A 56,541-nucleotide genomic window follows, 5' to 3' on the forward strand; every position below is an offset into this window, starting at 1 on the left:
CGGCCAAAGATCCATTTGATGCAGGCACTTTCGCGATGTTCCCAGAGGATTGGTTGGCAAGCGCCCCGGGCCTTCGGATCACGTCCGCATTACTGCGGGTCGAGCAGCAGTCGGGCGACGATGGCATCACAGAGAAGGTCGCGGATTGGTTCGTGCCCGAAAGTGTCGCCGTAAGCCGGGTGCTGGACAACGACGCGGTGGTGGCGGCGGATTTTCGTATCGATCCGGCGGGGCACATGCGCTTTGCGGTGTTTTCACGTCCCGAAGCCGGCGAACGCCGCGTCGGTCGCATTGTGCAGCGGCTGTGCGAAATCGAGACATACAAGGCGATGGCAATGTTGGGGTTTTCGCGGTGCCGGCAGTTGGGCGGAACAATGGGCGCGTTGGATATCCGCCTGTCGGGATTGACCAAAGCGCTGTCTGGTGCACCAGAGCAGACCGAGGCAACGCTGGGATCATTGCTACAGGTGTCTGGCGAATTAGAAGCGTTGACCGCGCAATCGAATTTCAGGTTCGGGGCGACGATGGCCTATGAAAAGATCGTTAATCAACGGATCACTGTGTTGCGCGAAGACCGTTTTGAGGGGCGCCAGACGTTTGGCGAATTCATGATGCGCCGTTTTGATCCCGCCATGCGCACGGTTGCCAGTACCAAAGAACGGCTGGATGCGATGGCAGACCGTGCTATCCGCGCGTCGGATTTGTTGCGAACCCGCGTGGACGTTGAACGATCTGCAGAGAACAAGGCGTTGCTGGAAAGCATGGACCGTCGCGCAGATTTACAGCTGCGGTTGCAAAAGACGGTTGAGGGTTTGTCGATCGTTGCAATTTCATATTACGCGGTGAATTTGGCGGCCAATGTCGCGCTGCCGTTTGCTGCGGACGTTGGGCTTGGTGACAAATCGATGAAGGCGATCCTGACACCTTTGGTGATCGGGCTTGTTTGGTTGATGGTACGCCAAATCCGAAAAGCATTGGACTAACCATGTTTCGAATGGGTTGCGCCCATCCGACAGGTGCGGGGGCAAGCCCCCCGCACCCCCCAAACTGATTTCAAAAAGATGCCGGTGTTACAGGCCGCGAATACGGGGGTCTAGCGCATCGCGCAGACCATCGCCCATGTAGTTCACGGACAGCACCGTGAGGCTGATGGCGAGGCCGGGCCACATCACGCGTTCCGGGTGCTGTTGCATGAAGTCTGTCGCATCAAACAAAAGGCGGCCCCATGTCGGGAAGTCCGGCGGAAAGCCCAAGCCAAGGAAGCTCAGCGCGCTTTCGGTGATGATCGCCGTTGCAATGCCCAAGGTGGCGGACACCATGATCGGGGACATGACGTTGGGCAGCACGTGGCGCAGGATCATGCGGCCGGGCCTTGTGCCGATGCTGCGCGCTGCAAGGACAAATTCACGTTCTTTCAGTGCCAGCACATCGCCGCGCACGATGCGCGCTGTGGGCATCCAGCTGGTGATACCGATGGCTGTGACGATCAGAATGAAAATGCCGGTTTCAGGACCAAAGGAGGATGACAGCGGTTGGCGGAACAACATCACCATGACCAACAGCAACGGCAGGAGCGGCAGGGCAAGGAACAAATCCGTCAGGCGCATCAGCAACCCATCGATCCGTTTGAAATATCCGGCCAACACGCCGACAAGCGTGCCGAGGAACAGGGCCAACGCCATGGCAGTCAGGCCGACCGAGATCGAAGTTTGCCCACCGGCCATCATCCGCGCAAGCATGTCGCGGCCCAATTGATCTGTGCCAAACGGATGCGCCCATGTGGGGCCTTGGTTGCGCGCACGCACATCGATGTAGGTCGGGTCGATCGACCAGATGTAAGGGCCGACATAAACGGCGAGCACAATAAAGATAAAGAAACCCGCCCCCATAACGGCGCCTTTGTGGGTTTTGAACTGGTCCCAGACGTCCCACCATTGGTTGCGCGCAACGTCGGAATCTCGGGTGTCGATGGATTGATCAGTCATAGCGGATCCTCGGGTCTAGGATGCCGTAGAGGATATCGGCGATCAGGTTGAAGAACACGATAAGCACCGCGAAGATGAAGGTCAGCGTTTGCACCATGGGCACGTCGGACCCTTGGATGGACACGATCAGCAGCTGGCCGATACCGTTTACCTTAAAGATTTGTTCGGTAATGATCGCGCCGCCGAAGATCGCCGGAATGCCAAGGGCGATCACGGTCACGACGGGGATCATGGAATTGCGCAACACGTGTTTCAGAACCACGACGCTTTCGGTCATGCCTTTGGCGCGGGCGGTGCGGACGTAGTCTTGGTTGAGGTTGTCGAGCATTGAGGCGCGCATAAAGCGGCTGATTTGCGCCGTTGTTTGCAAGGCAAGAACCATCACAGGCAAGACCATCTGGCGCACTTGTTTGCCGAAGGCCTCCCAGCTGTCGATGACGAGCGTTGTGTCGTAAATCGACGGGAACCACCAAAAGCTGTCCTTGGGCATCATCACTGTGAACAGGATGATCATTAGAACTCCGCTGAAGAATGGCGGAATCGAAAAGCCGATCATGGACACGAAAGTACCAGCTTGGTCGAACACCGAATATTGTTTGTAGGCCGAAATAATGCCGATGGGCAGGGCGATCAGCACGCCAACCACGTAGGCAAGGCCGACGACCATCAAAGTCTGGGGCAGGCGTTCGAAAACCGTGTCCAGAACCGGCGCGCGGGTTTGCCATGAGATCAGGCGCGCTTCGTCCGGTGCATCAATCCAGCCAATGGATTCAGACAGATAGAACAAGGGTTCTGACCAGATCATCTGCTTGAGCCACAACAGGTAGCGAATATGCACAGGTTCGCCCATGCCAAGAGACTGGCGGATCTGTTCGCGCACTTCCGGCGGGATCGTCAGCGGCAGGGACGCCGTCGGATCACCGGGCGCGAGGTCGAGCAGCAAGAAGATGATGAGCGAGATCAGGATCAGCGTCGGAATGGCCGTCAGCAAACGCCTGAAGGTGTAGGTCAGCATGTGGTACCTCTGAAATGGGACGTAACTGATTGATTATGGATCACTGTATGCGTGCCCCGATTGTCGTGCAGATCGTGCTGGGTCCGGTGTCGCGGGCAGGTGTCATGCAGCCTATTAAGCCACGGGGCACGGTAAAAAGACGTGCGCGCATCATGCTGCTTTCCTGACATCGCAAGTGGCGACCCATGTGGTGACGCTGGGGGTTTTGAATGTGTAATAGGCGGTGATGTCTAAACCGCTGGCCTCAATGCGCAGCAGGCTCTCGGTTTCGGTCAGGTCGCCGTATTCCAGCACAGACGCGAGGCGATCTTCGCTTTCGCCGGTGAATGTCCATGCAAGAGTGTCCTGAACGTCAACGGCCTCAACCGTGGCGGTTTCATCGGACCAGTCGAACATAACCGCGAACGGTTCAACCCGCGGGCCGCACCCGCCGTTTTCACAAGATTCGATTGTGATACAGTCCAGATCGCCAAACGCCGCCGCAGTTTGCGGAGCGAGAAGTGCAATCAAAAGAAATGATTTGGGCTGCATGAAAATCGGGTCCTGAAAAGGGTAGGGTGGGCATCGCTGCCCACCCCGTTGTCACGAAAAGCGATTACTCGCCCATGCGGTACCAAGTTGCGATGTTCCACAGCTCGGAGTCCCAATCGGAAATCTCGATGCCGCCAAGTGTGTTCGCGTGGGCAGATACGCCGCCACGGTGCACAAGTGGAATGATCGAGTAGGACTGCATCAGCATGTCGTTCTGCTGCTTGACGATCTCTGCGCGGGCTTCGATGCCAGCGGTTGTGGCCAGCTGATCGACAAGGGCGTCGTAGGCTGGATCACAGAAACGCTGGATGTTGGCACCCTGCCACTGGCTTTCGGGGCTTGGGATGTCGTCGCACTTCCAGTTGGCCATGTAGGCTTCGGGGTCCACACCAGCGAAGTTGTTGGTGTACATCTCGATGTCAGCATAGAACTTCTGGAACGTGTCAGGGGACGAAGGATCGCCGCCAAAGAACACGGACGCGTCGATGTTGCGCAATTCAGCGCCGACACCGATTTCAGACCACCACTGTTTGATCAACGCTTGGCTGTCCTGACGCACGGCGTTCGTGGATGTCTGGTAAAGGACATTCATCGGCGTGCCGTTGTATTCACGGATGCCGTCACCGTCGGTGTCCATGTGGCCCGCATCATCCAAAAGCTGGTTGGCCAATGCGATGTCTTGCGTCAGGCAAGCATCGTTTGCAGTTGAGGCATAGACAGCAGGGGCTGGCAGGACGTTACACGTCGCTTTACCACCAGCGCCGTAGCCGATTTCAACAAGCAATTCGCGGTCAATCGCGCGCGACAATGCTTCGCCGACGATCGGATCAGTCAGGAACGGATGCGCACCGGCAGCGGCTGTTGAACGATCATCGCCCAATGCTGCATCCGGGTTGAACTGGTTGAGGTGCAGACGCTCAACAGATGTACCGAAACCGGTGACAACTGTACCAAGGCCCGCAGATTCCATGTCCGCCAAAACGGTCGGATCAATCTGGAGGTTCCAAGCGTAGTCAAATTCGCCTGTTTCCAGAACCGAACGCGCGGCAGCAGCAGCATCGCCGCCCCCTTTGAACAACACGGTAGAGAACGCAGGCTGACCAGCCGTGCGGAAGTTTTCATTGGCCGAGAACTGGATCACGTCGTTGGCTTTGAAGTCATCAACCACGAACGGGCCCGTGCCGATGGGGCCAAAGTTGGCGTCCACACATGTTGGCGCTGCTGCACCCATGCATTCTGCGAACTGTGCCGCCTGAATGATCGGGGATTCAGACCCGACCAAAGCGGTGTACGGGAACGGCTTTGGTGCGTCGAATGTGATCTTGATGGTCAGATCATCCACGGCTTCGACGGATTCAACACCATCAAAATAGGAAACCTGTGCACAACCGCCGCCTTCAGCGGTGCAGTATTCCCATGTGAACACTGCGTCAGCGGCAGTCAACGCGGAACCATCAGACCACATGATTCCTTCTTTGAGGGTCCATGTGATAGATGTCAGATCTTCGGAAACACCGCCGTTTTCGACGGTCGGAATCTCGGCCGCCAACCAGGGCTGCAACGCGCCAGTGTTGTCAAAGCGACCAAGGGATTCCAGCACAAGGGATGCGGATTCAACTTCTTTCGTGCCGCCCGACAGATACGGGTTCAACGTGGATGGCGCTTGCCAATAGATGATGTTGAGCTGGCCGTCGCGGCCGCGCTCACCTTCATGGCCGTCAGCGATCGCTGCCGTGCCACAAGCCACCAGTGCGGTGGCGCCCATTAGGGCTGATAGTTTTTTCATGAACTCTCTCCTAGTTGGTTTTCGTATTGGTATTGCTCAGGCTCTGCGTATCAGATGCCTCGGATGCGGCCGCTGATGCGGCTTCTGTTGTAACGTTGGCGTAGTGGTGACAAGCGACAAAACGGCCTGGCAGTACTTCGCGGTATTCGGGATCTTGTTGATGACAGATGTCCATCACCGCGGGGCAGCGGGTGCAAAAGTTGCAGCCCTTGGGCGGGTTGGACGGGGACGGGACATCGCCCGTCAGGATCGTACGATCCATGGTGTCGTGCAGGTCTGGGTCCGGTTCGGGCACCGCGGACAGCAGCGCCTTGGTGTAGGGATGCAGCGGGTCGGCATATAGTGCCTCGCGCGGGGCCAGTTCGACGATCTTGCCAAGATACATCACCGCGACGCGGGTCGCGATGTGGCGGACCATGGACAGATCGTGGCTGATAAACAGATAAGTAAGGCCGAATTCCTTTTGCAGGTCTTCCAGCAGGTTCACGACCTGCGCCTGAATTGATACATCAAGCGCTGCAATCGGTTCATCGCAGACAATGAATTTCGGATTCAAGGCCAGCGCGCGGGCAATGCCGATGCGTTGGCGTTGACCGCCCGAAAAGGCATGCGGATAGCGCTGGGCGAATTTGCGGTTCAGCCCGACCTGATCCATCAGGTCCAGAACTTTGTCGCGCTTTTCGGCCTTGGACATCGACGTGTGTTCATCCAGCGGTTCCTGAATGATCGCCTGCACAGTCATGCGCGGGTTCAGCGAGGCTTGCGGGTCTTGGAACACCATCTGCATCGTCGGGCGTTTGGTGCGCAGGTCCTTTTGCGGCACATCGCCGATCTCTTCGCCGTCAATCAGGATCGACCCGTCTGTGATATCGTAAAGGCGCAGCACAGCGCGCCCGCACGTGGATTTCCCGCAGCCGGATTCCCCGACCAGCCCCAGTGTTTCACCTTCAAAGATATCAAAGCTAACACCATCAACGGCCTTCACGTCACCTGTGTGGCGGCGAAACAGGCCCGTGTGGATCGGGAAGTGCATCTTGAGGTTGTCGACCTCAACCAGCTTGGTGGTTTTGGGGCCATCAAACATCGCGCGGTCCTCCTGTGCGGGCGTCAAAGAAGCAGGCGGCATCGTGTCCATTGCCCACGTCATAGCGCGGCGGATTTTCACGCGCACATCGATCAAGCGCTACATCGCAACGATCGCGGAACGGGCAGGCGGTGGGTTGCGCGCCAAGGATCGGCGGCTGGCCTTCGATGATTTCAAGGCGGTCGTCGCGCGTACCTGTCACCCGTGGAACGGTCTTCAACAGGGCGCGGGTGTAGGGGTGCTGCGGGTTCTTGAACAATTCGCGGGTCGGTGCCTGTTCAACGATCTGGCCGCCGTACATCACCACCACACGGTCGGCGATTCCCGCCACTACGCCAAGATCATGGGTGATCCAGATCACAGCCATGCCAAGGCGGTCCTGAAGGTCTTTCATCAATTCAAGAATCTGCGCCTGAATGGTCACATCCAGTGCTGTTGTGGGCTCATCGGCGATCAACACTTTGGGATCACAGGCCAGCGCAATCGCGATCATGACCCGCTGACGCATGCCGCCTGAAAACTGGTGTGGATAATCCTTCAGCCGCTGATCCGCGTCAGGAATGCCGACAAGTTCCAGCAGTTCCTTGGCCCGCACGGCGGCGGCGCGTTTGCTCATCCCCATATGCTTTCGCAGGGGTTCCATGATCTGCATGCCGACATTATAAACAGGGTTCAGGGACGTCATCGGGTCCTGAAAAACAAACCCGATCTTGCCACCACGGGTTGCGCGCAGGGTTTCGGCATCCACTTTCAGCAAATCCTGACCGTCAAACATCACAGTACCGCCGCGCACATCCGCAGGCGGGGTGGGCAGCAACCCAAGAAGGGACATCATGGTGACGGATTTGCCCGAGCCGCTCTCTCCGACGACGCCGAGGAGTTCACCCGGCTTCAAATCAAAGCTCACGTCGTTTACCGCGTGGACTTCCCCCCCGCGAATTTTGAATACAGTCTTTAGTCCCCGTACATCGAGAACAGGCTGCGCCCCATCGGGCATAGGCGACCCCCCTGTCATAAGTGGTCTAGTGCGTTGTTTTTGTTCGCGGGTCCGTCTGTGCATCCCTCACGATTTGTTGACGTTAGCAGTAAACCGCCGTCCCGCAACCCCCCCTTTTTACAGAAAAGTATCGGTTGCCCTTGACCGTGGTGTTTGCCCGTTTACCGTTCACCCTTGGCCGCTGGGCCTGATTTGAGGGCATAATGACGACCACGCTAGATGCACGTACTTTAATGGAACGATTGATTTCCTACCCGACGGTCAGCCGCGACAGTAACCTTGATCTCATTGATTTTGTTGAAGGATACTTGTCTGATCATGGTATCCCGTCGACCCGCGTTCCCGATGAAACGGGCACCAAAGCCGCGCTTTATGCCCATGTTGGCCCGCAGATTGAAGGCGGCGTTGTTTTGTCCGGTCACACCGATGTTGTGCCTATAGACGGACAGGCGTGGGACACTGATCCGTTCGAGGTCGTTGAAAAAGGCGATAAACTTTATGGGCGCGGCACCTGCGACATGAAAGGCTTTGACGCCCTGTCGATCTGGGCCTTGGTTGAGGCGAAAAAGCGCGGCGTGACGCGGCCGCTGCAACTTGCTCTAAGTTATGACGAAGAGGTCGGCTGCACTGGTGCACCACCGATGATCGATGCGATTGTGGCGTCAGGACTGCCGCAAGCGAGCGCCGCTATCATTGGCGAACCATCCATGATGAAAGTCGTGACAGGCCACAAAGGGGGCATCGGTTTTGATGTGCACGTGCGCGGTTTCGAGGTGCATTCATCGCTGATCCACACTGGCGTGAACGCGATCATGTTCGGGGCCAAGCTGATCGATTGGTGCAACGAAATGAACGCGATCAACGCGGCCAAAGACCCGCTTGAAATGGATGCGGGTTTCGTGCCGCCCTACACCACATTGCACGTTGGTATGGTCAGCGGGGGCACGGCCCACAACATCACCGCCAAAGACTGCAATTTTGTGCTGACATTCCGCGCGGTGCCGGGCGAACCCGGCCAACATTGGGTTGATCTGTTTGAGGCCAAAGTGGCCGAGATCGAGGCCGAAATGCAGGCGATCCACCCTGACACCGGCATTGATTATACTCGTAAATTTGACGTACCCGGCCTCAAGCCCGAGGTTGAAGGCAGTGCCGAACAACTGGTGCGCCAGATCACCGGGGACAATGCCAACAACGTCGTCAGCTACGGCACCGAGGCTGGGCAGTTCCAGGAACGCGGATACAGCGCCGTCATTTGTGGCCCCGGCGACATCGCCCAAGCGCACCAACCCAATGAATTTATCACCATCCAACAATTCAAAGCGGGTGAGGCGTTCATGGAACGTCTTCTTGAAACCCTCGCGTAACCCAACACCGGAGAACCGCTATGCCCGTAAAGAACCGTTTTGCCGAACTACTGCCAGAAATCACTGAATGGCGCCGTGACCTCCATGAAAACCCTGAAATCCTGTTCGATACCCACCGCACCAGCGCGATTGTTGCCGAAAAACTAAAGGCATTTGGCTGCGACGAGATCGTGACAGGCATTGGCCGCACCGGAGTTGTTGGTGTGATCAAGGGTAAATCAAGCGGGTCGGGCAAGGTGATTGGCCTGCGCGCCGACATGGACGCGCTGCCGATCCACGAACAAACAGGGCTGGACTACGCCTCAAAAACCGACGGCGCGATGCACGCCTGCGGGCATGATGGCCATACGGCCATGTTGCTCGGGGCGGCTAAATATCTGTCAGAAACGCGCAATTTCGACGGCACTGTCGTCGTGATCTTCCAACCAGCAGAGGAAGGCGGTGGTGGCGGTAAGGAAATGTGTGACGACGGCATGATGGATCAATTCGGCATTCAAGAAGTCTACGGAATGCACAACTGGCCCGGCAAACCTGTCGGATCATTTGCAATCCGCCCCGGCGCATTTTTTGCGGCAGCCGACCAGTTCGATATCGTCGTTGAGGGCAAGGGTGGGCATGCGGCGAAGCCACAAGAAACCATCGACAGCACTGTGATTGCCGCCCATCTGGTCACGGCGGTGCAAACCATTGCCAGCCGCAACGCAGACCCCGTTGAACAGGTTGTTGTGTCTGTGACGTCGATTGAATCGTCATCAACCGCGTACAACGTGATCCCACAGCGGGTGCATTTGAAGGGCACAGTGCGCACCTTGAACAAGGACATACGCGATCTGGCAGAAAAACGTCTTGGTGAAATCGCCCAAGGCGTGGCTGCGACATACGGTGCGACAATCGATCTGAATTATATGCGCGGCTATCCGGTTATGGTGAATTCCGACGCCCAGACCGAATTCGCCGCCGAGGTCGCGGCGTCCGTGTCCGGCGAATGTGCCGATGCGCCGCTTGTGATGGGCGGGGAAGATTTTGCATTCATGCTCGAAGAACGGCCCGGCGCGTATATCCTCGTTGGCAACGGCGACACGGCGGCGGTGCACCACCCCGAATACAATTTTAACGATGAGGCGATCCCGGCCGGATGCAGCTGGTGGGCAGAGATTGTCGAACAGCGGATGCCAGCGGGCTAATCGGTGCGCAGGGGCCGTGTCAGTGATGCGGTTCCCGCCAACCCAAGGATGATCCAAAAAGGTGTGACAATCGGGTGGAAGAACGTCGCGCGCAATGCCTCGTGGGGCAGCCACGTGCCGCCGCCGTGATCCAAAAACAGAAATGACACGTCAATCGCCGCAACACCCGCGCCGATGCACCATGCCGCCAACACTGCCCAAAGATGCCAGCGCGGCGGCGACACCATGGTTGCGATGATACCAACCACAAAGGTCACGCCAAATGCACCAATCGTCAACATGAACAACGTCAGATAGGTAATTGGAATTGTTGGGTTAAACGGGATTTCTCCTAATTCGAGATATCCATCCACGTAGCCGAATTTCCAGATGGTATACCCTGCGGTCAGCACCCAACACCACAACGCTGTGATGATGCTGAGGTAAGTGGCAGTGCGAAAACGCGGCAGCATATCAGCCGCCGGTATGGCTCATGTGGCGCGACACCTGGCCTGATGCGGTCTGGCGCGAATAGTCGAAATCATGCCCTTTGGGTTTCAATCCGATGGCTGCGCGGATCGCCGTTTCAAGGTGGGCGTCATCGTCGCTTGCGCGCAGTGGACCGCGCAAATCGGAATGCCCTTCTTGACCCAAACAGGTATAGATTTCACCGGTGCAGGTGATGCGCACGCGGTTACAGCTTTCGCAGAAATTATGGGACAGGGGCGTGATCAGGCCGATTTTCTGCCCTGTTTCCTCAAGCCGGATATAGCGTGCAGGCCCGCCGGTGCGTTCAGCTAAGTCACTGACGGTAAAGCGTTCCTCAAGGCGTGTGCGCAAATCCTTTAGCGACCAATATTGCGTAATTCGGTCTTCGTTGCCGATGTCACCCATGGGCATGACTTCGATAAAGGTCAGATCCATATCACGCTCAGCACACCACGCCTGAAGCGTAAAGAGCTCGGCCTCGTTGAACCCCGCAAGGGCAACTGTATTGATCTTTACCCTTAACCCAGCCTTCTGGGCGGCGTCGATGCCGCGCATAACTTGGGGTAGGCGGCCCCAGCGGGTGATTTCAGCAAATTTATCATCGTCTAGCGTATCAAGCGACACGTTGATGCGGCGCACACCAGCGGCGTACAAATCGTCTGCATATTTCTCAAGCTGGCTGCCATTTGTTGTCAGCGTCAGTTCCTTGAGGGCGCCGGTTTCAAGGTGGCGCGACATGGCATCAAAGAAGGTCATGATACCGCGACGAACCAAAGGCTCACCGCCTGTTATTCTAAGTTTTTCAACACCTAAGCGGATGAAGTTCGTGCACATCCGGTCCAGTTCTTCGAGGGTCAGAAGATCCTTTTTTGGCAAGAACGTCATGTTCTCGGACATGCAGTACACGCAGCGAAAATCACAGCGGTCTGTGACGGACACGCGCAGGTACGTTATCGCACGCGCAAAGGGATCGATCAGGGGGCTATTCATAAGTAGAAACTAGGGATGCGCGCGCCCCCGCGCAAGCGCAATTGCGCGCAGTTTTCCCCCTCGACACGCAATGGTGACAACCCTAGGTTTGCCGCCATGAAGACCGTTTTTACCATTGTGGCCCTTATTGGCCTGAGCGCATGCGCAAGCGGGCCGTTGCAAAACGCAAACCCTGACGTGGTTGCGCCGTCGGCTGTGACGAGGCCTGACTTGTCCCCATCGCGCGGTGCGGCCTTTGCCCCGCCCGTTCGCCCGACATTGAATTTGACCCAAACACGGCCCGATCTTCCGCCGCCGCCACCACCGAACGCGCGCACGGTTGAACAGTTTGACACAACGACAGCCGAAGACCGCGCGGCGGCCGTTGCCGCACCTGCGGGCGGAGAACGAAGATTGGGCACAACCATTGCCAGCCTCGGCAGCCCAACGGACCCGGGTATCTGGTTCAAGACCCCGCTGGTGGGCGAAATCACCCAAGGTCGGGTGGAATACAACGGTAATTCCGTGAATGTTGAACTGCGCCCCTCTGGCGGCGCGCAGGGCGCAGGAAGCCAGATTTCATTGGCCGCAATGCGCCTGATTGAGGCCCCGCTTACCGGCCTTCCGGAAGTCACCGTCTATGCGAACTAGGGTCTACGGCTGATGTGGCGTGTAGCCTATGATATCACCCGACAAGTCATTGATGATCTTGGGGAAAAGAACGCTGGATTAATTTCGGCAGGGGTGGCGTTTTACGGACTTTTCGCGATTTTTCCCGGCATCGCCGCGACGATTTCGCTGTTTGGCCTTTTTGCGGACCCGAGTGTCGTAGACAGCCAGCTTGACCTCATGCGGGGGCTGATGCCGCCGGGCGTTTTTACACTGTTTCAAACCCAGATAGACGATTTGTTGAATGCGGGCAGCGCCACCTTGGGCGTGACGACATTGCTGTCGATCGGTTTGGCGCTGTGGTCCGCACGCACAGGCGTTGCTGCGCTAATTCGCGGTTTGAACGCTATTTTTGATCGCCCGAACCGTGGCAGCATCCGGCACATTTTTGTGGCATTGGTGCTGACGGTTTCCTTGATCGGCATGGCAATTGTTGCGCTGCTTGCGGTTGTGGTTGCCCCTATTTTATTGGCGATCATCCCATTTGATACAGATCGCGGCCTGCTGCTTGAGGTGATCCGTTGGCTTGTTGCGGTCGGCGTGTTGTTTGTTGGTTTGGGGATGCTCTATCGCTACGGGCCGAACCGGCGATTTGCACGTCTTGGCTGGATCACACCGGGGGCCTTTTTGGTGGTGATTATGTGGATCGCAATGTCGACAGCATTCTCGATCTACGTGGCAAATTTCTCAACCTACAACGAGGTTTACGGGTCCCTTGGCGCTGTGATTGCCTTGCTGTTCTGGTTTTACCTTAGCGCGTACCTGATCCTTGTTGGTGGCGCGTTGAACGTCACTTTGGACCGCCGTAAGCCATTGTGAAACATACTGAAATATTCTGACTGTGGCCTGATTGAGGCACACAAAAATTCCCCCTAGAAATTGTGGATAAATCAACATATGGTAGTCGCAATGATAAATGCGGCGTAAAAAAATGCCGCGTACATGAGGCGGAGTGAGTACCATGTCAGCGATTAATTTCGTTGTCCGTGATGTTGCGGGCAATATTTCCAGAGGATCTGTAGCTGGTGAAGGCGTTCCGTCTTCCCTCATTGTCGGGGCGGGGGCTGATGTCTCGTTGAACCTGACGCAGGGGCAGATTGTGTCCTACACCCGTCAGGGCCAAGCGCTTGAGATCACGTTGATCGACGGACGTGTGATCGTCATTGAGGGTTACTTCACGACAGAAGGTGTGAGCGAGAATGAATTGTTCTTGTCCGCTGATGGATACCTTACCGAAGTGGACCTGACACAGGGTGCCGGTGCTGACTATTTCGCCAATTACTCTGTTCCGGATACGGCTGGTAAATTCGCGGCAAACGAAGATTTGTTCCACATGCGCGGCGCGGACGTCATGTTGGCGGACAGCTATGTGCCTGAGGATGACGAAGTCGGCATGCTCGCGCTTGGTGGCCTTGCGCCATTGTTTGGCTGGGGCGGTGCGGCTGTGGCGGCAGGTGCTGCGGCGCTTGTTGGCGGTGGCGGCAGTGGCGGACCGGATGCCCCCGCGGTTGAAGTTACGGTCGGTGCGGACAGCACGGATCACGTTGTGAATGAAGCAGATCACGCTGACGGCGTGGATGTCGGCGGCACTGGTACGCCGGGCGGCGAAGTTGCCGTGACAGTGCAGGGCACAACTGAAACAACAACTGTCGATATTGCCGGCAATTGGGTTGTCACATTCGATCCTGCGGACATCGAAACGGGTGAATACGAAACACCCATCGATGTATCGATTACGAATTCCGGTGGCACAACGACAATCACGGACACGCTGGTTGTCGATACGATCATCGGCGTTGATGCAAATGCATCCGGCGGCACAGATGGCGTGATCAACGGGGTTGAACATGCGGCTGGCGTGACGCTTACGGGTACGGTCACGGGCGGCGATACCGTTGTCGTCACAATCGACGGCACGGATTTTGACGCAACCGTCACAGGTACAACCTGGACGTTGGACGTTCCTGCATCCGTACTGGGTGAGGGCGAATATACACAAACTGTTACGATCACTGCGACCGATCCGGCCGGCAACGCGTCGTCCACCACATCCACTGTGGTTGTGGATACGGTCACAAGCGTAACACTGGACACATCATCGGTTGGTGGTGCGGACAATGTTGTAAATGGCACAGAACACGCTGGCGGCGTGACACTGAATGGCACGGCGCAGGCCGGATCATCGGTTGTCGTGACCATGGGCACAGTGTCTCAAACCGTCATCGCCACAAGCGCTGGCACTTGGACAGCGACGTATACATCCGCGCAGGTCCCAACGGGCGAAGAAACGCTGAACGTAACGGCTGTGGCCACGGATGCTGCGGGCAACACCGCCAGCGCATCTGGTACGGTCACCGTTGATACATTCGTCAATGAGCTTGATCTGACATCAAATTCCGCTGGTGGCGCAGATGGCGTCGTCAACTTTGATGAAAGCGGTCAGGCGATCACAATGACCGGCACGGTTGAGGCCGGTTCGACCGTCAGCGTTAGCCTGCACGGTGTCGTTATGGGGGCTACGGTTGATGCGAACGGCGGCTGGTCTGTCACGTATCCGGGCGGCACGCTGCCTGGTGGTGAATACGACACAACGGTCACCGTGACTGCGACAGATGCGGCGGGCAACACGTCTTCGTTGTCTGACAGCGTTACGGTCGACACGGTTGCGGGCGATCTGGCCCTGTCCACACAGCCGATCGAAATCGACGACGTGGTCAACATGGTCGAAGCCCAGGACGGCGTCATCATCAACGGCACCGCAACGCCTGGCTTGATCGTCACAGTCGGGTTTGGGTCGTCTTCTATGAATGTTCTGGCGCAGCCGAACGGTACATGGTCGGCGAATTTCCCGGCCAGCATGGTGCCAGCTGATACAGCATCCGCGCAGATCACAGCATCGATCACAGATGCGGCAGGCAACTACAAAGAAGTCAGCGATACTGTTGCGGTTGATACGGTTGTTCAGCCACACGAATGGTCCGCCAACGCAATCGAAGGCGACAACGTCATCAACGCGAACGAAGCCGCGAATGGTGTGGTTCTGTCCGGCACAACCGAACCCAATTCCACCATCATGGTCGAATTTGGCGGCGAAGTTGTGAACGTGGTGTCCGGTGCTAGCGGCGCATGGAGCGCGAATTTCTCGTCCGGTTCCGTCAATGCCAACGACGAATACATGGCCAGCATGAAGGCCACAGCGACGGACCCTGCGGGCAACGTTTCTGTCATCACCAGCTCGGTTGAGGTCGACACATGGGTGAATAACCTGACAACAGCTGATCCGGTTGAAGGCGACAACGTCGTCAACGCCGCAGAGGCCGCGGACGGTGTGACTCTGAACGGTACAGTCGAAGCAGGGTCCACAGTGATGGTCAGCTTTGCCCATCCAAATGGTACAATCACGCAAGAAGCGATTGTGTTGGCCAACGGCAACTGGTCCGTGACCTATGCCGGTGCGGATGTGCCCCTTGGCGAATACGATGCCAACATCACAATCGCGGCGACAGATGCAAATGGTAACACCGACAGCATCACCGATACGTTTAAAGTGGATACAAGCGCACCCGTTGCGCCCGGCATCGAAAACGTCGTTCTTGATGATGACGGTGTCGAAGCGATCAAGATCACCGCAACGGACAACGATGTGGCCGTTACCGAAATCACGTCATCGGGGTCCACGGCCCAATTGGCGGATCAGGATGATGGCGATCTGAACAATGCGGGCACAAAGATCGAATTTGAATTCGATGCACCCCTGCCTGACGGATCCCATCTGGTCGTGAACGAAACCGACAGCGCCGGCAATGACAACGCCACCTATCTGGTGTTGGAAGAAACGGGCACCAACACCGTTGATATGTCCGGCCTTGACGGCTTTGACATCGGCGCGATTGACCTCAGCTTTGCCAAGGATGCTGAGCTGACGCTTGATCTGGCCACCATCGAAGGTCTGTCTGACACCGACAACAACCTCGTCATTCATGGCGGCGTTGGCGACAACGATCAGGTCACGATTGTGGGTGCGTCCGACAGCGGCACATCAACAACGATCAATGGCGAAAGCTACGATATCTACACAATGGGCGATGATGCGCAGATCTTCATCGAAGACGGTATCACGGTGAACACCACGATCTAACAGCCCAGGCCCTGCGCGCAGATCGCGCAGGGTTACGACATAGGCGGAGGGCCGGATCAACCGGCCCCCGCACTGCACATCATAAGTGAACTGGGGTATCGAGTGGGACAGGCAAAACGTATCAAAGTATCCATGGCTACCCTGTTGGCAGCCAGTGTTTTGACGGGCTGTATGGCCGAAGACATGGGCCGCGACCTTGTTTCGCGCGCGGGCGGGATCATTGGCAATGACACAACAGTTGTGGCACCGGATCAGAACGCCGCTGCGCTGAATGGCGAATTGTCCAACGGTGAGCGTTCCGAACTGATCGATGATTTGTTGAACCGCCGCTCTGTCCTTCCTGCGGGCCCTTACCGCCAAGTTGCGTCTTCCGTCCTTGCCGCCAATTCCCGCGCCGCCGAGGCTGAGCTGCGCGCCGCAATGCTGCGATCCAAAGCGCGCGAGATGAACTGGCTGCCTTCCCTTGGCCCTACGATTTCCCTTAATTCCCTCGGTTCCATCGTGGCCGGGCTTCTGGTTGAACAAACACTGTTTGATGGCGGTGCCAAGCGCGCCGAACGTGAATTTGCACGCGCCGACGTCGAAGTTGCCGCCGTTGCACTGGCCCAAGATACCAATGATCGCGTGTACCAAGCGCTTGATCTTTACCTCACTATTCAAGCGTCAAACGCGCGCGCGGCTGTCAACGAAGGCGGCATGTCGCGGATGGAACGGTTCGAATACGTTATGTCCGAACGTGTGAACGCGGGCATCAATGACCGCGCCGATCTGCAATTGGTGCAGCAAAAGCTGACGCAGATGCGGTCTGATGTTCTGGAAGACCGCGAAGCGGCATCCTCTGCGCGCAACGAACTAGCGGCGATGTCTGCCACGTCCCTCGATGGTATCAGTGGTATCTCAAATCTTGGCGACGTCGCAGGCGCGACCCAGCCGCTTGACGTTATGAAAGTCTCAGCCGAAGGCACGCGCACCTTGGCAGAGGCCCGCGCGATGCAAGCCGGATATATGCCCAACATTACAGCATCCGGCACCATCGGCCAAAGCGACAGTGCGGGCATTGGCATCGGCATCCCCAAAGGTCTGGGGTTCGGGCGCGGTGCCGACATGGCCGCGATTGACGCCATGGGCGAAGCCGCAGAATTGCAGGTTGCCGAACAGCGCGAAGACAGCGCACGCGCCGTCGCCGCGATTGAGGGACAGGTGACGTCCCTTCGCCGCCAGCAGGCCAACATTCAAACGATTATCAATCAAGCCAACGACAACTACACGCTGTTTGAACAGCAGTTGCGCGCAGGCCAGCGGACCGTGCCCGAAGTCGTCGGTGTGTTTCGCACCAAACTGGACGCGGAACGTGACGCTGTCGCGCTGACATATGACCTTGCGCGCCAGGAACTGAAACTGGCGCTGATTTACGGCACCCTCGTGGACGGAGAAGACATTTGACCGGCCCAGTCCTCGCTTTTGACATCAACGCCACCCGTGGCGGCAAAATCACCCGTGTCTCCAAAGCCGAAGACACATGTGAAACACCCGTGCTGGACACGCCGATCGCGTCCACGGCAGCCCGAGTGGATGACCGCTATTCCGACAAAGCGAAATCGCGCGCCGATCTTGCCGCGACCTATGCCGGTTTGTTGGGGGTGGACATCGTACGCTCTGACTTGCTTGAGGTCATGACAACAGCCGACGGCGACGACATTACGCCACGCGCGATGGCAAAGGCCCTGAACGACGCCGGGCTGATCACATCCGTTTCCACAGACGCGCGCCCGACACCCGATCAATGGCCTGCCTTGGTTGAAATGACATCCGGCCATGTGTTGCTGGTGCTGGATCAAACCGACGATTGTTTCGTGGTTTTTGACACGACCTGCAAAGGCAACCGCGCCGAAGTGCCCGTCACAGATTTCATGCCCTATTTCAGCGGCCTGATCCTTCGTGCGGACATGGCCGTTAAGGATCTGACAGCAAAACACGCCAACAAAGGCAAAAAGGCCCATTGGTTCTGGGGGGAAATGCTCCAATTTCGCCGCCACATCGCCGAAGTCATGTTGGGGTCCTTCGTGGCCAACCTTTTGGCTGTGGCCGTGGCGCTGTTTTCACTACAGGTCTATGACCGCGTCATCCCGCACCAATCCACCGCCACGCTTTGGGTTCTCGCCATCGGCGCGGGCCTTGCGATGCTGCTCGAGGCCGGTTTGCGCATCGCACGCGCGCGCCTGATGGACGGGGCAGGGCGCAAGATCGAATTGCAGGTACAGTCTTTGCTGATGGACCGCCTTTTGGGGATGCGCCGTGGCAAAGAAGGCCAATCGCCCTCGGGTTTGTTTTCCGCCGTGCGCGAATTCGGCTCCGTGCGGGAATTTTTCACGGCCTCCACAATCGGCACACTGACAGATTTGCCCTTTATTGTGCTGTTCCTTGCCCTTGTGGCCTCCATCGGTGGCAACGTTGTTTGGGTGTTGTTTGTCGGTGGTTTGTTGATGGTTCTGCCGTCCTTCTTTTTGCAAAAGAAGATGATCAAGCTGACCCAGCAAACCCAAGGTGCATCGGCCAAATCCAACAAGCTGCTGCACGAGGTCATCTACGAGGCCGACACAATCAAAGCGCAGCGCGGCGAAGACCGGTTTAAGCGCCTGTGGTCTGAACTGTCCGCCGTGTCGTCCTTGGCCACGTCCGAGCAGCGCAAACTGGCCTCCACCCTGACGTTCTGGGCGCAAGGCGTGCAGCAAGCGACCTATGTGGCCGCCGTTGTTGCGGGCACGTTCATGGTGTTCACTGGCGAATTCACTGTCGGTACAATCATCGCTGTTGGCATCCTGACCAGCCGCACATTGGGCCCGCTGACACAGCTTGCCGCGACCCTTGCGCGCTGGTCCAACGTCAAAGCCGCGCTTGAGGCATTGGGCGAGATCGCGGACGCAGAACAAGACCAGGAAGAAGACCGCACATACCTGCGCCGCGAAGACATGCAAGGCGGGTTTGAGCTGCGCGAAATTACCTTCTGCTACAACGAAGACAGCGGCCAGACGCTGGATATCCCCGGTCTTAAGATCGAACCGGGCCAGCGGATTGCGGTGCTTGGGTCTAACGGGTCCGGCAAATCGACCATGCTGAAAATCCTGTCAGGTATCTACAAACCCACCAAAGGGCGCGTGCTGATTGACGGTGTCGATATGGGCCAAGTGATGCCGCGCGATTTGCGCCGCTCTATCGGCTATCTGTCCCAAGAGGTGCGTCTGTTTTCCGGCACTTTGCGCGAAAACCTGAACCTGACGTTGTTGGAACGCGATGATGATCGCCTGTTGGCGTCGCTTGATTTTGCGGGCCTTGGCCAGTTTGTGCGCAACCACCCCAAGGGTCTGGATTTGGAAATTTCCGATGGCGGCGAAGGGCTGTCCATCGGGCAGCGTCAGTCTATCGGTTGGGCGCGCCTGTGGCTGCAAGACCCGCAGGTTTGCCTGCTGGACGAACCGACTGCGGCGCTTGATCAAACGCTTGAATCCACCTTGGTTAGCCGCCTTGAAACATGGCTTGAGGGGCGGACCGCGATCATTGCGACCCACCGTGTTCCGATCCTTGAACTCACGACACGCACCGTAATCCTGCAAAACGGCCGCTTGGCTGTGGATGGCCCGCGCGAAGAAGTGCTGGCGCATCTACAAGGCAAAAACAAAAAGGCGACCGCGTAATGGTGACCCTCGATCAGGAATTCGAAAATCGTGTGCGCGGCCCGTCGCTGTTGATCTGGCTGATCGGCGCGACTGTTCTGATTTTTATCCTTTGGGCCAAGTTCGCAGCGATTGACGAAATTGTGCGCGCCAAGGGCAATGTTGTGTCCGCGTCCCGCCCGCAAATTATTCAAAACCTCGAAGGGGGTATTCTGGCTGAATTGATGGTGACCGAGGGCGATCAGGTAGAAGAAGGCGATGTGCTGGCCCGCCTGCGCGGCACCCAGTTTGAAACCTCTGTTGATGATCTGCGCGAACAGGTGATTGCCGGCGAAATCCGCCGTCTGCGCCTTGAAGCCGAGATCGAGGGGATGTTCGATTTCAACGTGCCTGACGCGGTTCTGGCCTATTCGCCCGATATGGTCGCGTCCGAGCGTGCGCTTTTGGCCGCGCGCCAGTCCGATTACGTGGGCCGCACCGAAGGCGCGCAAAGCATCGTCAACGAAACCCGCCGCGAACTGGCGGTGATGGAAGACTTGTACAACCGTGAAATCGCCGCATTGATCGAAGTCACCCGCGCGCGCAAAGCGAACTCGGACGCTGTGAACAACTACAACGAAATGGTCACCCGCGCCGAACTGGAACGCGCGTCCGAATACAGCGATACGCTGTCGGCGCTGGCCACATTGCGTCAGGATTTGCGCGTGGCAGAAGACCGCCTTGATCGCACAACAATCGTGTCGCCGATGCGCGGCATTGTGAACAATCTCGGTGTGACAACAATCGGCGGCGTCATCCGCCCGGGCGAAGAGATTTTCCAGATTACCCCGATCGGGGATGAACTGTTCGTTGAAGCAGAAGTATCCCCGTCCAATATCGCAAACGTCATTCCCGGGCAGGCCGCGACGATTAAGCTAAGCGCATATGATTACACGATTTACGGGGCGCTGACCGGCGAAGTGCAATTGATTTCAGCGGACACATTCGAGGATGAGCGCGACCCAAATGCGCCGCCCCACTACCGCGTCACGCTGCGCGTGGACACAACGGATCTGGGCGCACGTGAATCCCAGATTGAAATTCGCCCCGGCATGCAGGCCGACGTCGAATTGCACACCGGATCAAAGACGGTTTTGCAGTATTTGACAAAGCCGCTTTATCGGTCCCAAGAAGCCCTGCGCGAACCCTAAAGCAGGCTGAGCTGCGCGTCATATCGCGTCAGCAATTTCGGTATTTTGCTTTTGAATTTGAAAAACCCTGCCGAGGCATGGGGCCATGCCGCTTCGTCGTAGGGCCGCACAAGCTGCACGAGCGGCGTTTTGAGCGACCCCAGCGCATCCGCGGTTCCGCCAACGGGTGCATACGACATCACAATCGCATCCAAACAGTGCTGCGCGGCCCAGTCGTCAATTTGGGTAGGGCTGGCGTGGCGGGTCAGGGGGCCGATGCGCTGTTCAAGGTCGTCCATCGCGCTTTCAACAAACTGGTCTACAATCGGGGCGGTGCGCAGCGGACTGCGGTGCGCCACACCGTTAAATGCGCTTTGGGCGGCGGGTGTAATCTGATCAAACATCCACTCGGGTGACAGATCGTCCTCGGTGATCAACAGGCCGACTTTGCCCGATGGAACGGCACCTGAAATCGGCGGTGCGGTTCTTTCGGGTGGGGGTGGCCCGTCAAGTGGGGCGGCGAATGTCGCGAGCCCCGTGGGCTTAAACCGCCCGTCCGTGTATTTTGCAATATTATCGGGCCGCGCAAGGTAGGTCTTGCCGATGGTCTGCAACCCGGCCACCCACCGCCAGCCAAGCGTGTTGGACGCCGCGTCGCCATCTAGCAAGTGGCGCATGAAGAAATCCGCGCCCAACTCCCAAGGCAGCCGCAGTGTGAAAATCCAGATCGATGCAAACCACATGCGCGCGTGATTGTGCAAATAACCCGTCTGTACCAATTCCTGCGCCCAGGCATCAAAACACGCAATTCCTGTATCCCCACCACAGGCGGCTTCCCATTCGCGGCGCAGGCCTGCCCCCGTTTGCACATGGTTCATCGCCGCGTTCAGGCCGACACGATAATTGCTCCATGCGGATGGGCGCTGTTCCAGCCAGCCCTTCCAATACGTGCGCCAATACACTTCCTGAATAAACTTTTCCGCCGCCGCTGGCGAATGGCGTGCCAATACTGCTTTCAACACGTCATCTTCCGTGATCATGCGGTGGCGTAAATAGGGGGACAGCCGCGACACGTCGTCATGGCCGGGGCGGTCATAATTGCGCTTGCTCGCGTAATCCCGCCCCGCTTTGGGCGCGAATTGGGCAAGTCGATCAAGGGCTGCGGTGCGTGTGGGGGTAAACATCATGTAAAGCCAACTAGCGGTGGTTGTAATCGGTTCAAGTCGTGCCTTTATATTGCCTCCAAAGGTGCCCTTGTGGCCCCCGATTTGCGCCACTAAGGTTTGCGTAACACAATTCCTGTACACGGCGCCGAACGCGTCCCAAATACCGAGGCAAAGCCCATGCATGATCCCGTAGAAACCTACATGAATCTCGTTCCTATGGTGGTCGAACAGACCAGCCGCGGTGAACGCGCCTACGATATTTTCTCTCGTTTGTTGAAAGAACGGATCATTTTTGTAAATGGCCCGATCCACAGCGGAATGAGCCACCTGATCGTCGCACAATTGCTGCACCTTGAGGCGGAGAACCCGAAAAAAGAAATCAGCATGTATATCAATTCACCGGGCGGCGAAGTGTCTGCCGGCATGTCGATTTATGACACGATGCAATACATCAAACCCAAGGTCAGCACGCTGATTTGCGGTATGGCAGCCTCAATGGGGTCGGTGATTGCAGTTGGCGGCGAAAAAGGCATGCGGTTCGCGCTGCCAAACGCCGAAGTGATGGTGCACCAGCCCTCTGGTGGGGCACAAGGCATGGCATCGGATATTCTAATCCGCGCCAACCACATCCAACGCACCCGTGAACAGCTGTATAAACTTTATACAACGCACACAGGCCAAACCCAAAAGGCCGTTGAAAAGGCGCTGGATCGCGACACGTGGATGACGCCGCAAGAAGCCAAAGATTGGGGCCATATCGACGAAATCGTCGAAAACCGCACCAAAGAAGATGACGATAGCTAATGTAACACATCGCGTTTTGGCGTTGTAGACAATTTCGGGCTGCCGTAGGGTACGTGCCAAAGCAGCCCGAAACATATTTTAAGGCCCCGAACGTGCGGGAAAAAGCCGAAGGAAATCGACATGGCGACAGCGTCTGGCGGCGACAGCAAAAACACCCTTTATTGTAGCTTTTGCGGCAAGAGCCAGCATGAGGTGCGCAAACTGATTGCAGGGCCGACCGTGTTCATCTGTGATGAATGCGTTGAACTTTGTATGGACATCATCCGCGAGGAAACCAAATCAGCGGGCCTCAAGGCGTCTGAGGGTGTTCCGACACCATTGGAAATCTGTCAGGTGCTGGATGATTACGTTATTGGCCAATCCCACGCGAAACGCGTTTTGTCCGTGGCTGTTCACAACCACTACAAACGCCTGAACCACGCCGAGAAATCGGATATTGAGCTGGCGAAATCCAACATCATGCTGATCGGCCCAACGGGCTGTGGTAAGACTTTGTTGGCCCAAACGCTGGCTCGCATTCTTGACGTGCCGTTCACGATGGCCGACGCGACGACCCTGACCGAAGCGGGTTATGTCGGCGAAGACGTTGAAAACATCATTCTGAAATTGCTTCAGGCCTCTGAATACAACGTCGAACGCGCGCAGCGCGGCATCGTTTACATTGACGAAGTCGATAAGATTACCCGCAAATCCGACAACCCCAGCATCACCCGCGATGTATCGGGTGAAGGCGTCCAACAGGCGTTGCTGAAGATCATGGAAGGCACCGTTGCCTCCGTTCCTCCGCAGGGGGGGCGCAAGCATCCGCAGCAGGAATTCCTTCAGGTCGACACGACGAACATCTTGTTCGTCTGCGGCGGCGCGTTTGCGGGCCTCGACAAGATTATCGCGCAGCGTGGCAAAGGTGCTGGCATGGGCTTTGGCGCAGAAGTGCGCGGCCCCGATGATCGCGGTGTCGGTGAGATTTTTACAGACCTCGAACCAGAAGATCTGCTGAAATTTGGCCTGATCCCTGAATTTGTTGGTCGTCTTCCCGTGATTGCGACGCTCGAAGACCTCGACGAAGACGCGCTTGTCACGATCCTGTCCAAGCCCAAAAACGCATTGGTTAAGCAATACCAGCGCCTGTTCGAACTCGAAGATGCCAAGCTGACCTTCACCGAAGATGCCCTGACAGCAATCGCGAAACGTGCGATTGAACGCAAAACGGGCGCCCGTGGTCTGCGATCCATCATGGAAGACATCCTTCTTGATACGATGTTTGAACTGCCGGGCATGGACACTGTCACCGAAGTTGTCGTCAACGAAGAGGCCGTTGGCCCTGACGCGCAACCGTTGATGATCCACGATGAAAGCAAAAAAGAACCTGCGACGGCTGGATAATGTCGATCCGTCGCATTTCGTCCGGTGGGGAATTTGAAGCCAAAGTCGGCTATTCGCGTGCCGTCGTCGCCGGTGGATTTGTCCATGTGTCAGGCTGTGTTGGCGTAGATCGCGCCACAGGCGATGTCCCAGCTGATGTCACGCAGCAATGCCGTTTGGCCCTTGAAATCATTGGAAATGCTTTGTCAGAAGCGGGCGTTTCTTTTGCCGATGTCATCCGGGTGACCTACATGCTGCCTGATGCGGCTGAGTTCGAACCCTGCTGGCCGTTGTTGAAAGACGCCTTTGGGGCAAACCCGCCCGCCGCGACCATGATCGAATGTGGGCTGATTGATCCCAAGTATCGGATCGAAATCGAAGTCACCGCGCTGGCGGGATAACGCGCCCGAACCACGCAGCCTCTGGACCTTGGTCGTGTTATCAGGCATGACAAAGCATAGCCAAACGGAGCCGAAGTCATGGGCGTTTTCAACTTTATCAAACGTATTTTCACGTGGTGGGACGGGCAGACGCTCGGCACACAGTTGTGGACATGGCGTAAAGGCAAAAAGGTCGGCGAAGACGCGCTTGGCAATATCTATTACACGAACGCTGCCGGTGATCGCCGTTGGGTCATCTACAATGGCGAAATTGAGGGCAGTCGCGTCAACCCCGACTGGCATGGTTGGCTGCACCACACGTGGGACGAAACGCCAAAAGATGCGCCATTGGCCCACAAAGATTGGGAAAAGCCCCACGAGGCAAACCTGACAGGGACGGCCGAGGCCTATGCCCCGAAAGGGTCCATTCGCCGTTCGGACCCGGCACCGCGTTCCGATTACGAAGCCTGGACGCCGGAATAAACGATGCGTGAAAACACCACCGAAGTTGTCGTGGGCGCCGCCGTACTGGCAGCAGCGCTCGGGTTTTTGTGGTACATCGCCAGCGCCACGGGGCTGAGTGGTGGCACGGCTGGCCTTAACCTGACTGCGAATTTCCGATCAGCCGAAGGCGTGACAGTCGGCACGGACATCCGCATGGCAGGTGTATCAGTCGGCACGGTCAGCGGCCTTGATCTGAACCTTGAAACATACCGCGCCGATGTGACGTTCGCGATTGATGAAGGTATCGCCATTCCCGATGACAGCGCCGCAGTCGTCGCATCCGAAGGCTTGCTGGGCGGCACGTTCGTTGAATTGGTGCCCGGCGGATCGTTTGAAATGTTCGCGGACGGTGCGTTGGTGCAAGACACGCAAGGCGCCGTAAGCCTGATCCAGCTGTTGCTAAAGTTCGTTGGCGGGGACGAGGCGTGAAATGGCTGGTCACAGCGCTGGCGCTTTGCCTGGCGTTGCCACTTGCCGCACAACAGTCAACGACCGCACCTGGCGGGACTCTTCGCGTTCTCGACAAGATCACAGGTCGCACACAAGACATTGAATTTCGCAATGGTCAGACGCAGATGGTTGGCCTTTTGGCCGTGACGATGACCGAATGCCGCTTTCCAAGCGGCAACCGCACGGGCGATGCCTACACCTTGTTGACCGTTGTTTACAACAATTCCACCGACCCCGTGTTTCGCGGCTGGATGATCGCATCTGCGCCCGCGTTGAACGCGCTGGATCATCCGCGTTACGATGTTTGGGCGTTGCGTTGTAGCAGCGAATAGGGGGCTGGCACGGCCTTTTGGCGGTCAAACCCCGCGTCCAATGCCAAGGCCGCGCTTAGCATTTTTCGGTAGTCCGAGCGCGGGATTTCTGCCCCGCCCAAGCTGCGCAAATGCGGTGTGATAAACTGTGTATCAAACAGCGCGAAGCCGCCTTCGCGCAAACGGTCCACCAAATAAGCCAGCGCTACTTTGGATGCATCGGTGCGCGTGCTGAACATGCTTTCGCCAAAGAACGCGCCGCCCAATGTGATGCCAAAGACACCCCCGACAAGGGCCCCGTCTTCCCTGATCTCGATAGAACGTGCCAAACGGGCAAGGTGCAATTGGCCGTAAAGTTCAGCCAGCATATCGTTGATCCACGTTTCATCGCGAGCGGCACAACCGGCAACTACGCCTGCAAAATCAGTATCATAGGTGATTTGAAACCGGCCTGATTTGATGGTCTTGCGCAATGACCGGGAGATATGGAATTGATCCAACGGCAACACGCCACGCTGGCGTGGGTCCACCCAGAACAGCTCCGTGTCGTCGCGATGTTCTGCCATCGGGAAAATCCCGCCGGCATAGGCAGCGACCAACATATCAGGGGTGAGTGTCGTCGTCATAATTTCCCTTTTCTCGCGATGGTTGTTGCACGATCAGGCTGGGGGGTAAATAATTCGATAACCTTAGAGAGGGGCATTTGACTTGGGCTTTTTTGATTTTATCGCGGATCTTCCACACTACCACGACCATTCCGCGCCCGTACCCCGTATGAACAAACGCTACGAAGCGCTGATCGAACCCTTTGAGGGTGACATTTCAGGCGCCAAGGTTCTTGATCTGGCGTCCCATGACGGGCGCTGGTGTTATGCCTTTGCGGGGGCGGGGGCCGCGTCTGTTGTCGGGATCGAGGGGCGGCAGGACATGGTGGACAAGTTCACCGACTATCCAGATGCCGCCCTGCGTGACAAAATCGAATTGCGCGTTGATGATCTGTATGAAGGAATGGAAAAAGCCATCGCCAACGGGGAAACCTATGATGTTGTTGGTGTTTTTGGAATTCTGTACCACCTTATGGATCATTTCCGCCTGTTCCAATTGGTCCGGAGATTGAAGCCAAAACTGATCATTGTGGACAGTGAATTTCTGTTGCGACCCGCGCCGATCATGATGCTGATCACCGAACGCACGTCCAACGTCCTGAACGCGATCCCGCAGTACGAAGGGCAGGAACGTGCGATCAAAGCGGTGCCGAGTTTTCGCGCGATGGAAAAAATGGCAGAGGCGCTGGCGTTTGATATTGATTGGGTGGATTGGAACGCGCGCGCCGAAGATGACCGGCGCGGTGTGTCGGATTATTACCGCAGTGAAAAGATGAGGCGCGGCACCTGCGTGCTGCGCCCCAAATAATTACTGTAGGTTTTCCTCGAGCCAGTGTTCCAGCCAGTGGATGTTGTAATCCCCTGTTAACACTGCATCTTCTTGCAACAATGCATGGAACAACGGCACGGTCGTATCTACTCCGTCCACGATCAATTCCCCAAGGGCGCGGGCCAAACGGGCCAGTGCTTCGGGGCGATCGCGGCCGTGGACGATCAATTTGCCGATCAAGCTGTCGTAGTACGGCGGGATTGAATAGCCGTCATAAAGCGCGGAATCCATCCGCACGCCGAGGCCACCGGGGGCGTGAAACTGCGTGATCCGACCCGGGCAGGGTGAGAAATTAGGCAGCTTTTCCGCATTGATCCGCACTTCGATCGCGTGGCCGCGAATTTTCAGATCGTCCTGCGTGAATGACATTGGCATGCCGGACGCCACACGGATTTGTTCGCGCACAAGGTCCTGATCGAAAATGGCCTCAGTAACGGGGTGTTCCACCTGAAGACGGGTGTTCATTTCGATGAAATAAAACTCGCCGTTCTCGTACAGAAATTCGATCGTGCCGGCACCGATGTAGTTGATGCGCGCACAGGCGTCGGCGCAGACTTTGCCGATTTCGGCGCGTTCCTTGGCGCTGATCGCGGGGCCGGGGGCTTCTTCGAACACTTTTTGGTGGCGGCGCTGAAGCGAACAATCACGTTCGCCCAAATGCACGGCATTGCCTTTTCCGTCACCGAAAACCTGGATTTCGATGTGGCGCGGGGTGGTCAGATATTTCTCGATGTAGACATCGGGATTGCCGAAATTTGATTTCCCTTCGGCGCGGGCCGTCTGGAATGCAGATTTCATGTCTTCGGCGGAATTGGCGACCTTCATCCCCTTACCGCCGCCACCTGCTGTGGCCTTGATAATAACGGGATAGCCGAATTCTTCGCCAATTTTAAGGGCGTCTTCGACGGTATCTACACCGCCTTCGGACCCTGGCACGCACGGCACGCCAAGGGCCTTCATCGTATCCTTGGCGGTAATTTTATCGCCCATCGTGCGGATATGTTCCGCGGTGGGGCCGATAAATGTCAGGCCGTGGTCTTCGACGATCTGCACGAACTGGGCGTTCTCGCTCAGGAAACCATAGCCGGGGTGGATTGCTTGTGCCCCGGTGATTTCACAGGCCGAGATGATGGCTGGAAAGCTGAGGTAACTTTGCTGTGCAGAGGGCGGGCCAATACAAACGGATTCGTCCGCCATACGCACGTGCATCGCATCAGCATCAGCGGTGGAATGAACGGCAACGGATCCGATGCCCATTTCGCGACAGGCACGGATGACACGAAGGGCTATTTCGCCGCGGTTCGCGATGAGGATTTTGTCAAACATGGCGCAGGCCTATTCGACGATCATCAGCGGGGCGCCGAATTCCACGGGCGCGCCGTCACCAACGACGATGCGCTTGACCGTGCCGGATTTGGGCGCGGGAATGTGGTTCATGGTTTTCATTGCTTCGATGATCAGCAATGTGTCGCCTTCTTTGACGCTGTCGCCGACTTTAACGAAGGCGGGCGCGTCCGGTTCGGGTGCCATGTAGACGGTCCCGACCATGGGTGACGTTACAGCGCCTGGCAGGCTTGCCGGGTCTGCTGTTGGTTCAGCGGCAGGTGCGGCTGCGGGGGCTGCGGCGGGCGCAACTGGCGCGGCGGCTGGCGCTGGTGCCATCTGGGTCACGACCTGTGCGGGGTGCTGGCGGCTGACGCGCACGTTCAGCGCGTCGTTTTCGCCGTATTCGCGTTTGACCTGAAGTTCGGTCAGATCATTTTCGCGCAGCAGTTCGGCCAGTGCCTGAATAAAGCTGACATCGGTATCATGAGGCGTTTTTTTGGTCATTGTTCCCCCGGCTTTTAGCCTGTCCTGTTGCCTGTCTTTTGGGCGTGTACGCTGGGTTTAGCGCAAACGCTAACAAAGTCCTACACCAAGGTGGCGAGGGGGGGAAGCGGGCGAGGCGGGGAAAAATGACGCCACGTCAGTCAGAACGGATCGATCATGCCTCTGGGGGGAGGTTCTGTTTGGGGGCGTCCTGCTTTTCGGGCAGCATAGAGATGCCGTAAGGTTTCAGCATGCGCTGGACCTCGGACACGCCGGAGGTATCCAGTTTTGGTGCGGCATCTTCGTCAGATAATGCGGCTTTACTGACCAAACCAGTCTGGGACGGGCTTGCCGGGGCGGGGATCGGAATATCTGGGGAGGGGTCTTTTGTGGTTGCCGCTGCATCTGCGGACGCACGCCCATCCGGTTGCGCAGGTTCTGGTGCGGCTTGTTGTGCTGTCAAAGCAGGAGCTTGCCCTTGCGTTACTTGAAGTTCCATCTTGTGCTCCAATCCTTAGAACGGAGCCCCCACCACAGATATAAGACAGCAAAAGATTTAAGGAATCGTGAAAAATTCCGCATGCCCACGTAAAAACGCCGCACAGACGGACTGCGCGGCGTTTTTTCTTAGGGTTGATGCCGGATCAGCTGCTTTTGTTCATCCGGTTTTCGATCAGGTCTTCGACCACGCTTGGGTCTGCCAAGGTGGACGTGTCGCCCAAGGCACCAAAATCATCCTCGGCGATCTTGCGCAGAATGCGGCGCATGATCTTGCCGGAACGGGTTTTCGGCAGGCCCGGCGCCCATTGAATAAGGTCCGGTTTGGCGATGGGGCCGATTTCGGAGCGGACCCATTTTTCAAGTTCCTTGCGCAAGTCTTCGGAAGGTTCTTCGTTGTTCATCAAGGTCACGTAGGCGTAGATGCCTTGGCCTTTGATGTCGTGGGGGTAGCCCACAACGGCCGCTTCGGCGACTTTGACGTGGGCCACAAGGGCGGATTCGACCTCTGCGGTGCCCATGCGGTGGCCGGACACGTTGATCACATCGTCCACGCGGCCCGTGACCCAGTAATCGCCGTCTGCGTCGCGTTTGCAGCCGTCACCGGAGAAATAATAGCCTGCGTAATCGCCGAAATAGGTCTTTTCGAACCGTTCGTGATCGCCCCAGACGGTGCGCATCTGGCCGGGCCAGCTGTCACCGATGCACAGCACGCCTTCGACGTCGTTCCCGTGAATTTCTTCGCCCGATTGAGGATCGAGGACCACAGGTTTGACGCCAAAGAACGGGGCCTGTGCGGCACCGGGTTTCAGGGTCGTGGCACCGGGCAGCGGAGTGAGCATATGGCCACCAGTTTCGGTCTGCCAGAAGGTGTCGACGATGGGCACATTCCCTTTGCCGACCACGTTATAGTACCAATTCCAAGCCTCGGGGTTGATCGGTTCACCAACGGAGCCGAGCAGTTTTAGATCGCTAAGGTCATGTTTTTCCACCCATTCTGGCCCTGCGGCCATCAGCGCGCGGATGGCGGTGGGGGCGGTATAGAATTGGTTAACCTTGTGCTTTGCACAGACTTCCCAGAACCGACCCGCGTCAGGGTAGGTGGGCACGCCTTCAAACATGATCGTCGTGCCGCCGTTGGCCAGCGGGCCGTAGACGATATAGCTGTGGCCTGTGACCCAGCCGACGTCTGCGGTGCACCAGAACACATCGCCGTCGTGATAATCGAACGTGTATTCATGCGTCATCGCGGCGTAGACGAGGTAACCGCCTGTTGTGTGAACGACGCCTTTGGGCTGGCCGGTCGAACCGGAGGTGTAGAGGATGAACAGCGGGTCTTCGGCGGCCATTTCTACGGGTTTTTGGTAATCGTCAGCCTCAAGCACCATGTCGTTGTAGGAATAATCGCGATCTGTCCACGTGGTCTGTTCGCCTGTGCGTTTTACCACAAGACACTTAACAGATTCCTTACAGTGCAGCAGTGCCGCATCCGCGTTAGATTTCAACGGGGTAGAGCGCCCGCCGCGTGGTGCGTGATCGGCGGTGATGACGACTTTGGCGTCGCAGCCGTTGATCCGTGCACCCAAGGCATCCGGTGAAAAGCCTGCGAACACGATGGAATGCACCGCGCCGATGCGCGTACAGGCCAGCATCGCATAGGCGGCTTCGGGGATCATGGGGAGGTAGATTACGACGCGGTCGCCTTTGCTAACCCCCAGATCTTGCAGGATATTTGCCATTTTGCTGACGCTGGTTTGCAAGTCACGGTAGGTGATGTGCATCGCGTCGGTGGTGTTTGGATCGTCCGGTTCCCAGATGATTGCCGTTTGATCGCCGCGCGTTTCAACGTGGCGGTCCACGCAGTTGGCAGAGACGTTCAGCGTGCCGTCCTCGAACCATTTAATGTCAACGTTTCCAGGGGCAAAGGAGGTGTTTTTCACCTTAGAATAAGGCTTAATCCAATCAATCCGCTTGCCATGTTCACCCCAGAACGCATCCGGATCGGCCATGGAATCTGCGTACATCTTTGCATAGGTTTCTGCGTCCGCGTGGGCGGTTTTGGCGAAGGCATCGGTGGGGGGGTATGTGTTGGACATGGGGTCCCTCATTTGTATTTTGGGCGGTATGGGTTTGGTATGGGTTCAGTATGGGTCTGGTATGGCACGATATCTGGGCTTTGGGGCCGATTTTCGCTAAGCCACTGACCTTGAACACAAAACCCGTGAGACGTGTCGGGCAGGACGTATCCTGCCCAACGAAAGTCAGATTGCGAGGTATTTGGAGCGCAAATCCTCGTCCTCAAGCACCTCTTTTGCGGAGCCATCATAGACGACTTTGCCGATGTCGAGGATCACGGCGCGGTCGGCCAGTTTCAGCGCGGCGACGGCGTTTTGTTCTACGATGATGGTCGTGATGCCTTGGTCGCGGATCAGTTCCAGCGTCTTGGCGATTTCTTGCACGATGACGGGCGCGAGGCCTTCGTAAGGTTCATCAAGCAGCAGCACTTTGATGTCGCGGCACAGGGCGCGCGCGATGGCGAGCATTTGCTGTTCGCCGCCCGACAATGTCACGCCGTCCTGTTTGCGGCGTTCCTTGAGGCGGGGGAACAATTCATAGACCCGTTCCAGCGACCAGCCCTTGGGCGGTGCGATCTGTGCGAGCTTGAGGTTTTCTTCGACGGTGAGGCCGGGAATGATGGAGCGGTCTTCGGGCACAAGCTGAATGCCGGATTGTGACGCCTGCCATGATTTCATGTCGTGGACGGGCTGGTGATCAAGCCAGATTTCACCACTGTTCAGCTGTGGGTCATCCATGCGGGCCAGCGCGCGCAGGGTGGAGGTTTTGCCCGCACCGTTGCGCCCCAGCAGTGCAAGGATTTCGCCCTCGTGGATGTCAAAGCTGACGCCTTGGACGATGTAGCTTTCGCCGTAGTAGGCTTCCATGTTCCAGACGGACAGGAATTTGGCATTGGTGGAGGCCATATTGCGGTTTTTGTCGAATGTGCCTTCGGGGCGGAGTTCTTCAACGTGTGTCATGGTACTTCCTTACTTGCGCGGATTCCCAAGGGTATCCGACGGCTGTTCCTTAAACCTGCGCTTCGCCGAGGTAGGCTTCGCGGACCTTCGGGTGGCCTTTGATGTTGTCGGGCGTATCTTCGACAAGAGGGGTGCCTTGGGCCAGAACGGTGATGCGTTCGGCCAGTGAAAACACCACGTTCATGTCGTGTTCAATGATCGCCATGGTGATGCCGCGGGATGTACGGATGTCCTTGAGCAGCTGGATCGTGTTTTCCGTATCTGCGCGGGCCATGCCTGCTGTGGGTTCATCCAGCAGCAAAAGGCGGGGTTCCTGCACAAGGCACATCGCCATTTCAAGGCGGCGTTTGTCGCCCCGTGACATCGAAGATGCCAGCATGTCGGTTTTGTCGAGCATGTTGACTTCGTCGAGCATGGATTCGGCCTTTGCGATCATGTCGCCTTCGTCGCGCACGGATTCGATGGCGTGCATGCGAAAGCTGCCGTCGCGTTTGGCAAAACACGGGATCAGCATGTTTTCGATCACCGTCAGATCGCCGAAGATTTCCGGTGTCTGGAACACGCGGGAAATACCCATCTGGTTGATCTGGTGCGGTTTGCGCCCCAGCACGGATTGGCCGTCAAACACGACAGACCCTGAATCCGGGATCAGTTTTCCGACCAGCACGTTGAGAAGGGTGGATTTACCCGCGCCGTTCGGGCCGATGATCGCGTGGCAGGTGTTTTCTTCCACGTCGAGGTTCACATCACCGAGGGCCTGAAGGCCGCCGAAGCGTTTGTTGACGCCTTTGACTGAGAGGATTGCCATGTTCAGGATTCCTTATCTGCGGTTTTCTTGCGGGTGAACAGGCCAGCGATGCGTTTGCCGCCTTCTACCAGACCACCGGGCAGGAAGATCACGACCAGCATGAACAAGATGCCCATGGTCAGGTGCCAGCCTTTGCCCACGAAAGGGTAGACCAGCGTGACCATCAAATCTTCGAACCCGTCGGGCAGGAAGGCGAACCACTGGTGCAAGATGTCCTTGTTGATTTTGGACACGATGTTTTCGAGGTACTTGATAAAGCCCGCGCCCAGCACTGGGCCCATCAGGGTGCCCGCACCGCCCAGGATCGTCATGATCACGACTTCGCCCGAGGCTGTCCAGAACATGCGTTCGGGGCCAACTTGGGTATCCATGGCGACCATCAGACCACCGGCCAAACCGGCAAACATGCCAGAAATCACGAAGGCCCAGAGCGTGTAGCGTTTGGGTTCAAGACCTGTGTAGTTCATCCGCTGCTGGTTGGATTTGACCGCCCGCAGCATGATCCCGAACGGAGAGCGGAAGATGCGGATGGACAGATAGAACGCGACCAGCATGGCAACGGCAGCGATGTAGTAGCCAAGGTTGAACGTGAACACCCAATTGCCGATTTCCAGCATGTAGGAATTGCCCATTTCAAGCCCGAAGAAATTAGCGCGCCCGATTTCACCGGGGTTCAAAGACCCGAACAACGGGTTGTCCGTGTTCTTGATCTGAAGGCCCGTTTCACCACCTGTGATCGGTGTCAGCACCGAATAAGCGAGGGCGTAGGACATTTGCGCAAACGCCAGTGTCAGGATCGAAAAGTAGATACCCGAGCGGCGCAGGGAGATTTTACCAACCACCCATGAAAACGCACCCGCCACGATGATCGCCATGATGATGGCCGGGATCACGTTGAGCGTGACCAGCTTCATGCTCCAGATCGCGGCGTAGGATCCGACACCGAGAAAGGCGGCGTGTCCAAAGCTGAGGTAGCCCGTAAGGCCAAACAGAATGTTGAACCCGATGGCGAAGATGCCGAAGATCACGAAACGCTGCATCAAGTCGGGGTAGCCCGCGTTGAATTGCGCCATCGCTGATCCTTCGGGGAAGGGATTCAGGATGAAGGGTGCAAAGATCAGCAAACCAAAGATGATCATCAGCAAGGTGCTGTCGTTTGAGGTCAGCCCCAGAAATCCGCCCTTGGCGGGTTTTGCGCGGGCCGGTGTGGAGACCGGCGTTTGTGTTGTTTGATCTGTCATTGGATTATTCCTCCATCACGCCTTTGCGACCCATCAGACCACGTGGGCGGGTCAGCAGGATCAGAATTGCGACAAGGTAGATGATGATTTGGTTGATGCCGGGCAGGATGTCGACGATGGCTGGCATGGATGCAAAGCTTTCGAGGATCCCCAGAAGGAAGCCAGCCGCGACAGCACCGGGCAGTGAGCCCATGCCGCCCACAACAACCACAACAAAGCTGAGCACCAGAAAGTCGAGGCCCATGTTATAGTTCGGGGCAACGATCGGCGCATACATCACGCCCGCCACACCTGCGACTGCCGCTGCAAGACCGAACATGAACGTAAAGCGTTTGTCGATGTTGATGCCCAGAAGGCCGACAGTTTCACGATCCGCCATGCCTGCACGCACAACCATGCCGAAGGTGGTGAATTGCAAAAAGGCGAACACAGCGGCGATGATGATCGCGGAGAAGAAGAAATAGACTAAGCGCCAGTAGGGATACATGATGGTCTGTGCTTCGTATCCGAGGAACACGCCGAAATCCAAAGAGCCGGTAAAGGCCGGTGGGGCAGGGGTCTGGATCGGGTTGGCACCGAATGTGTATTTGATGATTTCACCGATCACCAGCGCGAGGCCAAACGTCACGAGGATCTGGTCGGCGTGGGGGCGGTGATAGAAGTGTTTGATCAACCCGCGTTCCATCGCAAAGCCCACAAGGATCATCACCGGAATGGCAAAGATGATCGCGATGGGCACGGCCCATTCCATAATGGTCTGACCGGCGGCCATACCGAACCAGTCCTGCACATAGAATGTTTCGACCTCGAGCGGATTGCCGAGGAAGTCTGTGCGGGTTTCATCCACCACGCGGTGGGATGCGGACAGGATTTTCGATGTGATAACAGCGCAGAACGCGCCCATCATGAACAAAGCACCGTGGGCGAAGTTCACAACGCCCAATGTGCCAAAGATGATGGTCAGGCCAAGGGCGATCAACGCATAAGCGGAGCCTTTGTCGAGACCGTTGAGAACTTGAACGATGATCTGGTCCATGGGGGCGGTTACCTCTGATCGGGGTGCATAGGCTCCGCACGCGCAGTGAAAGCATACTGGTACGCGGCGGGGTGTTGAATTGTCTTAGAAATAAGGTGTCCGGGCGACACGAGATCGCCCGGACAAAGTGGCTTATGCGCCGTTGTTGCACTCACCGAGGGACGCATCTGCGCCGCCCATCTGTGGGTGATCTGGTGCATATGTGACCTGATCAACTGGCGTAACTTCAACGATTTCAACGAGGTCGAATTCGTTTTCGGGGTTCTCTTTGCCGCGCACGACGAGAACGTCCTTGAAGCACTGGTGATCGTCCGCACGATACAGTGTTGGGCCGTTGCCCATGCCGTCAAATTCAAAGCCTTCGAGGGCTTCGACAACTGCACATGGTGCGAAGGAACCCGCACGCTGAACAGCATCCGCATACAGCAGGGTCTGCACGTATGTTGTGTGCGCCGCCTGTGATGGTGGGAAGCCGTACTTTGTACCAAACGACTGAACGAATGCGTTTGTACCTGCGTACTTCGCGCCCAGCTGGTTTTCGATCTTCCAGTCCCAGTTCTGCGAACCAAGGATACCTGCAATGTTCGCGCCCGCACCACGAGCCATCAGCTCGGAGTAGAGAGGAACAACGATTTCGAAGTTCTTACCGTTGGCTTGCGCATCACGCAGGCCGAACTGAACAGCGTTCGTCAGGGAGTTGATCATGTTTCCGCCGTAGTGGTTCAGAACCAGAACGTCGGCACCGGAGTTCAGGACAGGTGCGATGTAGGACGAGAAGTCCGTCTGTGTCAGCGGTGTTTTCACCGAGTTCACTGTTTCCCAACCCATGGCTTCTGTGGAGGCGCGGATGGCTTCCTCAGTTGTGTAGCCCCAGTTGTAGTCGGCTGTCAGGTGGTATGCCTTACGGTCTGTGCCGTACTGCGCCGCCAGAACAGGCGCGAGTGCAGCACCGGTCATGTAGGAGTTGAAGAAGTGACGGAAACCGTTGGCCTTGCGGTCCTTACCGGTTGTGTCGTTGGAGTGGGTCAGACCCGCCATGAACATGATGCCGGCTTCTTGGCAAAGTGCCTGAACCGCAACAGCAACACCGGAGGACGAACCACCCGTGATCATGATAGCGCCGTCTTTTTCGATCATGGAACGTGCAGATGCGCGCGCCGCGTCGGATTTTGTCTGTGTGTCGCCTGTGACGTACTTCACTTCGCGGCCCAGGATACCTGTACCATCGAGAGCTTTGGATGAGAACGTCTGCAACATGCCGCCGTCGCCGCCACCGTTCAGGTGCTCGACTGCCAGCTCATAGGCGCGCAGTTCGTCTGCGCCCTCGTCCGCGTAAGGACCGGACTGTGGAACGTTGAAGCCGAGAACGACTTCGGAGTCGCCCGGTGCGTTGGTGAAGCCAGCATGGCCATCAGCGCGCAGGTACTGTGGAACCGCGAGACCGGCACCAGCAACGGCACCTGTCTTGATCACACCACGACGTGTAAAGTTTGATTTGGACATTTATTATCCTCCCTAGAGAAATGCATCGAAGCCTCCCGCCGCGATGCACGTGCTTTTAGTAGCATACCCAATAGACGGTAGTTTTTACACGGTCTCAATAACCGCCGAGAGAGTAATCACATTTTTGTAAAGACATCGACGCGGCGAAGCGGTATTTTGTAAAGAAATTATCTAAGCGGCGCAGAATTTCGCTGAAAAGGTTAAGGGAATCGTAATGGCAGAACGGGTGCTGACAGGGACGCGGGTGCGCAACCGGCGGTTGGATATCGGATTGCGGCAGGCGCATGTGGCCAAAGCGATCGGGATTTCGGGGTCTTACCTGAATTTGATCGAACACAACCGGCGCAGAATCGGCGCAAGGTTGTTGGGGGATTTGGCGCGGGTGCTTGAGATTGACGCGAAGCTGCTGGAGGACGAAACGGCGGCGTCCGTGTTGGGCCCCGTAAGCGAGGCGGCGGCGTCGTTTCCCGGTATCAGCGTTGAGGATGCGCGCGCCGAAGAACTGGTGGCGCGGTTTCCGGGGTGGGCGGCATTGGTGGCTGCACAGCGCGCGCGTATCATCCAGCTTGAGGCGCGCACCGAGGCGCTGTCCAACCGTCTGGCCCATGACACGCAGATCGCCACGTCCCTGCACGAGGTGATTTCAACGGCAACGGCGATCAGATCAACCGCGTCCATTCTGGCGGAAACGCCGGATCTCGATGCAGATTGGCGCGGGCGGTTTCACACCAACATCGACACGGATTCAGCCCGTCTGGCCGAAAGTTCACAGGCCTTGCTGGGGTTTCTGGATATGGAGATGGAGGGGGGCGGCGCGCAGGATGCATCGCCGCTGGAACAGGCAGAAGCGATCATGGCCCAGAACGGGTTTTATCTGCCCCAATCCGAAACCGCAGAACCCGCGACGTTTGACGCAAGCGCAGACAAGGCCACGCATGCCATCCTGACCAATTGGGCACAGGGCGCGGCGCGCGATGCCGCCGCACTGCCGTTGGCGGAATTTATGCAAGCCGCACGCGCGCTTGCGTTTGATCCGGCACGTCTAGCGGCGCGGTTTCAGGTGCCGCTTGATATGATCCTGCGGCGGTTGACCCATTTGCCCGCCAGTGCAGATGCGCCCCTGATGGGGTTGGCGGTGTGTGACGGCGCGGGGGTTGTGACGTTTCAAAAGCCCGTGCTTGATTTCCGGTTGCCACGGTCGGGGGCGGCGTGCCCGTTGTGGCCGCTGTATCAGGCGATGTCGCAACCGGGGCGGGCGTTGCGCCGCGTTGTGCGCCTGCCCGGTGCGGCGCGCACGCCGTTTGAATGTTTCGCCGTTGCGGGGGCCGTGGGCGATGTGGCCTTTGGGGCAGAACCACGTGTGGTGGCGACGATGCTGGTGCGCCCTGCACGCACCAATGAAACGCCAGATGTGGTTGGGCCGGGCTGTCGTGTGTGCCCGGTGAACGACTGCGCCGCGCGCCGCCACCCGAGCCTGTTGTAACGCGCCTTTGACTTAACCTGCCGGAGCGCGATAATCTGCACGTCGTGCCTTGGGAGGGCGCGAGACCATTGGGGAGGGATCACAACATGGGCCAACGTGTGCTGTTGATCGAAGACGAGCCGAACATCATTGAGGCCATCAGCTATATCCTGTCCAAGGACGGCTGGACGGTGCACACCCATTCAGACGGGGAAACGGCGATGGATAAGGTGCTGCAAGGCGTGCCGGACCTGATCATTCTTGATGTGATGCTGCCGGGGCGGTCGGGCTATGACATTCTGCGCGATTTGCGGGCGGATGGCGTGACGGCGTCGGTGCCCGTGATGATGCTGACCGCGCGCGGGCAGGCCAAGGACCGTGATATGGCCGAACGCCTTGGCGCGACGCATTTCATGACCAAGCCGTTTTCCAACGCCGACATTCTGGATTGCGTGCGCACGCTGGCCACGTCGTGATGTGATGGCGGAACAAACATGAGCAATCGCGGGCGCACGGAATTTCTGGAACGGGGCAGCTATCGACAGCGCCGGTTTCGCGATGCGGCTCGTATGGTGCCTTTGTTTGCCGCCGTAATGATGTTGCTGCCGCTGATGTGGCCGCGCGCGCAAACAGATCAGAGCCTGACCAGCAGCGGCATTTATTATCTGTTCGGATTGTGGGTCGTGTTGGTTGTGATTGCGTTCGCGCTGTCGCGGGTGTTGCAGTTTGAAACGCCGGATGACAGCGCCGAGGGGGCGGGCAAGAAAGGTGGTGACGAATGATTTCGTTTAACCTGCTTGTCTTTGTGTCCATTGCATATGTGGTGTTCTTGTTCGCGGTGGCCTTTGCCGCAGAACGCCGCGCTGCCATGGGCAAAACCGCGTGGCTGCGGTCTTCGGCGATCTACACATTATCACTCAGTATTTATTGCACTGCGTGGACGTTTTATGGCGCGGTGGGCTATGCGGCGCGGTCCGGCCTTGAATTTTTGACGATCTATCTGGGGCCGACATTGGTGATGATCGGCTGGTGGTGGTTGGTGCGCAAACTGGTGCGGATCGGGCGCACGCAGCGTTTGACGTCCATTGCGGATTTGATTTCATCGCGGTTCGGGAAATCTACCTTTTTGGGGGTGCTTGTCACGGTGCTCGCTATCGTTGGAACCACGCCCTATATCGCGCTTCAGCTGCAATCGGTGACGCAATCCATCGCCGTGTTTGCCGCCAGTTCTGGTGAGGTCTGGGAGGCGGGCGATCTGAACGGGGCCGCGATGTGGGTGGCGGCGGGTCTGGCGGTGTTCACCGTGTTGTTCGGCACGCGCAATCTGGATGCCCATGAACGCCATCACGGTATTGTTCTGGCCATCGCCGTTGAGGCCGTGGTGAAGCTGTTTGCGCTGATCGCTGTCGGGGTGTTCGTCGTGTGGGGCGTGGCGGGGGGCATTGGCCCGACGATGGATCTGATCGATGCCTCCGCACAGTCCCAATGGGCGCCGCAACCCAGCCGCTGGATCGGGCTGATCTTTGTGTCGGCGGCGGCGTTTTTGTGCCTGCCGCGCATGTTTCAGGTGCTGGTGGTGGAAAATTCCGACGAACGCACGGTGAGCACCGCAAGCTGGGCATTTCCAACATATCTGCTGTTGATGAGCCTGTTTGTCGTGCCCATCGCTGTCGTGGGTCTTGATTTGATGCCCGCGGGCGCGAACCCTGATTTGTTTGTCGTCACGCTGCCCTTATCCGAGGGGCGCGAGGGGCTGGCGATTTTGTCGTTCTTGGGCGGGTTTTCATCGGCGACGTCCATGGTGATCGTGGCGACGCTGGCGCTGGCGACGATGGTGTCCAACCACATCGTTGTGCCCAGCTGGCTGAACGCGCGCACGCCGGGGGCGGTGGTATCCGGCGATGTGCGCGACGTGGTCGTGATGTCGCGGCGCATTTCTATCGGGGTGATTTTGGCGCTGGGCTATATCTATTTCCGTCTGTCCGGCGGGGGCGGGGCGCTGGCGGCCATCGGTTTGGTCAGCTTTACAGGCGTGACGCAGGTTTTGCCGGCCATGATTGGCGGCGTGTTCTGGCGCGGGGCGAACCGTTGGGGCGCGGGGGCTGCCATTTCAATTGGCTTCGCGGTCTGGGCCTGGACCCAGTTTTTGCCAAGCTTCGGTGTGGATGCGGTCATTTCCCAAGCGGTGTTTGATCAGGGCCCGTTCGGCATCAACTGGCTGCGCCCTTATGCGTTGTTCGGGATCGAAGGGATCGATCCGTTCGTGCATGCGGTGTTCTGGTCCATGTTGCTGAACACAGGCGCGTTGATTGTGGTGTCGATCCTGACATTCCCCAACCCGCTGGAACGGCTGCAAGGCGCGCAGTTTGTCAATGTGTACGACTATTCCAGCGGTGCGCGCACGTGGTCACAATCTGCCGCGCAGGCCGAGGATTTGCTGGTCATGGCCCAGCGGATTTTGGGCGGCGCTGAGGCGCAATCGATTTTTCAGGCAGAGGCGCGATCCCAAGGCAAAGACGGGTTTTTGCCTGATGTCACGCCGGATTTTATCAGCCGGTTGGAACGCGAATTGTCCGGTTCTGTTGGTGCGGCGACGGCCCATGCGATGATGGCACAACTGACCGAAGGCGCGATGGTCAGTGTGGATGATCTGATCGCCGTGGCCGATGAAACCGCGCAGATTATGGAATATTCCAGCCAGCTTGAGGCGAAATCAGCCGAACAGGACCGCACCGCACGCGCGCTGCGTGAGGCCAACGAAAAACTGACGGCGTTGTCGATCCAGAAGGACGCATTTCTAAGCCAGATCAGCCATGAATTGCGCACCCCGATGACGTCTATCAGATCGTTTTCCGACATTCTGCGCGATGGTGAAATCGAAGACGAGGCGCGCAAGAAATTTGCCGGAATTATTCACGATGAAACCAACCGCCTGACCCGTCTTTTGGACGATCTTCTGGATCTTGGGGTGCTGGAAAGCGGGCAGGTTCAGCTCAACATCGGGGAGGGCACGCTGGCGGAGGTTCTGGACCGCGCCATCATGGCATCCGGTGTTGCACCTGATGATCTGGTGATTTCGCGGCGTGCGGTAAATGAGGGCGTGCCGCTGACAACCGATCTGGAACGGTTGGCGCAGGTGTTCATCAATCTGATCAGCAATGCCGCGAAATACTGCATGGCCGATGACCCTGAATTGCGCATCATTGTGCGCCAGATCAACGGGCAGACTGTTGTTGATTTTTGCGACAATGGTGCGGGTGTGCCCAAAGAAAGCCAGTCGATGATCTTTGAGAAATTTTCACGGCTTGAGGATGCGGGTAAGGCCGGGGGGGCGGGCCTTGGCCTGTCGATTTGCCGCCAGATCATGACCGCACTGGGCGGCGATGTGACCTATCTGCCCGGTCAGGGGGGCGCGGGATTTCGCGTGACTATTCCCGCCGCTGTCGCACTGGCTGCGCAATAGTTGGCCCGTTAGAGGTTTCGTAACCTTGGGCGGCGTAGTCTGGGCCATGACCCATTGTGCAGGATGCCTTTGAAATGGATGCGTTAAACGCAGTTCTGGCCCATAAATTAGGGCTGACGCCGCCCGAACCGGACCCGGATGCGCAGGGCCCGGCGCCGACTCCTATGCGCCAGATGCGCCGTGCGTTGGGCCGTGCGGCGGATAAGGCTGTTGGGTTGTCGGCCTCTGTTCTTGGAATTGCAGAAGAAAACCTTGAGGCGGAGGCGCTGATTGAAAGCGGGCCGGAAGACTGGGTTGTGATCGGGCTGCGCGATGGTTCGAATCCGGGGCTGACCGGGTTGTTCCTGATCAATCCTGCATTGCGATCTGCGTTGGTTGAAATGCAGACGATGGGCAATTTGTTGGCCGCGAGCGAGGATGAGAGGAAAGTCACGCGCACGGATGCGGTGTTGGCGGTGCCGTTTGCGTCGCAGTTGTTGCGCGAATTGGCCGATGTCGGGTTCGGCGCGGGCGTGCTGGACCCTGCGGCCTATGACATGGGCCCGATGGACGATTTGCGCACGGCCGGATTGGTCATGACGCCGGGGCTGTATCGCAGTTGGCGCATATCTGTGCAGCTTGGAGGAAGCGAGCGGCAGGGTGAAATGTTGATCGCTATGCGACCGGACGTGACAACGCCGATTGCCGCCCATGACACCGCGCCGGAGTGGTCCATGGCGCTGCGCGGCGCCGTAGAAGAGGCGCCCGCGGATCTTGAGGCCGTGCTGGCGCGCATGGTGTTGCCCATGTCCAAGATTGAGGAATTCGAGGTCGGGCAGGTTCTGCAACTGGCGGGCACCACTGTCGGGTCGGTGTCGCTGGTGGGGCCGGGCGGGCAAAAGGTTGCCATGGCGCGCCTTGGTCAGGTGGCGGGCAAACGGGCGGTGCGCGTTGAGGTCGAAACAATTGAATTGCAGGACGACACGCCCAGAGCAGCGCCGTTGCCCGAACTGGAAATCCCGCCGGTGGATGGTCTGATTGACAGCGGGGCGGCCTAGGTTCCGTGCAGCTGGGACAATTGGTGGCGCATCATGGAAATATCATAACCCTGCGCGGCGGCAGCGGCGATGATGTCATCGGGTGTCATATCGCGGGCCCGGCTGAACGCCCAGATGATCGTGCAGCGCGTGCCAGACGCGCAATAGGCAAACACCGGACCGCTTGACGCATCACAGGCGGCTTTTTGTGCGTTGGCGGTTGTTTCGTTCATCGTGTCATGGGTCAGCGGCAGGGTCACAAATGTCAGGCCTGCGGCCTGTGCCGCGTCCCGCATGCGGTCTGCGTGATGGCTTGGCGGGATTTCGACGCAGGGGCGATTGTTGATCACGGTTGTAAACCCGGCCGCGGCAATGGCGGCGAAATCTTCGGGGTTCACTTGCGGTGAAACGGCGTAGGCGGGGGTCAGCGGGCGAATATCCATGCGGTGTTTTACGACGGGTAAACGGGGGCGTCCAGACTGGCTTTGCAGGTGCAGCATTCTTGAAACCCTGCGCACGGGCCGTTACCAAGGGGCATGACCTCTCGGGACCTGTCTGATGCCGCACTGTTGGCGCAAACCATGGATGCCGCCGCCCATGAAGCGGCCGGGGTGCTCAAGATGTTGTCAAACCCCCAACGCCTGCGCCTTTTGTGTGCCCTGCTGGAGGGCGAGCGCAGTGTCGGAGAGCTGGAGGAGGCGCTGGGCGCGAGCCAGTCTTATGTGTCCGGCCAGCTGGCGCGGCTGCGCGATCAAGGGCTGGTGTCTGCCAAACGCGACGGGCGCACGATCCGTTACACGCTGTCGGACCCGCGCGTGACCCCGATCCTTGAGCGCCTTTATGAGGTATTTTGCGCCTAAAACGGGGTGCGATATTTTGGCGGGTATATTTTGAATCAAATCGCGGATAGCGTGTGCGTACGCGATTGCATACCGTGCAATTTACACTGAGTTAGGATTGGGTGGGAGGCCTTGTCATGACAGGTATGCCGATGACGTCGGACAGCCACCGCCGCAAGGTGATGTCTTTGCGACTGAGCACACGGATGCACGTTGACGCCCGTCAGGTTGCGATCAGCCGTGCGGTACTGGAGACATTGCAAAACCCGGTTGTGGCCCGCGCTGTTGCCCGGGGCTTGCGATTTGATGCGCTGGATAAGGCGTAGGCGCGCGCCTTCTTAATCATGGTTAACTGAGGGCTTTCCCTTTCGGGTGTCTGTTGTCATTCTATCAGTATAAGTCTGCGTGCTTTTGTTTGTGCGGGCGATGACGGGATGATCGGCGATGGCCAGGTTGGTTCGATTTCGGGTTTTGGAGGGCATTGCGGTTGTGACGCTGGATGCGCCACCTGTGAACGCGCTGTCCGGCCCGTTGCGCGCCGGCCTTTGGGAGGTCCTGACCCGCATTGATGCCAACGATGATATCAAGGCCGCAGTGCTGATGGCGTCGGGGCGGATGTTTTCAGCGGGCGCGGATATTCGTGAATTCGGCGCCCCGGAACGCCAGCCGTCTTTGCCGCAATTGTGTGATCGCATTGAGGCCTGCACCAAACCTGTTGTGGCGGCGATCCACGGGCAGGCGCTGGGCGGGGGGGCTGAAATCGCGCTGGCGGCGCATTTCCGGCTTGCGGATGCGGAGGCGCGGATCGGGTTGCCCGAAGTCGCGTTGGGGCTGATCCCGGGGGCCGGTGGCACACAGCGTTTGACGCGCCTAATCGGGGCGAAGCGTGCGTTGCAGATGATTATTTCGACCAATTCCATAGACAGCACCAGCGCACACCGGATCGGGTTGATCGATGGTCTGGTACAGGGGGATTTGGGGTCGGGCGCGATTGCCTTTGCCAAACGACTGGTTGAACGGGGCCAAAAGCCGCGCCGCACCAGTGAGAACCGCAGCCAGTTCAAGGATGCGCGGGCCCATCAGTCCGCGATCGCCGAGGCGCGCACAGCGTTGCGGGATAATCCATTGCACGCGCCGCTTCGGGCGGTGGATTGCGTTGAGGCCGCGGCGGTTTTGCCGTTTCAGGCCGCCCTTGCGTTTGAGGCGGATGCCTTTGCGCGCTGTCTGGATCACCCCCAATCCGTGGCTTTGCGTCATGTGTTCATGGCCGAACGCAAAATTGACAACGCCCTGATCGAGAGGGACGGTACAGCGTTTCGCCCTGTTGATCCGATGGGTAAATCCATCGTCCAGCGCCTGCGCAAAGCGATGCGCGCGGCCGCCGATCATCTGGTTGAGAACGGCGCGAGCGAGGCGCAAGTTGATGGTGCGATGGTTGCCTACGGGTTTCGCAAGGGGCCGTTTGGCAGCAAGGACAATAGCACCGCCAATGACACGATTGCCCGTCAGCTGATTGCGGCACTGGTGGCAGAAGGCGGCGCCTGTGTTGAGGAAAACGCGGTGCAGCGGCCATCCGATATTGATGTGCTGGCGGTGCATGGTTTGGGGTTTCCGCGCCGGATGGGCGGGCCGCTGCGCGCGGTGCAAACCACGGGGCTGATCGGTTTGCGCACATCGATGCGCGAATGGGCCGAAAACAGCGATATCTGGGCCGTCCCAATGATGTTGGACGACGCGATCAAAGACGCCCGCGGGTTTGATGCGTTAGGCGAGGATCACGCCAACCACGACGCACATAAGGCCGAGAACGGATAGCAAAAACGATCCGAGGTTCAGCGGCATCGCGGACTGGATTTTCGCCTTGAGGTCTTCGTCGTTCGTGGCGTTATTTTTGGCGCGGCGCACTTGTACGATGCTCAGGATGATTCCGGCGATCCCGATTACGGAAATTACTGCGCCAAGCCCGATCAGAAGTTCCATTGTTATCCCCTTGTGTCCGGCCCTTTTGCCTGACGTTGGCCTAACCTGAGTGTCTGGCGCACGCAACCGCTTGCCGAGCTGCGCGCGCGGGGGTAGGGAAGGGGCCGACCCCACACAAACGAGGCCTGATATGTCCGATACATCAACCGACACCAGCTACCGCGTGACCGCAGACGAGCTGCGCCAGTTTATCGAGCGGATCGAGCGCCTTGATGCCGAGAAAAAAGACCTCGCCGAGCAGCAAAAAGAAGTGATGGCTGAGGCGAAGGGGCGTGGCTACGACACCAAAATCATGCGCAAAGTGATTGCCCTGCGCAAGCGTGACAGCGATGACATCGCCGAAGAAGAAGCCGTGCTTGAGATGTATAAAGAAGCGCTGGGCATGTGATCCGCTAGAGGGTCACGCGGCCTTCGATCAGTATATTTGTATGACCGCCAATGCGGATTTCGCCCGCATCGTTCGGGATCACATGAACGCGCCCGTGGCGTGAAATACACGTGCCTTGGGCGACGATATGGGGCTGTGTGACACGCCCCTGTGCCTGCATCCAATGGGCCAGCGCCGCGTTGAGAGATCCTGTGATCGGGTCTTCTTTCAGATCGCCCCACATGGAAAACATCCGCACTTCGTAATCCACGTCGCCCGAGGAATGGGGGGCAATCAGCCCGACGGCGATGCCTTTGATGGGGGTGATGGCACCGGCGTCCAGCGTCAGCAGGTCATCCGCATCCGCCATTTCAATTGCGTGCCAGACGGGGCCGTTGTTCAGAACCGCGTGGTGCGTGATGCGGTTCGGATCAAGGTTAAGCGCCTGGGCAATCGCCGTGACGTCCGCCTGTGGCATGTCGGTGATCTGCGTGGGCGGCGCGACGAAGGCGGGTGTGTCGCCTGTCAGGTCAATTTCAACCAGACCAACGCCGCAGTTCTGCACGATTTTTCCGGCGCTCTTTGGCGTATTGCCCGCCGCCAACCAACAGGTCGCCGTGCCCAGCGTCGGGTGGCCCGCAAAGGGCAGTTCGCGCGCGGTGGTGAAAATGCGGATGTCATAATCCGCGGCGGGATCAGTGGGCGGGCAGATGAACGTGGTTTCGGCCAGATTTGTCCAGCGTGCAAACGTCTGCATCGTGTCGTCATCCAGCCCCGCACCATCCATCACAACAGCCAACCCGTTGCCGCCCATGGGGGTCGTGGAAAACACATCACACTGCATGAAAGCGCGGGTTTTGGGGGCGTCATGGGGCAATGAAATTCACCCCTTCCATGCGTTCGATCCGGTAGACATCTTCGTCATAAAGCGCCGTCAGATTGCCGACGAATTCGTCTGTCCAACCGGGCATATCCACGACATCCTCGACCTCGTCATCCAGCGCGTATTTTTCCAGAAAAGCCGCAATGATGCGCCGTTTCTGGGTTTCTGTCTGGGGCGGGTTCGCCTTGAGGTAGCCAACAAATTTCTTCATGCCTTCCGCGCTCATGATGGCGCTGAGAAGGTCAAAACCGCCGGTGATTTTGGTCAGCGGGTCAATCCCGCCGAGTTCGCGGATCAGCTGCGCCCAGATCAGCGGGGTGTCCTCGTTGCACCACACGGTGAGGGTGGCGCGCGGCAAAATAGTGCGGATGCGGGCAATCAGATCGGACCAGCGCACATCGGTCGGATCAATGCCCTGCATGAACGTGTCATAGCTGTCCACGGGGCTGTCGCCGAACACCGCCGGAATAAAGGTGGCCGGATCGCGCATGCCGAGAAAAATTTCAATCTCGTCTTCGGGAAAAAGATTGGCCAACCCCGCGAGCTTGTCTTCTGCCAGCGCATAGAAAACCCCGCCCTCGAACACACGGCGATGAACGCACATGAACTGGGCGTGGCTCATGACAAGGCGGTTGCATTGTTCGTCATCAAGGATTGCATCAAGCAGGATTTCGCGCGTGTCAGGCGCGGGCGGTTTCCCTTCAAGTGCTTGAATAGTCTCACGAATAAGGCGGCGATATTTGCCGGGGCCGGGCACCTTGACGCCTTGGGCAGCAAAGGTTTCAGCATTCTTGAGAACCGACTTCAACAGGCGATCTTGATCGCTACAATTGGCGCCGATGTGATAGACTATCTGCATGTGCAAGAGGCCCGATTTATGGTTTTTCACACCATAGGCGGGAATGAATTACAGTGGAACCGCAAAGGCCACGCGTTTTTCGCAAGAACCCCCTTGCGCGATCCGCCAGCGTCCCTTAAAGCGACGCCCAGTGCCCCTATAGCTCAGCTGGTAGAGCAACTGATTTGTAATCAGTAGGTCCGCGGTTCGAGTCCGTGTGGGGGCACCATTTCCATGAGAAAAACGATGCAAAACGATGCACCAATTGGCTGTAAACCCCTTATTTTTATAGATTATGGCGGTTTTGCTGTGCAGAACGATGCAGAACGATGCAAAGCTGTGCAGGCAATTTGTTGTATCTAATGTTGTATTCCTTGTTGTATTCCGGTGGGGCACAACAATGCGGATACAACAATGAAGTTGACAGACACCCAATGCAGAACGGCAAAAGCGACTAAACGAGTCACTAAATTGGGTGACGGCGACGGTTTGTTCCTGGCAATTCGTCCGACTGGGCACAAAAGCTGGCAGTTCTACTATCGCCATTCGGGTAAGCAGAAAATTATCGTTTTTGGCAGTTACCCGGAATTGTCGCTCGCCAAGGCTAGACAGTTGCGCGTGGAAGCGCGGACTCAGGTTGCGGCGGGACTGGACCCCATGGGCGAACGTAAAGCCGCTGAACAGGTCGAATCCACTGGTCCCTTGCCAACATGGCGGGACGTGGCGGAAGAGTTTGAGGCCAAACGGGATAAAGAGGGCGCGGCCAAGGCGACGTTGGATAAGTTGGCCTGGTGCCTTGAGATAACCTACGGCGCGTTTGGAAGTCGGCCCATCGACCAGATCAGCGCAAAGGACGTCTTGGACCTGTTGCAGTCGATTGAAGCCAAGGGCCAGTTTGAGACCGCAAAACGGCTGCGTTCGGTGTGCAGTCGGGTTTTCCGGTTTGGTGTGGCGACTCTGCGATGCGAGCGCGACCCTGCCGCCGATCTTAAGGGGGCGTTGACGGCGGTGCCTGTCAAACACCACGCGGCGATATTCGACCTTGAGGGCATCGGTGGGCTGATGCGGGCGGTCCGCAGTTATGCGGGGTCGCCGATCACTCGCGCTGGTCTGTTGATTTTGGCCTACACGTTTCTGCGCCCCGGCGAGGTCCGGCATCTCGAATGGGCAGATGTGAACTTTGACGCCGCGCGGATCAAGATTCCAGCCGAACGGATGAAACAGCGCCGGGCGCATATCGTGCCGTTGGCAACGCAAACTGTCGCGGTCCTGAAAGAAATTAAGCAGCACACCTGGGCGTCTGATTTGATCCTCCCTGGCCACGGGGCGGGGCGTGTCTTGAGCGAAAACACTATGAACGCTGCACTGCGCCGGATGGATTATAGTAGGGATGAAATGGTGTCGCATGGCTTTAGACGTATTGCCTCCACGCGGCTAAACGAAATGGGTTGGAATAGGGACTGGATTGAACGCCAGTTGGCCCATGTCGAGGGGAACAATGTTCGCCGTGCATATAACGCGGCGGAATATTTGGAGGGCAGGACCGAAATGATGCAAGGTTATGCCGACCATTTGGATAAGCTGGCGCGCCAAGACTGACACACCAGCCCGTGGTTTAGACGCTCAGACGAACGCGAACGGCGTTAGACGGGTTGCCCGCCGCGCTGACAGCTTGGCCGATCAGGGTGTTGCCTGTCGCCGTGCTAGTCACGTCCGACGTGCTGTCTTTCCAGTAAACCTTGGCACCTACGGCAATGTCGTCCGCAGACACTTTGGGAAGTTCAAAGACTCCCACAGTTGCCAGCACAACGTCTGCGCCGCTTGCTGCATTGCCGTGTGCAACGCCAAACAGGCTGCCGACCAAAACGCCGTCGCCGCTTGTCACTGCGTCAGGCGCAGCCAGTGTGATGTTTTCACCGGGTTGGATGTAGTTTTTCATTTCAGTTTACCCCTTTTGAGGTTTGGAAGGTTACGGTCGCCGGGCGTTTGGTCCCGGCAATTTGGGATTGAAGGTCGCCGATGTAGGCGGCCAATTTGGCAAGGCTTGCGGGGCGATATTCGACCCGCTCGCCGTTCTGGTCCACGACAACGCTTGCCGACTCCCCGATTTGCAGGCGGTGGTACGCCGCCTGCGCCTCAGAGAGTTTTTCGGCGAGAGTCATTAGCTGTCGCCTTCGTTGAGGTAGGCACCACGCCAGTCGGTCCAGCCTGCGCCAAAGTCGAGGAACGCGCGGTACTTGAGGCCCAACGTGTCCCAGGCTTCCGTGCGTTGGATTTGCACGCCTTGCGCTGCGGCGAGGTAGCCATAGACAAGGGAAGGCAGACGCGCCGGATCGGCAAAGACGTACCAGGAATCGTCCGTGATACGGGGTTCAACCAACAACGTCAGCTTGCCGCCGAACGGGTTAACGTCTCCAGTGTTGTTGGGCTGAATCGTTGCCAACAGCTTTTCGGCAGCCGTTTCCAAATCAGGCCCGACCAGCAAGTATTTGGGCGTGGCGCTGATAAGCGTTTTGCCGTCCAACCCTTTGATCCGGCGCATGGCTTTGCGTGCTTCATCCAAGGCGGACTCGCTGCCTACGCTACCAAGCGCAACGCCAGACCCGGAAAGGTTGCCGCGACTGGCATCAAATACCGCCGTGCCATCGCTCAGGTTGGGGTTGCCCGTTACCAGTTCCACTAGGATATCTGCCTCAGTCTGCGCGGCGGCCTCGCCAAACGCCGACGTCATATCCCCCAAGAGGTTCATGTCGTCGTTGATAAGCAGGTTGCGGCTGACATTAAGCCCACGCGCATACGTCTTGAGGGCCATTGTCTCGCCGTTTTCGGCGCGGCTCGTGTGCGTGATTTCGCCGGATTCTGCGATTTCCTCAAGGCGACCCATTTCACCCAAACGGATGCTGGTGGAGTCCTTAAAGTTCGGCAGGATACGCTGGCGACAAAGCGTCTTGATGGGGCACTCAGCCGCCTTATAGGCGTCCAGGGCGACCTTGCCCATTGCGTTAGAGACCACCAACGGGAAGTCGCTAGTGCCGTGCGCTGCGCGGGTCAATACGTCATCGGCGTTCATGCCGCGGGTCGCGACACCGGAACGGGCCAAGCTGGTCCGGGCCAGGTCCAACATAGACTCGCCAAGATACTGTTGGGCTTCCGCCGGGCAGTCGCCGCCTGCCATACGAACCGCCAAGGCGTCCGATTGACGACGGACGATAACCGCCGGGTCATCATTTTGGGCCGTGTGCGTGCGAATAACGGGCGCGGTCCGCGTCTGGGTGGCGTCAAATGCCGCGGCCTTTGCCTGGTCCAGTGTGGCGTTTTGGTCGATTAGATCGTCCGCAGTCTCGGCGGGCAGCCCAGCCGTCCGAACAATCGTGCGGATTTCTGTCCGACGGGTGCGTTCGGCAACCTCAGGTGTCGTGGTAGTTTCAAGAACAGGATCGGGCATTGCTGCACCTCCATTTTGGGTTTGTTCGGTGCTGTTTTGAATACTGCCCACGGGCACCGTGACCGGGGGAGTTGACTGGTGGCGGACCCGCGATGCGGGGTCTGCCGGGTTGGGGGTCAGACTGATCTCGCGCAGCCCCCAAGCCTTAGGAGTTTTGACCCGCACGCCGTCCACAACGGACTCTGTCCAAGCGGCCACGGCGTAACCGATGGAAACGCCTGTCAGGGTGCCTTCCGCCACGCGGGCGACAACGGGGGCCACGTCCTCAGCTTGGGATAGGCGCAGCGTGGCTAAGAGGTTCCCGCCTTCAATACGGTAGCCCTCAACAATGCCGATGACGTCGCGGGCTGTCCCGCCCCGGTGGCTGTCATAGACAGGGACGTCCACGGCGCGTAAATCAAGTGTCGCCATAGTCAGGCGTTCGTCATAGACCCCGGCGGCATCCCGACGTTGCACAGCGTTTTCGGTGGCCGCAATAACGTCTACGGTCAGCGTCTTGGGATTCCAAGTTTCTGGGGCTGCGGTGGCTGTCCGCTGGATAGTTTCGCCGTCAAGCGGCGTATACACGTCAAGCATTTTCAGATTTCCCGGCTGTAAAATTCAGTTTCAAAGCGGCTTCCCTCGCGCGGTCTGCCGCGATTTCCGCGTCCAATTCGGCCACGTTCCAGCCAAGCGATGCGACGGCTTGGCGACGGCTGGTCAAACCTTCCTCAATCATGGTTTTGAGCGCAGCGACGTCCTTTGCCGGATCAACCTGCATCGGGCGCGGCGGCAGCCATTCTGCCTTGAGCGCGGTTGCCAATTCGGGAAAATCAATGTCCCCCGACAAATACCCTGCGGTCAGTACACGCCGGAAAACCGGGTCCAAAAACTGCGGGATTAGAGTGTGGTAAGTGAATTGTTCAACCTTGGCGCGGAACGGCAAAAGCCCCGCACGCAGGCTGGAATAGTTCGCGCCCGTCAGGTCGCCGTCTAGCAGGTATTGCGGCAGGCTCAGGCCCGCTGCAATTTGGCCCAGCGTTAATTTGGCAAACGCAATGGAGTCCTTGGCCTCGGAAGGCGAGTTGAATTTGATATCCGTGCCAGCGGGCAAAACGCGGACGACGCCAGGCTCCAGGCTGATATCTGTCAGCGAGTCTGCTTCTGGATACGCACCCGTGCCGCCCAGGTTGTTCTGGTCGGTCACAAAGCCCGCGTGCATGGCTGCAATTTTGGCACCTACTAAAAGTGCGTCCTGTAGCTGGTCAAATTCGTTCAGGGTAAGCAGCACAGGCGCAAGCCAGGATACGCCGCGCACTTGGCCTGCGCCTAACGGTTTGAAAATGTGAAACATATCCTCCGCGACCACGCGCACGGGTGCGCCTGCGGTGGGGAATAGTTCGGTCGGGCGGTGCGGTTGGACGTGATAGGCCACGCGCTGCCCCTGTGCGTTAAACTCGATCCCTGCCGCGACATAGCCGCCATTGCCCATATCGCGCGTAATGGACTCATCGACCATTTCGGCGGGAATAAGCCGCAGTTTGGGGCCGTCGGGGCTAGGCTCAACCATTGCGAACGCCTCGCCGTCCACGATGACGGCCTCTACGATTGCAGCGGTTATGCCGCGTAGATCGGTGCGGCCTTCGGAATCAATGCGGGCGGAAGCGTCCAGGAAGAATGAGTCGATCCCGGTCCGGTAAGTTGTGTCAGGGTGGGCACTGTTCGCTTCAATGCCTGCTCCCACGGTTTCAGCCACCCATGCAGACACGCCGTTGCGGATGTAGCCGTTGTTCGCAAAAGCATGGCGGGCGCGGCTACGCACTGGCACGGCGGCGGCGAGGGTTTCGGCCCCAGTAGGACCGAACGGGCGGAAACCCTGGCCGCGACGGCCGCCCGTTGCAGCGTCAAAGCTGCGGCGGATTGGGGCAGGGGTGTCCCGCTGAAAGAGGTTAAAGGGCCATGCCATTAGAGTTACTCCTCCGCAGTTTCGGCTAGATTTTGCATCACTGGGAGCGCCAGGGCCGTAATCGGATATGTTATAGTCCGCGTTACGTTTTCGGGTGCGGGAGCAGGTTTGCTGCTCATTTGCACGTCAATACCCGGGAAAGGGTATCGGACAATGTGGATGTCGATAAAAACGGGGGTGCCCGATGCGATTGTTTCCGCATATTCCTCGAAGGCGCGACGTCCGGTCGTGCTGTCAAATTGACGCAAAGCAAGGTGCGCGTGTTCAATTATGCTCCAGGACTCACCGTCACGGTTTGCACAAATCGCAAAAATCGCCGCGATAGTGTCTGCCTCATTTAATTCAGTCGTCCGACCTTGTTGAGTTTTCAGGGAAGACCGGATCAGCTTTCTGTCGCGAAGCATCTTTGCGCGGTCATAATAGGATTTCCTCGCCTTTTCGGCGGAATCAAACCCTGGATCAACTTGGGCCAGGGCATCTGTAATTTGACGAAGTGTAAAATTGGTCATGTGTCATCTCTCCTCGGTTCTGAGGCAATCTACATCTTGCTAAAATAATTTGCAAGTAACTTGCTAAAATATTTTGTAACCGATATACGGTGAGTCGTTCGCTCTGCTGGGCATGGCTGGGCGAACAAGACTCTCCAGTCTTCGCTTGGGGCCAGGTTCCTATCCGGCCCGGCCCCAAGCACCACTCAGACAAACAAGGAATGAAAATGACAACTGCACAAAAAGAACGCCTACGCGCCGCGCAGATTATTGCAGCACTCGGAAACCAAGAGGGGCTGCACCCCAATTATTCGAAAGCCCGTTGTGAAGCCTATTTTGAGGCTCAAGGTTGGCAAATGCCGGGCGATTTTGCCGCGTATGTCACGGGCGGAAAGCAAAGCGATGCGAATTTCCCCGCGCCACAGGTTATCGAATTGCCATTTTGAAAAGTGGCTACCTAGCTTTGTCACCTGTCAGGGTTGGAAGGCCTACCAAGACTTGCTAAGGCTGCATAAGCTTTTGTAAGGAACTAATTCGCATGCAAGATATTGTAAAACAGACCATTGCCCTTGTCGTGGGGGGCGTGGTTGTCGGTCTCATTATGCTCCTGGCAGAACGAAACATTGAACGCGACCCTGAACTACGAATCCTATTTCAAAAAACTGCAATTCATCGGGAGTTCATGCAAGCGATTGTTAGCGGTTCCGTGAAATATATCGACAGCGTTTATGCTGAGGACGAGGAACCGCTTTCAGATGAGCGTCTTGAACAGTTTTCCGCCACGGTACTGGACTCTTCTGGGCTGCGCTTTGGCGGTTCCTTAGACACCTACTACATCACAAACGAGTCCGCCGACGAGCCGGTTGTGATTCAGATAATAAGTCGAAATTTCGAGTTTGCGGCTTTAGGTGGCGATCATGGCGACGAATACTATGAAGATGAAGTTGATATCAAAGTTAGGCTGTTACCAGATGAATCACTATATTTCGTTGTCGCTACGGACAACTTAGTCACAACCCGGTATCCGGATGTCAATTTAGACGACCAATATGTGTTCTTTGCCGTCGACGAAAAACCCGTGATCCCAATCTCGCTGCATGAATATAGTTCATTCGATGTCTATCCCGAAAACTTGGTTCGGAAAAATCCCTTAGTTTTTGCTTTGTTGAGTTTGGTAGGCCTCGGATCAATCGCACTTTTCGGGTTCGTTGCTCTTTTGGGACTATTCCTTAAGAATAAAATTGAGTTTCTTGCTAGAATAACGTCCGCAAAAGATATCGCGCAGTCTCAGTTGGTGATTGATTTTGTTCGAGATAACCGGAAGAATAAATTCGCTCAAATCGAAGATGAATTGAAGGTGCAGCGCGAAAAGTATGAGGTTAAGGAATAGGGGCGTAAGTAGACGCCGCCTCCTCTGCTTAATTGTCCAAGAACCTGGACCGGGCCACAGTTGATTTTGGTGCGACCTGCCTTTGCGACAATTCAGATTCCCGGCTTTCCAAGTTGATCCCGACAAGCTGCCGCGCGGCAATGGCGTATCCTAGGCAATCTAATGCCTCGTTCCGCCGCCCGCTGATTTTCTCCCAAATGCGAACCGGGTGGCCTTTGCGGTATTTGGTCACAAGTCGTTCGGCTGCAAGCTGGTCCAGGTAGTCTTGGCCCAAGCTGTCCGAAACTGTGATGGTGTCGCCGTGGTTAAGGCGTTGGTGGATTGCGAGTTTCAGCCCGTCCACGCCTAGCAGCGCCAGACGAGTCTTGCGGGAGTTGCCCCAAGATAGGGACGGGCGAGCGAAACCTGGCACGCCTTTGCCTGCTACAATTCGGCGGGATGTGCGTGCGCGGGTAAATCCGTAAACCTGATCGGCATGGTGACCGGAGTCGATGACTGCCGCGTCAATCCGTAAAATGCCGCCCCCAGGGTGCTGCCAATGGCGAGTCAGCAAATCGTCCAATTCCGTCCAGGTTGCATCCTCTAAAGGGCTTCCCCACACAATTTCATGGGCCAGGACGCGGATATCGTTGTCGCGGGTCCAGGCGGCAGTGGTCATCTCGATACGGTCGTCTTGCAAATCGCACCCGGCAGTCAGGATTAGCGAGTCCTCAGGGATGTTTTGCAGATCGTGGGGGCGTTGTCGGCTGGACAGGGCGGCAGTGTCGATTTCATCCCCGTCAGAGCGCCACGGTTCGGCCAATAGTGTCGTGGTGAACGCTTTAAGCGTTGTAGGGCTGCGTTTCGCCTCAAGAAATTCCGCGACCAGTTTGGACCACGCTGCGTTCGGCAGTAAGCTGACAAGCGCGTTAATGCGGTAGCCGTGGTGGCCTTTCACGTCCGGTTTAGTGGCACGCCACGCCCCGGCGCGGATCATCGCAGATTTACCGGACTCCTCAGTCACGCAACCGCATGACGGGCAGACCCAATGTGCGCTTTCCGGTTTGTCAGC

At 57.6% G+C, this 56,541-nt stretch carries 57 protein-coding genes, 1 tRNA gene and 1 pseudogene (2 of these 59 only partly in view); 29 read left to right on the forward strand and 30 right to left on the reverse strand.

Annotation, left to right across the window (positions count from 1 at the left end; genetic code table 11):
• On the forward strand, nt 1-983 hold the 3' portion of the coding sequence (locus L0664_RS04195) for a DUF3422 family protein (RefSeq protein ID WP_235224893.1). Its footprint begins 298 nt before the window's first position; only the last 983 of its 1,281 coding nucleotides appear in the window; its start codon lies off the left edge, out of view; the stop codon is at nt 981-983.
• An 87-nt stretch (nt 984-1,070) separates the two neighbouring features.
• Here L0664_RS04195 and L0664_RS04200 read toward each other — a convergent pair whose 3' ends face one another.
• The 6 genes from L0664_RS04200 to L0664_RS04225 all read right to left on the reverse strand — a co-directional run bounded on the left by L0664_RS04200 (nt 1,071) and on the right by L0664_RS04225 (nt 7,398).
• Nucleotides 1,071-1,985: an ABC transporter permease gene (locus L0664_RS04200; protein ID WP_235224369.1), complete on the reverse strand. Its 915-nt coding sequence runs from the start codon at nt 1,983-1,985 to the stop codon at nt 1,071-1,073.
• Nucleotides 1,978-3,000 carry an ABC transporter permease gene (locus tag L0664_RS04205; RefSeq protein WP_235224370.1) on the reverse strand — a complete coding sequence of 341 codons (1,023 nt, stop codon included), beginning with the start codon at nt 2,998-3,000 and terminating at the stop codon, nt 1,978-1,980. Before L0664_RS04205 ends, L0664_RS04200 begins: the two co-directional genes overlap by 8 nt.
• Nucleotides 3,001-3,150: 150 nt before the next feature.
• Complete coding sequence (locus tag L0664_RS04210) at nt 3,151-3,531, reverse strand: hypothetical protein (RefSeq protein ID WP_235224371.1); 381 nt, start codon at nt 3,529-3,531, stop codon at nt 3,151-3,153.
• Nucleotides 3,532-3,595: 64 nt separating this feature from the next.
• Entirely contained in the window at nt 3,596-5,317 is a 1,722-nt protein-coding gene (locus L0664_RS04215; RefSeq protein ID WP_235224372.1) for a peptide ABC transporter substrate-binding protein, read from the reverse strand.
• Nucleotides 5,318-5,327: 10 nt separating this feature from the next.
• Nucleotides 5,328-6,401, reverse strand: coding sequence for an ABC transporter ATP-binding protein (locus L0664_RS04220; RefSeq protein ID WP_268821547.1), 1,074 nt, complete (start codon nt 6,399-6,401; stop codon nt 5,328-5,330).
• On the reverse strand, nt 6,394-7,398 hold the full coding sequence (locus tag L0664_RS04225) for an ABC transporter ATP-binding protein (protein ID WP_235224373.1): 1,005 nt from the start codon (nt 7,396-7,398) through the stop codon (nt 6,394-6,396). Before L0664_RS04225 ends, L0664_RS04220 begins: the two co-directional genes overlap by 8 nt.
• A gap of 203 nt (nt 7,399-7,601) precedes the next feature.
• Between L0664_RS04225 and argE the strand changes: the two genes are divergently transcribed.
• A complete protein-coding gene (argE, locus tag L0664_RS04230) occupies nt 7,602-8,765 on the forward strand; it encodes an acetylornithine deacetylase (protein WP_235224374.1) in 1,164 nt (387 codons plus the stop codon).
• 20 nt (nt 8,766-8,785) lie between these two features.
• The gene (locus tag L0664_RS04235; protein WP_235224375.1) at nt 8,786-9,949 is read left to right on the forward strand and encodes a M20 aminoacylase family protein; all 1,164 of its coding nucleotides are present in this window, start codon (nt 8,786-8,788) and stop codon (nt 9,947-9,949) included.
• On the opposite strand, the gene L0664_RS04240 is transcribed toward L0664_RS04235, so the two are convergent.
• Nucleotides 9,946-10,401, reverse strand: coding sequence for a hypothetical protein (locus L0664_RS04240; protein WP_235224376.1), 456 nt, complete (start codon nt 10,399-10,401; stop codon nt 9,946-9,948). The genes L0664_RS04235 and L0664_RS04240 overlap by 4 nt on opposite strands.
• Nucleotide 10,402: 1 nt before the next feature.
• Entirely contained in the window at nt 10,403-11,407 is a 1,005-nt protein-coding gene (moaA, locus tag L0664_RS04245; protein WP_235224377.1) for a GTP 3',8-cyclase MoaA, read from the reverse strand.
• A 96-nt stretch (nt 11,408-11,503) separates the two neighbouring features.
• Here moaA and L0664_RS04250 point away from each other — a divergent pair, with 96 nt between their 5' ends.
• From L0664_RS04250 to L0664_RS04275, 6 genes are all read left to right on the forward strand, one after another.
• The gene (locus L0664_RS04250) at nt 11,504-12,037 is read left to right on the forward strand and encodes a hypothetical protein (protein WP_235224378.1); all 534 of its coding nucleotides are present in this window, start codon (nt 11,504-11,506) and stop codon (nt 12,035-12,037) included.
• Between the two features lie 12 nt (nt 12,038-12,049).
• Nucleotides 12,050-12,874 (forward strand): YihY/virulence factor BrkB family protein, encoded by an 825-nt coding sequence (locus tag L0664_RS04255; protein WP_235224379.1) that lies wholly within the window; start codon nt 12,050-12,052, stop codon nt 12,872-12,874.
• 142 nt (nt 12,875-13,016) lie between these two features.
• Nucleotides 13,017-16,193, forward strand: coding sequence for an Ig-like domain-containing protein (locus L0664_RS04260; RefSeq protein ID WP_235224380.1), 3,177 nt, complete (start codon nt 13,017-13,019; stop codon nt 16,191-16,193).
• A 132-nt stretch (nt 16,194-16,325) separates the two neighbouring features.
• On the forward strand, nt 16,326-17,636 hold the full coding sequence (locus L0664_RS04265; protein ID WP_235224381.1) for a TolC family protein: 1,311 nt from the start codon (nt 16,326-16,328) through the stop codon (nt 17,634-17,636).
• Complete coding sequence (locus tag L0664_RS04270; RefSeq protein WP_268821548.1) at nt 17,633-19,885, forward strand: ATP-binding cassette domain-containing protein; 2,253 nt, start codon at nt 17,633-17,635, stop codon at nt 19,883-19,885. Before L0664_RS04265 ends, L0664_RS04270 begins: the two co-directional genes overlap by 4 nt.
• On the forward strand, nt 19,885-21,054 hold the full coding sequence (locus tag L0664_RS04275; protein ID WP_235224382.1) for a beta-barrel domain-containing protein: 1,170 nt from the start codon (nt 19,885-19,887) through the stop codon (nt 21,052-21,054). Before L0664_RS04270 ends, L0664_RS04275 begins: the two co-directional genes overlap by 1 nt.
• Here L0664_RS04275 and L0664_RS04280 read toward each other — a convergent pair.
• Nucleotides 21,051-22,220, reverse strand: coding sequence for an FAD-binding domain-containing protein (locus tag L0664_RS04280; protein WP_336247089.1), 1,170 nt, complete (start codon nt 22,218-22,220; stop codon nt 21,051-21,053). The two genes, L0664_RS04275 and L0664_RS04280, sit on opposite strands and share 4 nt — an antisense overlap.
• 156 nt (nt 22,221-22,376) lie before the next feature.
• Between L0664_RS04280 and L0664_RS04285 the strand changes: the two genes are divergently transcribed.
• The 6 genes from L0664_RS04285 to L0664_RS04310 all read left to right on the forward strand — a co-directional run bounded on the left by L0664_RS04285 (nt 22,377) and on the right by L0664_RS04310 (nt 26,031).
• Nucleotides 22,377-23,003, forward strand: coding sequence for an ATP-dependent Clp protease proteolytic subunit (locus L0664_RS04285; protein ID WP_235224383.1), 627 nt, complete (start codon nt 22,377-22,379; stop codon nt 23,001-23,003).
• Nucleotides 23,004-23,123: 120 nt separating this feature from the next.
• Nucleotides 23,124-24,386 carry an ATP-dependent Clp protease ATP-binding subunit ClpX gene (gene clpX, locus L0664_RS04290; RefSeq protein ID WP_235224384.1) on the forward strand — a complete coding sequence of 421 codons (1,263 nt, stop codon included), beginning with the start codon at nt 23,124-23,126 and terminating at the stop codon, nt 24,384-24,386.
• Complete coding sequence (locus L0664_RS04295) at nt 24,386-24,766, forward strand: RidA family protein (RefSeq protein WP_235224385.1); 381 nt, start codon at nt 24,386-24,388, stop codon at nt 24,764-24,766. The genes clpX and L0664_RS04295 overlap by 1 nt, the downstream gene beginning before the upstream one ends.
• A gap of 78 nt (nt 24,767-24,844) precedes the next feature.
• On the forward strand, nt 24,845-25,228 hold the full coding sequence (locus L0664_RS04300) for an NADH:ubiquinone oxidoreductase subunit NDUFA12 (RefSeq protein ID WP_235224386.1): 384 nt from the start codon (nt 24,845-24,847) through the stop codon (nt 25,226-25,228).
• Between the two features lie 3 nt (nt 25,229-25,231).
• A complete protein-coding gene (gene mlaD / locus L0664_RS04305) occupies nt 25,232-25,678 on the forward strand; it encodes an outer membrane lipid asymmetry maintenance protein MlaD (RefSeq protein WP_235224387.1) in 447 nt (148 codons plus the stop codon).
• Entirely contained in the window at nt 25,675-26,031 is a 357-nt protein-coding gene (locus tag L0664_RS04310; protein WP_235224388.1) for a DUF2155 domain-containing protein, read from the forward strand. The genes mlaD and L0664_RS04310 overlap by 4 nt, the downstream gene beginning before the upstream one ends.
• Here the strand turns inward: L0664_RS04310 and aat are convergent.
• Nucleotides 25,995-26,636: a leucyl/phenylalanyl-tRNA--protein transferase gene (gene aat / locus L0664_RS04315; RefSeq protein ID WP_235224389.1), complete on the reverse strand. Its 642-nt coding sequence runs from the start codon at nt 26,634-26,636 to the stop codon at nt 25,995-25,997. The genes L0664_RS04310 and aat overlap by 37 nt on opposite strands.
• A gap of 82 nt (nt 26,637-26,718) precedes the next feature.
• Here aat and L0664_RS04320 point away from each other — a divergent pair, with 82 nt between their 5' ends.
• Nucleotides 26,719-27,423, forward strand: a complete 705-nt coding sequence (locus L0664_RS04320) for a class I SAM-dependent methyltransferase (protein ID WP_235224390.1) — start codon at nt 26,719-26,721, stop codon at nt 27,421-27,423.
• Here L0664_RS04320 and accC read toward each other — a convergent pair whose 3' ends face one another.
• From accC to L0664_RS04365, 10 genes and pseudogenes are all read right to left on the reverse strand, one after another.
• Nucleotides 27,424-28,770, reverse strand: a complete 1,347-nt coding sequence (accC, locus tag L0664_RS04325; RefSeq protein WP_235224391.1) for an acetyl-CoA carboxylase biotin carboxylase subunit — start codon at nt 28,768-28,770, stop codon at nt 27,424-27,426. It abuts the gene before it with no gap.
• 9 nt (nt 28,771-28,779) lie between these two features.
• A complete protein-coding gene (gene accB / locus L0664_RS04330) occupies nt 28,780-29,274 on the reverse strand; it encodes an acetyl-CoA carboxylase biotin carboxyl carrier protein (RefSeq protein ID WP_235224392.1) in 495 nt (164 codons plus the stop codon).
• 154 nt (nt 29,275-29,428) lie between these two features.
• Nucleotides 29,429-29,752, reverse strand: a complete 324-nt coding sequence (locus L0664_RS04335; RefSeq protein ID WP_235224393.1) for a hypothetical protein — start codon at nt 29,750-29,752, stop codon at nt 29,429-29,431.
• A gap of 145 nt (nt 29,753-29,897) precedes the next feature.
• Nucleotides 29,898-31,847, reverse strand: a complete 1,950-nt coding sequence (gene acs / locus L0664_RS04340) for an acetate--CoA ligase (protein WP_418888008.1) — start codon at nt 31,845-31,847, stop codon at nt 29,898-29,900.
• 165 nt (nt 31,848-32,012) lie between these two features.
• Complete coding sequence (locus L0664_RS04345; protein WP_418888009.1) at nt 32,013-32,786, reverse strand: ABC transporter ATP-binding protein; 774 nt, start codon at nt 32,784-32,786, stop codon at nt 32,013-32,015.
• Nucleotides 32,787-32,835: 49 nt separating this feature from the next.
• Nucleotides 32,836-33,060 carry an ABC transporter ATP-binding protein C-terminal domain-containing protein gene (locus L0664_RS18670; RefSeq protein WP_418888017.1) on the reverse strand — a complete coding sequence of 75 codons (225 nt, stop codon included), beginning with the start codon at nt 33,058-33,060 and terminating at the stop codon, nt 32,836-32,838.
• A gap of 15 nt (nt 33,061-33,075) precedes the next feature.
• A pseudogene (locus L0664_RS04350) lies at nt 33,076-33,594 on the reverse strand (ABC transporter ATP-binding protein); the annotation flags it as partial.
• Between the two features lie 2 nt (nt 33,595-33,596).
• A complete protein-coding gene (locus L0664_RS04355) occupies nt 33,597-34,733 on the reverse strand; it encodes a branched-chain amino acid ABC transporter permease (protein WP_235224898.1) in 1,137 nt (378 codons plus the stop codon).
• 106 nt (nt 34,734-34,839) lie between these two features.
• Nucleotides 34,840-35,871, reverse strand: a complete 1,032-nt coding sequence (locus L0664_RS04360; protein ID WP_235224396.1) for a branched-chain amino acid ABC transporter permease — start codon at nt 35,869-35,871, stop codon at nt 34,840-34,842.
• 132 nt (nt 35,872-36,003) lie between these two features.
• A complete protein-coding gene (locus L0664_RS04365) occupies nt 36,004-37,374 on the reverse strand; it encodes a substrate-binding protein (protein ID WP_235224397.1) in 1,371 nt (456 codons plus the stop codon).
• Between the two features lie 214 nt (nt 37,375-37,588).
• Between L0664_RS04365 and L0664_RS04370 the strand changes: the two genes are divergently transcribed.
• The 5 genes from L0664_RS04370 (at nt 37,589) to L0664_RS04390 (ending at nt 43,336) form a co-directional block, all read left to right on the forward strand.
• Nucleotides 37,589-38,857: a short-chain fatty acyl-CoA regulator family protein gene (locus L0664_RS04370; protein ID WP_235224398.1), complete on the forward strand. Its 1,269-nt coding sequence runs from the start codon at nt 37,589-37,591 to the stop codon at nt 38,855-38,857.
• Between the two features lie 86 nt (nt 38,858-38,943).
• Nucleotides 38,944-39,312, forward strand: coding sequence for a response regulator transcription factor (locus L0664_RS04375; RefSeq protein ID WP_235224399.1), 369 nt, complete (start codon nt 38,944-38,946; stop codon nt 39,310-39,312).
• An 18-nt stretch (nt 39,313-39,330) separates the two neighbouring features.
• Nucleotides 39,331-39,618 (forward strand): hypothetical protein, encoded by a 288-nt coding sequence (locus L0664_RS04380; RefSeq protein ID WP_235224400.1) that lies wholly within the window; start codon nt 39,331-39,333, stop codon nt 39,616-39,618.
• Nucleotides 39,615-42,299, forward strand: coding sequence for an ATP-binding protein (locus tag L0664_RS04385; RefSeq protein WP_235224401.1), 2,685 nt, complete (start codon nt 39,615-39,617; stop codon nt 42,297-42,299). The genes L0664_RS04380 and L0664_RS04385 overlap by 4 nt, the downstream gene beginning before the upstream one ends.
• 74 nt (nt 42,300-42,373) lie before the next feature.
• Complete coding sequence (locus tag L0664_RS04390; RefSeq protein ID WP_235224402.1) at nt 42,374-43,336, forward strand: FliM/FliN family flagellar motor switch protein; 963 nt, start codon at nt 42,374-42,376, stop codon at nt 43,334-43,336.
• Here the strand turns inward: L0664_RS04390 and L0664_RS04395 are convergent.
• On the reverse strand, nt 43,333-43,758 hold the full coding sequence (locus tag L0664_RS04395; RefSeq protein WP_235224403.1) for a protein tyrosine phosphatase family protein: 426 nt from the start codon (nt 43,756-43,758) through the stop codon (nt 43,333-43,335). The two genes, L0664_RS04390 and L0664_RS04395, sit on opposite strands and share 4 nt — an antisense overlap.
• Before the next feature lie 93 nt (nt 43,759-43,851).
• Between L0664_RS04395 and L0664_RS04400 the strand changes: the two genes are divergently transcribed.
• From L0664_RS04400 to L0664_RS04410, 3 genes are all read left to right on the forward strand, one after another.
• Nucleotides 43,852-44,175, forward strand: coding sequence for an ArsR/SmtB family transcription factor (locus L0664_RS04400; protein ID WP_235224404.1), 324 nt, complete (start codon nt 43,852-43,854; stop codon nt 44,173-44,175).
• Between the two features lie 116 nt (nt 44,176-44,291).
• Entirely contained in the window at nt 44,292-44,480 is a 189-nt protein-coding gene (locus tag L0664_RS04405) for a hypothetical protein (RefSeq protein ID WP_235224405.1), read from the forward strand.
• Between the two features lie 118 nt (nt 44,481-44,598).
• Nucleotides 44,599-45,969: an enoyl-CoA hydratase/isomerase family protein gene (locus L0664_RS04410; RefSeq protein WP_235224406.1), complete on the forward strand. Its 1,371-nt coding sequence runs from the start codon at nt 44,599-44,601 to the stop codon at nt 45,967-45,969.
• Here L0664_RS04410 and L0664_RS04415 read toward each other — a convergent pair.
• Nucleotides 45,919-46,134 (reverse strand): hypothetical protein, encoded by a 216-nt coding sequence (locus tag L0664_RS04415; protein WP_235224407.1) that lies wholly within the window; start codon nt 46,132-46,134, stop codon nt 45,919-45,921. The two genes, L0664_RS04410 and L0664_RS04415, sit on opposite strands and share 51 nt — an antisense overlap.
• A 130-nt stretch (nt 46,135-46,264) precedes the next feature.
• Between L0664_RS04415 and L0664_RS04420 the strand changes: the two genes are divergently transcribed.
• Nucleotides 46,265-46,522 carry a DUF2312 domain-containing protein gene (locus L0664_RS04420; RefSeq protein WP_235224408.1) on the forward strand — a complete coding sequence of 86 codons (258 nt, stop codon included), beginning with the start codon at nt 46,265-46,267 and terminating at the stop codon, nt 46,520-46,522.
• 4 nt (nt 46,523-46,526) lie between these two features.
• Here the strand turns inward: L0664_RS04420 and L0664_RS04425 are convergent, their stop codons facing one another.
• The gene (locus L0664_RS04425) at nt 46,527-47,378 is read right to left on the reverse strand and encodes a PhzF family phenazine biosynthesis protein (protein ID WP_235224409.1); all 852 of its coding nucleotides are present in this window, start codon (nt 47,376-47,378) and stop codon (nt 46,527-46,529) included.
• Entirely contained in the window at nt 47,368-48,243 is an 876-nt protein-coding gene (locus L0664_RS04430; protein ID WP_235224410.1) for a hypothetical protein, read from the reverse strand. The genes L0664_RS04425 and L0664_RS04430 overlap by 11 nt, the downstream gene beginning before the upstream one ends.
• 132 nt (nt 48,244-48,375) lie before the next feature.
• Here L0664_RS04430 and L0664_RS04435 point away from each other — a divergent pair.
• Nucleotides 48,376-48,451: transfer RNA gene (locus tag L0664_RS04435), tRNA-Thr, on the forward strand.
• Nucleotides 48,452-48,636: 185 nt separating this feature from the next.
• Nucleotides 48,637-49,821, forward strand: a complete 1,185-nt coding sequence (locus tag L0664_RS04440) for a tyrosine-type recombinase/integrase (protein ID WP_235224411.1) — start codon at nt 48,637-48,639, stop codon at nt 49,819-49,821.
• 16 nt (nt 49,822-49,837) lie between these two features.
• Here L0664_RS04440 and L0664_RS04445 read toward each other — a convergent pair whose 3' ends face one another.
• Genes L0664_RS04445 through L0664_RS04465 form a run of 5 tightly spaced genes read right to left on the reverse strand, consistent with a single transcriptional unit; the run spans nt 49,838 to nt 54,121 of the window.
• Complete coding sequence (locus tag L0664_RS04445; RefSeq protein WP_235224412.1) at nt 49,838-50,161, reverse strand: DUF2190 family protein; 324 nt, start codon at nt 50,159-50,161, stop codon at nt 49,838-49,840.
• Between the two features lies 1 nt (nt 50,162).
• Nucleotides 50,163-50,384, reverse strand: a complete 222-nt coding sequence (gpW, locus tag L0664_RS04450; protein WP_235224413.1) for a gpW family protein — start codon at nt 50,382-50,384, stop codon at nt 50,163-50,165.
• Nucleotides 50,384-52,243, reverse strand: a complete 1,860-nt coding sequence (locus L0664_RS04455; RefSeq protein ID WP_235224414.1) for a prohead protease/major capsid protein fusion protein — start codon at nt 52,241-52,243, stop codon at nt 50,384-50,386. The genes gpW and L0664_RS04455 overlap by 1 nt, the downstream gene beginning before the upstream one ends.
• Nucleotides 52,236-53,612 (reverse strand): phage portal protein, encoded by a 1,377-nt coding sequence (locus tag L0664_RS04460; protein WP_235224415.1) that lies wholly within the window; start codon nt 53,610-53,612, stop codon nt 52,236-52,238. The genes L0664_RS04455 and L0664_RS04460 overlap by 8 nt, the downstream gene beginning before the upstream one ends.
• Before the next feature lie 5 nt (nt 53,613-53,617).
• A complete protein-coding gene (locus tag L0664_RS04465) occupies nt 53,618-54,121 on the reverse strand; it encodes a hypothetical protein (protein ID WP_235224416.1) in 504 nt (167 codons plus the stop codon).
• Between the two features lie 206 nt (nt 54,122-54,327).
• Here L0664_RS04465 and L0664_RS04470 point away from each other — a divergent pair, with 206 nt between their 5' ends.
• Nucleotides 54,328-54,546, forward strand: a complete 219-nt coding sequence (locus L0664_RS04470; protein WP_235224417.1) for a hypothetical protein — start codon at nt 54,328-54,330, stop codon at nt 54,544-54,546.
• Between the two features lie 92 nt (nt 54,547-54,638).
• Nucleotides 54,639-55,490 (forward strand): hypothetical protein, encoded by an 852-nt coding sequence (locus tag L0664_RS04475; RefSeq protein ID WP_235224418.1) that lies wholly within the window; start codon nt 54,639-54,641, stop codon nt 55,488-55,490.
• A gap of 28 nt (nt 55,491-55,518) precedes the next feature.
• On the opposite strand, the gene L0664_RS04480 is transcribed toward L0664_RS04475, so the two are convergent.
• Nucleotides 55,519-56,541, reverse strand: the 3' portion of a protein-coding gene (locus tag L0664_RS04480; RefSeq protein ID WP_235224419.1) for a phage terminase large subunit family protein. 738 nt of this gene lie beyond the right edge of the window; 1,023 of the gene's 1,761 nt are visible here — the last part of the coding sequence; its start codon lies off the right edge, out of view; the stop codon is at nt 55,519-55,521.

Source organism: Octadecabacter dasysiphoniae (assembly GCF_021532615.1).
In the GTDB taxonomy this organism is placed as follows: Bacteria; Pseudomonadota; Alphaproteobacteria; order Rhodobacterales; family Rhodobacteraceae; genus Octadecabacter; species Octadecabacter dasysiphoniae.

Coding starts and splice junctions, on each gene's coding strand:
- L0664_RS04365 (WP_235224397.1), bottom strand. CDS start 37,374: ATGTCCAAATCAAACTTTACACGTCGTGGTGTGATCAAGACAGGTGCC.
- L0664_RS04335 (WP_235224393.1), bottom strand. CDS start 29,752: ATGGAACTTCAAGTAACGCAAGGGCAAGCTCCTGCTTTGACAGCACAA.
- accB (WP_235224392.1), bottom strand. CDS start 29,274: ATGACCAAAAAAACGCCTCATGATACCGATGTCAGCTTTATTCAGGCA.
- L0664_RS04250 (WP_235224378.1), top strand. CDS start 11,504: ATGAAGACCGTTTTTACCATTGTGGCCCTTATTGGCCTGAGCGCATGC.
- L0664_RS04200 (WP_235224369.1), bottom strand. CDS start 1,985: ATGACTGATCAATCCATCGACACCCGAGATTCCGACGTTGCGCGCAAC.
- L0664_RS04360 (WP_235224396.1), bottom strand. CDS start 35,871: ATGGACCAGATCATCGTTCAAGTTCTCAACGGTCTCGACAAAGGCTCC.
- L0664_RS04430 (WP_235224410.1), bottom strand. CDS start 48,243: ATGCAGATAGTCTATCACATCGGCGCCAATTGTAGCGATCAAGATCGC.
- L0664_RS04300 (WP_235224386.1), top strand. CDS start 24,845: ATGGGCGTTTTCAACTTTATCAAACGTATTTTCACGTGGTGGGACGGG.
- accC (WP_235224391.1), bottom strand. CDS start 28,770: ATGTTTGACAAAATCCTCATCGCGAACCGCGGCGAAATAGCCCTTCGT.
- L0664_RS04460 (WP_235224415.1), bottom strand. CDS start 53,612: ATGGCATGGCCCTTTAACCTCTTTCAGCGGGACACCCCTGCCCCAATC.
- L0664_RS04240 (WP_235224376.1), bottom strand. CDS start 10,401: ATGCTGCCGCGTTTTCGCACTGCCACTTACCTCAGCATCATCACAGCG.
- L0664_RS04455 (WP_235224414.1), bottom strand. CDS start 52,243: ATGCTTGACGTGTATACGCCGCTTGACGGCGAAACTATCCAGCGGACA.
- L0664_RS04390 (WP_235224402.1), top strand. CDS start 42,374: ATGGATGCGTTAAACGCAGTTCTGGCCCATAAATTAGGGCTGACGCCG.
- L0664_RS04295 (WP_235224385.1), top strand. CDS start 24,386: ATGTCGATCCGTCGCATTTCGTCCGGTGGGGAATTTGAAGCCAAAGTC.
- gpW (WP_235224413.1), bottom strand. CDS start 50,384: ATGACTCTCGCCGAAAAACTCTCTGAGGCGCAGGCGGCGTACCACCGC.
- L0664_RS04260 (WP_235224380.1), top strand. CDS start 13,017: ATGTCAGCGATTAATTTCGTTGTCCGTGATGTTGCGGGCAATATTTCC.
- L0664_RS04355 (WP_235224898.1), bottom strand. CDS start 34,733: ATGATCATCTTTGGTTTGCTGATCTTTGCACCCTTCATCCTGAATCCC.
- L0664_RS04255 (WP_235224379.1), top strand. CDS start 12,050: ATGTGGCGTGTAGCCTATGATATCACCCGACAAGTCATTGATGATCTT.
- L0664_RS04465 (WP_235224416.1), bottom strand. CDS start 54,121: ATGACCAATTTTACACTTCGTCAAATTACAGATGCCCTGGCCCAAGTT.
- L0664_RS04205 (WP_235224370.1), bottom strand. CDS start 3,000: ATGCTGACCTACACCTTCAGGCGTTTGCTGACGGCCATTCCGACGCTG.
- L0664_RS04470 (WP_235224417.1), top strand. CDS start 54,328: ATGACAACTGCACAAAAAGAACGCCTACGCGCCGCGCAGATTATTGCA.
- L0664_RS04375 (WP_235224399.1), top strand. CDS start 38,944: ATGGGCCAACGTGTGCTGTTGATCGAAGACGAGCCGAACATCATTGAG.
- L0664_RS04220 (WP_268821547.1), bottom strand. CDS start 6,401: ATGTTTGATGGCCCCAAAACCACCAAGCTGGTTGAGGTCGACAACCTC.
- mlaD (WP_235224387.1), top strand. CDS start 25,232: ATGCGTGAAAACACCACCGAAGTTGTCGTGGGCGCCGCCGTACTGGCA.
- moaA (WP_235224377.1), bottom strand. CDS start 11,407: ATGAATAGCCCCCTGATCGATCCCTTTGCGCGTGCGATAACGTACCTG.
- L0664_RS04410 (WP_235224406.1), top strand. CDS start 44,599: ATGGCCAGGTTGGTTCGATTTCGGGTTTTGGAGGGCATTGCGGTTGTG.
- aat (WP_235224389.1), bottom strand. CDS start 26,636: ATGACGACGACACTCACCCCTGATATGTTGGTCGCTGCCTATGCCGGC.
- L0664_RS04415 (WP_235224407.1), bottom strand. CDS start 46,134: ATGGAACTTCTGATCGGGCTTGGCGCAGTAATTTCCGTAATCGGGATC.
- acs (WP_418888008.1), bottom strand. CDS start 31,847: ATGTCCAACACATACCCCCCCACCGATGCCTTCGCCAAAACCGCCCAC.
- L0664_RS04280 (WP_336247089.1), bottom strand. CDS start 22,220: ATGATGTTTACCCCCACACGCACCGCAGCCCTTGATCGACTTGCCCAA.
- L0664_RS04265 (WP_235224381.1), top strand. CDS start 16,326: ATGGCTACCCTGTTGGCAGCCAGTGTTTTGACGGGCTGTATGGCCGAA.
- argE (WP_235224374.1), top strand. CDS start 7,602: ATGACGACCACGCTAGATGCACGTACTTTAATGGAACGATTGATTTCC.
- L0664_RS04275 (WP_235224382.1), top strand. CDS start 19,885: ATGGTGACCCTCGATCAGGAATTCGAAAATCGTGTGCGCGGCCCGTCG.
- L0664_RS04440 (WP_235224411.1), top strand. CDS start 48,637: ATGAAGTTGACAGACACCCAATGCAGAACGGCAAAAGCGACTAAACGA.
- L0664_RS04385 (WP_235224401.1), top strand. CDS start 39,615: ATGATTTCGTTTAACCTGCTTGTCTTTGTGTCCATTGCATATGTGGTG.
- L0664_RS04405 (WP_235224405.1), top strand. CDS start 44,292: ATGACAGGTATGCCGATGACGTCGGACAGCCACCGCCGCAAGGTGATG.
- L0664_RS04235 (WP_235224375.1), top strand. CDS start 8,786: ATGCCCGTAAAGAACCGTTTTGCCGAACTACTGCCAGAAATCACTGAA.
- L0664_RS04380 (WP_235224400.1), top strand. CDS start 39,331: ATGAGCAATCGCGGGCGCACGGAATTTCTGGAACGGGGCAGCTATCGA.
- L0664_RS04210 (WP_235224371.1), bottom strand. CDS start 3,531: ATGCAGCCCAAATCATTTCTTTTGATTGCACTTCTCGCTCCGCAAACT.
- L0664_RS04400 (WP_235224404.1), top strand. CDS start 43,852: ATGACCTCTCGGGACCTGTCTGATGCCGCACTGTTGGCGCAAACCATG.
- L0664_RS18670 (WP_418888017.1), bottom strand. CDS start 33,060: ATGGCCCGCGCAGATACGGAAAACACGATCCAGCTGCTCAAGGACATC.
- L0664_RS04215 (WP_235224372.1), bottom strand. CDS start 5,317: ATGAAAAAACTATCAGCCCTAATGGGCGCCACCGCACTGGTGGCTTGT.
- L0664_RS04420 (WP_235224408.1), top strand. CDS start 46,265: ATGTCCGATACATCAACCGACACCAGCTACCGCGTGACCGCAGACGAG.
- L0664_RS04395 (WP_235224403.1), bottom strand. CDS start 43,758: ATGGATATTCGCCCGCTGACCCCCGCCTACGCCGTTTCACCGCAAGTG.
- L0664_RS04445 (WP_235224412.1), bottom strand. CDS start 50,161: ATGAAAAACTACATCCAACCCGGTGAAAACATCACACTGGCTGCGCCT.
- L0664_RS04475 (WP_235224418.1), top strand. CDS start 54,639: ATGCAAGATATTGTAAAACAGACCATTGCCCTTGTCGTGGGGGGCGTG.
- L0664_RS04285 (WP_235224383.1), top strand. CDS start 22,377: ATGCATGATCCCGTAGAAACCTACATGAATCTCGTTCCTATGGTGGTC.
- L0664_RS04225 (WP_235224373.1), bottom strand. CDS start 7,398: ATGCCCGATGGGGCGCAGCCTGTTCTCGATGTACGGGGACTAAAGACT.
- L0664_RS04345 (WP_418888009.1), bottom strand. CDS start 32,786: ATGACACACGTTGAAGAACTCCGCCCCGAAGGCACATTCGACAAAAAC.
- clpX (WP_235224384.1), top strand. CDS start 23,124: ATGGCGACAGCGTCTGGCGGCGACAGCAAAAACACCCTTTATTGTAGC.
- L0664_RS04370 (WP_235224398.1), top strand. CDS start 37,589: ATGGCAGAACGGGTGCTGACAGGGACGCGGGTGCGCAACCGGCGGTTG.